This window comes from Aeromonas sp. s1(2024) (assembly GCF_040908005.1).
Taxonomy (GTDB): domain Bacteria; phylum Pseudomonadota; class Gammaproteobacteria; order Enterobacterales; family Aeromonadaceae; genus Aeromonas; species Aeromonas caviae.
The window spans coordinates 57,672-114,608 of record NZ_JBFOCW010000005.1 but is presented as its reverse complement, the minus strand read 5'-3'; the positions used below and the strand labels follow the sequence as shown (position 1 = coordinate 114,608).

Genomic DNA, 56,937 nt, shown 5'->3' with positions numbered 1-56,937 from the left:
CGGAAACATCATGATCCGTTTGCCACGCATGTCCGCAACGGTGAGAATGCCGCTGTCGCGGCGTGCCAGGAAGATGGAGGGAGAGTGCTGGTAGACGCTGGCCAGCGCCAGCAGCGGCTTGCCCTGGGCGTAGTGGGTCAGCACCTCGGTGTTGCCGACGCCAAAGTCGGCGCGTCCGGCCAGCACCTCCTGAACCGGACTTATTCCCTTGCCACCTGGCCTTATCTCGACATCCAGACCAGCGTCGGCGTAATACCCCTTGGCCTTGGCCATGTGATAGCCCACAAACTGGGGCTGATGCAGCCAGCGCAACTGCAATACCACCTTCTCCGGCAGATCACGTGTCCGTTCACTGGCCTGGAGGGGCGAGAAGCAAGTGATGCCAAGCAACAACAGCCAAAACAGGCATTTTTTCATTCGTGCGATTCTTGTGCTGAGGGTCCATGAAGATGGCCTGCAGGCCTGCATTCAAGTTGTTAACAAATAACATTCTAAAGGGTTATACATGTACCGGATACAATTGCAGCACAAAGATTTCATGGTGATCAACAAGCGTCCGGGCATTGGCATGCACGATGATGCCGGCGAGCCGGGTCTCGTCAATCGGGTCAGAATGGATACCGGTCTTGACCTCTATCCGGTCCATCGACTGGACAAGATGACCTCTGGGCTGGTGCTGCTGGCCCGCACCGCCGAAGCGAATCGCGCCCTCAGCATGGCTTTTGCGGCGCGGGAAGTGAGCAAGCAGTATCTGGCACTCTCCGATCGCAAGCCGAAGAAGAAGCAGGGCTGGGTGAAGGGTGACATGGAGAAAGGGCGAGGCGGCAGCTGGATGCTGAGCCGCACCCAGGATAACCCGGCCATTAGCTGGTTCGACTCCGTTTCGGTGCGCGAGGGGCTGCGCCTTTATCGTATCAAGCCCCGGACCGGCAAGACCCACCAGATCCGGGTGGCCTTGAAGAGCGTGGGAGCCCCCATCCTCGGAGATGAGCGTTACGGCGGCACGGCGGCGGATCGCGGTTATCTGCACGCCTGGCGCCTCGCCTTCACCCTGGCAGGTGAGAGCTTCGATCTCGTTTGTCCGCCCGATGAAGGAGCGCTGTTCCTCCTGCCCGAGTTGCATGCCGCCATCGCAGAGATCACCGAATGAGCGCAGCAACCGCGAGAGTCCCAGCCCACGGCTGGATCCTGGCCGACTTCGATGACACCCTAGCGCCGGATGACAGCCATGCGGGGTTGCTGCGTTTCATCTTGCGCCGCCGTATCTGGCCGCTGCTGCTGTGGCCACTGATGGCGTTCGGTGCCGTGATCTATCTGCTGCCAGGTCAGCGCAGTCGCGGCATTGCACTCATCTGGTGGGCCATCACCCTCGGGCTATCCCCCCTGGCCTGGCGCGCCCTGGTACGGCAGTACAGCCTGACCCGGCCCGGTCTGTATCGGGAGGCGCGAGCCCTCCTGACGGGGGAGGGGCACCGCTGCTGGGTCATCTCCGCCAGTCCCCGCGCCCTGGTCCGTGCCCAGCTCCATCGTCAACTGCCAAGGCTCCCTCACCGCATCATCGGCTCGCGGATGGGTTACCGTTTCGGCGGCCTGGTGCCGCGCTTCTATTGCCATGGCAGGCACAAGCTGCTGCCTGAGCTCCTGACCCTGGAGGCCGCACTCACCCTGAGTGACAGCCTGCACGATCTGCCCCTGCTGGCGTTGGGGGAGCAGGCCTGGCTCATCAACCCCACAAGGACTCGATTGTGGAAGATGAGGGCGGTACTGCCCCATATCGAACCCTGTTATTGGTCGTTGTAAGGCAAAGCTGACAGCCTTGCGGGACGCTAACGAGCGCAGTGCAAGGCTGGGGCTGTGATGTCACATTTCATTTACATTCTTTGGCGCGGATTCCCGCCAAACTATCTGAACGCCGCCCCTTCTCATTCCCTGCGCCCGCCACTCTAATGAAACAAGTTGTTAACAATGCCGTGCGGGCTGCCTGTCGAGCCCTTGCGGCGTGACCCGTTTCGTTATCAGTTCATCGCAAGGAGCGCATCATGACCACCCCTTCTTCCCGTACTCACACCATCAACCCCCTTGGCACCGACGGGTTTGAGTTCGTCGAGTACACGGCGCCGGATCTCAAGGGCATTGCGGCCCTCAAGGCGTTGTTCGTCTCACTGGGCTTTGCCGAAGTGGCCAAGCACAGGCACAAGCAGTGCTGGCTCTATCGCCAGGGGGACATCAACTTCGTGGTCAATGCCGAGCCCCACTCCCAGGCGGAGGAGTTTGCCCGGGCCCATGGTCCGAGCGTGTGCGGCATGGCGTTTCGGGTGAGCGATGCCGGCCGTGCCCAGCAGTACGCCATTGGCCAGGGGGCCAAGCCGTTTGTGGGCAAAATCGGCCCCATGGAACTCAACATCCCCGCCATCTACGGCATCGGCGAGAGTACCCTCTCCTTTGTCGATCGCTATGGCGAGCGCGGCTCCATCTATGACGTGGACTTTATCTTCTACCCCGACTGGCAGGCCCGCATGGCCGAGGTGGACGCAGGGCTCTATGAGATCGACCACCTGACCCACAACGTCCATCGCGGCAATATGAACCTCTGGTCGAATTTCTACGAGCGGATCGGCAACTTCCGGGAAATCCGCTACTTCGACATCGAGGGCAAGCTGACAGGACTGCACTCGCGCGCCATGACGGCCCCTTGCGGCAAAATTCGCATCCCCATCAACGAGTCGGCGGACGACAAGTCCCAGATAGAGGAGTACCTGCGCCAGTACAAGGGGGAGGGGATCCAGCACATCGCGCTCGCCTCTGCCGACATCTATCACACCATCCGCACGCTCAGAGGGCGGGGAACCGGCTTCATGCCGACGCCGGACACCTACTACGAGAAGGTGGACAGCCGGGTCGCGGGTCATCAGGAGGATCTGGCCGCGCTGAAGGCGCTGCGCATCCTCATCGACGGCTCGCCGACGAAGGACGGCATCCTGCTGCAGATCTTCACGGACACCGTCATCGGGCCCGTGTTCTTCGAGATCATCCAGCGCAAGGGCAACGAGGGCTTTGGTGAGGGCAACTTCCAGGCATTGTTCGAATCTATCGAGCTGGATCAGATCCGCCGTGGCGTGCTGGACGGATCCACGCAAGGGGAGGTGAACAGTGCCGCGCAGGGCCAGAAAAACGGAGAACCGAGCGATGCGTAACTGGATAAGCTTCCCCCATCGGGAGGGAACCCACTCCCGCCAGGCCCATGCCGATCTGCCGGAGCAGGCCATCTATGAGCGCGAGCTGGGGCGCTCGGGCTTCTTCGGTCCGGCCACCCACATGCACCACAAGCATGCTCCCACCGACTGGGTCAACTGGGAGGGGCCGCTTCGGCCACGGGCGTTTGACTTGAACGATCTGCAGGAGGAGGTGAGCTCCCTCTCCCCCTGGGTGATGCCGGATATTCTCAGCAACCCCCACTGCCGCTACCGCATCTGGCGCCTGCATGAGCCCATGCCGTTTCTGGTGCGCAACGCCGATGGCGACGAGCTCCTGTTCATTCACGAGGGGAGCGGAGAGTTCTACTGCGACTACGGACACCTCATCTTGAGAGATGGCGACTATGTGGTGATCCCCCGTGGCACCATGTGGCGCATCGAGCCCACCGCGCCCCTCTTCATCCTGATGATAGAGGCGACGGAAGACAGTTATCAGCTGCCGGACAAGGGACTGGTGGGCAATCACGCCATCTTCGATCCGGCGGCCCTGGACGTGCCCGCCATCAACGAGCGCTTCCTTGCCCAGCAGGATGAAAACCCCTGGTCGCTGCAGATCAAGCGCCACGATCAGGTCTCGGTCGTCACCTGGCCGTTCAACCCGCTGGATGCACAAGGGTGGCACGGGGACTTGTGCGTGGTGCGCCTCAACTGGCGGGATATCCGCCCGCTGATGAGCCACCGCTACCACCTGCCTCCCTCGGCCCACACCACCTTCGTGGCGAGCCGGTTCGTGGTCTGCACCTTCGTGCCGCGTCCCATCGAGAGTGACCCAGGCGCCCTGCGGGTGCCCTTCTACCACAGCAACGACGACTTCGACGAAGTGCTATTCTACCACGCCGGGGACTTCTTCAGCCGGGACAACATCAAGCGGGGCATGGTCACCTTCCACCCTGCCGGCTTCACCCATGGTCCCCATCCCAAGGCCTTTGCGGCAGGGCAGGCCCATGCCAAGACCTTCACCGACGAGGTGGCGGTGATGCTCGACACCCGGGATGCCCTGGCCGTCGGCCCGATCTGCGAAGGGGTCGAACACCCCGGTTATGTCACCAGCTGGCAGCGTCCAGAGACGCTCGGCAAATAAGGAATTCGATATGAAACTGGCAACCCTGAACAATGGCAAGCGCGACGGCGCCCTGGTGGTGGTGAGCCGCGATCTGGCGCGCGCCGTCCATGTGACGACCATCGCCCCGACCCTGCAGTCGGCCCTCGACCAGTGGGGAGAAGTGGCGCCGCAATTGGCGAAGGTTTATCAGCGACTCAACGAGGGCGCCTGCCCCGACGCCTTCCCCTTCGATGAGGAGGCGTGCCTCTCCCCGCTGCCCCGCGCCTACCAGTGGATTGACGGCAGTGCCTACGTCAATCACGTGGAGCTGGTGCGCAAGGCGCGCGGCGCCGACATGCCAGAAAGCTTCTGGCACGATCCCCTGATGTATCAGGGAGGCTCTGACAGCTTCCTGCCGCCCCGTGGCCCCATCGTGATGGGCTCCGAGGAGTGGGGGATCGACTTCGAGTCGGAAGTCGCCGTCATCACCGACGACGTGCCCATGGGCACCCGTTCGCAGGGGGCGGCGAGCCACATCAAGCTCTTGATGCTGGTCAACGACGTGAGCCTGCGCAACCTCATTCCCGGGGAGCTTGCCAAGGGCTTTGGCTTCTTCCAGTCCAAGCCCTCCAGCAGCTTCTCGCCGGTGGCTATCACCCCGGACGAGCTGGGGGATGACTGGCGCGATGGCAAGGTCCACCTGCCCCTGGTGACCCACCTCAACGGCGCCCTGTTCGGGCAACCCGACGCCGGGGTGGACATGACCTTCAACTTTGATGAGCTGATTGCCCATGCCGCCAAGACAAGGCCGCTTGGGGCGGGTTGCATCATCGGCTCGGGCACCGTCTCCAACTACGACAGAAGCCGGGGATCCTCCTGCCTTGCCGAGCGGCGGATGCTGGAAATTATCGAGTCAGGTCAAGCCACTACACCCTTTCTGCGCTTTGGTGATACAGTGTCCATCGCGATGCAGGATCGCAACGGGATGAGTCTGTTTGGCACCATTTTGCAGCGGGTCACGCAAGCAACGGCCGAGCGGGCGAGCTAGGAGAGCCCGACCCCTGGAGGGGCGGGCGACACGGCAGGTGGCAGACACCTGCCACCACAGGGACACACTATGCTGCAGTTGTTTGGATATTGGCGCTCATCGGCCAGCTTTCGCGTGCGTTTGGTACTGCAACTCAAGGGGCTCGATTATGAGCAGCACCCGGTCAACTTGCGGCAGGGTGAGCAGAAGGAGAAGGCCTACCGCCGGGTCAATCCCCAGGGACTGGTGCCGTTTCTCGTGGACGATGACGTGCATCTGGGTCAGTCGGTGGCCATCATGGAGTACCTCGACGAGACCTATCCCGCCTACCCCCTGATGCCCTCCGCGCCCATCGAACGTGCCCGGGTGCGCCAGATAGTCAACATGATCGCCTGTGACACCCACCCCCTCAACAACCTGCGCGTGCTGCACTACCTGGAGCAGGAGTTGGGGCAGAGCAAGATGGCGCGGGATGCCTGGTATCGCCACTGGATAGACGAGACCTTCACCGCGCTGGAGCAGCTTCTCATGACCACCGCCGGCATCTATTGCGTGGGCAACGAGGTCACCCTGGCGGACTGCATGCTGGTGCCCCAGGTCTACAACGCCCGCCGCTTCGACATGACCCTGGATGACTACCCCACCATTGCGCGCATCGTCGCCAACTGCGAGCAGTTGCAGGCCTTTATCAAGGCGGCCCCCGCCAATCAGCCGGATGCCCAGCCCTGAAGCTGTGCAGACCGGGCCAGCGCGTTGGCCCGGTCTGCCATCTCTTTCCTTGCCCGGGTTATCTTGCTCGCCTCAGGGCGTGCCATTGGCCCCATAGCGTCGAAACCCCGGCCGCTCTTTCAGTCGCTGGTAGTAGTCGTCCACGGCGGGTAGCGACGGGCGATCATAGGGCGTCTCCAGCCAGCGGTTGACTGACAGCCCGATGGGAATGTCTGCCAGCGAGAAGTGCGGACCGGCCACATATCCTCCGGTTGTTTGAAGCTGTCTCTCCAGGATCTCCATGCAGTGAGACCACTGCAGGCAAGCTGCGTGAAGGGCCTGATGGTCTTGATGCTGGGGGGAGCGCCTCACCAGCGACAGGAAGGCGTAGCGCCAGGCGCTGTTCAAGTCCGATGCCTGCCAGTCAATCCATTGATCGACCCGAGCCCTGGCTCTCGCCTCGGCGGGATAGAGTGCATTGGCACCATGGCGCGTCGCCAGGTAGCGGATGATGGTGTTCGACTCCCACAGCGTAAAATCCTCATCCTGAATGACGGGCACCATGGCATTGGGGTTGAGCGCCAGAAACGCCGGGGTGTCCGTGGGTTTGAAGCCGGATCCCCACTCCTCCAGCTCGAACGGGAGGGTCAGCTCAGCACAGGTCCACAGTACCTTGCGCACATTGATTGACGACGCCTTGCCCAGTATTCGCAACATCTTTTTCGTCCTTGTCCGGGGTGATGGATGGCCTGTTTGTCGCAGACATGCCACTTCCCTGTTTGCGCTTCCATCAAGGCCCTGTACTGTCACTGACCGTGCGGGGCCCTGTTTGATTGACTGGCGAGTCAGCCGTGGGTGGTCCTGGGCTGGAAATAGGCGATAAATTTGCCGAGTTTCTCCCCGTCGTAACTCTTCCCCTTCTCCAGCAGCCCGGTGTTGAAGGACTCGAGCAGCCTGCCTTTGGCATCCAGCACGTAGAAGTGGGGGACCCCCAGATACTCGGGATAGTCTTTCAGGAAGGATTCATTCTTGTTCTGCTCGCTGACGTTCACCTTGACCACCACGAAGGTGCGGTTGAGCTGGCCGGCGAGATCGGGTTCCCGGTCCAGAAAGCGGTTCATCTCCTGGCACCAACTGCACCATTCGCCCCCCACCAGCAACAGGACTTTCTTGCCCTCGGCACTGGCCTTGGCGGTAGCGGCGGCGAGATCGCGGGCCGGATCCCGCGTCTCGTCATAACCCTGGCTGTAATCGGGCAGGCTCTGACTCCAGAGGTGGTCGCCCGCGCAGGCGGCGCCATTGAAAAGGAGGGTGCCCAGTATCAGGGGCAGTAACAGTCGTTTCATGGTCTCTTCCTTGTGTCGTTATCTTTGCTTCCAGGCGCAGACAATGTGACACGAGGCGTTTCCTGCGCCAAGCCGCAAACAGGGAAGGGGAAGGCAAAAAGCGGCAATGGAATGGCAGAAAACAACAAAGCCCCTCGAGAGGGGCTTTGTATTCAGGTCAGGGGCGATCAGTAACCCTGCTGGTGGACGTCCATCACGGCGCGACCGGAGGGATCGGCCATCTCCTTGAACTTGGCATCCCATTCGAGCGCGGTCGGGGTGGAGCAGGCGACCGACTTGCCGTAGGGCACGGTGCGGGCGGCGGACTCCAGCGGGAAGTGCTCGTCGAAGATGGCGCGGTAGTAGTACGCCTCCTTGGTGAGCGGGGTGTTGACGGGGAAGCGGAAGGCGGCCGCCTCGAACATCTGATCCGTCACCTCTTCCTCGACCATGGCTTTCAGGCTGTCAATCCAGGAGTAGCCTACGCCGTCGGAGAACTGCTCCTTCTGGCGCCACGCCACTTCGTGGGGGAGCAGATCCTCGAAGGCTTCCCGCAGGATGTGCTTCTCGATCTTGCCCTTGCCGCACATCTTGTCGGCGGGATTGAGGCGCATCGCCACGTCCATGAACTCCTTGTCGAGGAAGGGCACGCGGCCTTCCACGCCCCAGGCGGCCATGGACTTGTTGGCCCGCAGGCAGTCATAGAGGTGCAGGGAGGCGAGCTTGCGCACGTTCTCTTCGTGGAACTCGCGGGCGTTGGGGGCCTTGTGGAAGTAGAGGTAGCCGCCGAACAGCTCGTCGGAGCCTTCGCCGGAGAGCACCATCTTGATCCCCATCGCCTTGATGTAGCGGGCCATCAGATACATGGGCGTGGAGGCGCGGATGGTGGTGACGTCATAGGTCTCGAGGTGATAGATGACGTCCCGCAGGGCATCCAGCCCTTCCTGCACGGTGAAGTGGATCTGGTGGTGGATGGTGCCGAGGTGATCGGCCACCTTGCGGGCGGCAGCGAGATCCGGCGACCCTTCCAGGCCGACGGCGAAGGAGTGCAGCTGGGGCCACCAGGCTTCGCTCTTGCCATCGTCTTCCACCCGGCGGGCGGCATAGAGCTTGGTGATGGCGGAGATGACGGACGAATCCAGACCACCGGAGAGCAGCACGCCGTAGGGCACGTCGCACATCAGCTGGCGCTTGACCGCCGCTTCCAGGGCCGCTTTGAGCTCGGCCTTGTCGCTGACGTTGTGCTCGACCGGCGCGTACTCCATCCAGTCCCGTTTATACCACTGTTTAAGCTCGCCATCCTTGCTCCACAGGTAGTGTCCCGGCGGGAAGGTCTCGACGCTCTTGCAGACCGGCACCAGGGCCTTCATCTCGGAGGCGACATAGAAGTTGCCGTGTTCGTCGCGGCCGGTATAGAGGGGGATGATCCCCATGTGGTCGCGACCAATCAGGTAGGCATCCTGCTCGGCGTCATAGAGGATGAAGGCGAAGATGCCGTTCAGATCGTCCAGGAACGCCGGGCCCTTCTCCTTGTAGAGGGCCAGCAGCACTTCACAGTCGGAGTGGGTCTGGAACTGGAAGTCGACCTTGAGGTTCTTCTCCAGCTCCTTGTGGTTGTAGATCTCGCCGTTGACGGCCAATACGTGCGTGCGCTCGGGATTGTAGAGAGGCTGTGCGCCGTTGCCCGGATCGACGATGGCCAGGCGCTCGTGCACCAGGATGGCCTTGTCGGAGCTGTAGACGCCGGACCAGTCAGGCCCGCGGTGACGCAGTCGCTTGGACATCTCCAGGGCCGATTTGCGCAGGGCAGTGGCGTCGGTCTTGATGTCCAGAATGCCGAAAATAGAACACATTGGCGGTAATCCTCTTGATTTTTATATGAGCCCCCCACGTTTGGGCTCGAAATTCCATTTACATTCCTCGCCAATCACAATGCCTAGCGGAAAACCCTTTTGCAAGCGGGAAAACCGCAGAAAATCATGCCGTAAGCGTCAAGTTGCGCAGGGGATGGCGGCCGTCCGGCCGCCTGAAGAGAGAGGGTCAGGGTTGACGTGCGCGTCAACTCGCGTCGGGTTCGAAGATCACATAGAGCTTGCGACAAGGGGTGAGGGTCTCCCACTGCCCGACAAAACCGGCGGGAATGACGAACTGAACCCCCGGTTTGAGGTGCAGCCGGCCGCCCTGCTCGTCGTGGATCACCGCCTCCCCTTCCAGCATCTGGCAGTATTCGTGTTCGGTATAGTGAACGGCCCAGCAGCCCGGCTCGCAAGCCCAGAAGCCCACGTGAAACTGCTGGCTCGGGTCGGAGTAGTGGTTCCATGCCGTCTGGCTCGGCGTCCCGGCCCTGATGCGCTCGGGGGCCGGCATCAGCGGGGTGGGGGAGACAGTGTGTTTGTCCAGCAGGATCCAGTCGTTCAGGCTCTTCATGGTGCGTCCTTGAGTGGCGAAGGAGCATCCTGCTCCCGTTTAGTTTGTTTAACGATTTTGCGCTTACGTTAAACGAAACGGGCCCCCTTTGCCAAGGGGGCCCGTGCAGGCTGAAGGCTACCGGAAGGGCGGCACCCGGGATCAGACGATGTCGATGTCCACCACGGAGTCAAAGATGTGGTTCGGTCGAAACGGCATGCGGTCGATGTCCGCCACCTTGCTCACCCCGGAGAGCACCAGCACCGTCTCGAGACCGGCCTGGAAGCCTGCCAGGATGTCGGTGCGCAGGTTGTCGCCGATGATGATGGTGTCGTCGGAGTGGGCCTCCATCCGGTTGAGGGCCGCGCGAATGATCCAGGCGCTCGGCTTGCCGACATAGAAGGGCTTCTTGCCGGTCATCCGCTCGATGGGGGCGCACAGGGCGCCGCAGGCCGGGTACATCAGGGGGCCGTGGGTGTCGGGGTTGGTGGCGATGAAGCGGGCCCCCTGATCCACGAACTTGGCGCCCTGCTGCATCATGGTCCAGTTGTAGTTGCGGGTCTCCCCCACCACCACGAAGTCCGGGTCGATATCGGTGATGGTGAAGCCGGCCTTGTAGAGCTCGTGGGTCAGGGCCCCTTCGCCAATCACATAGGCCTTCTTACCATCCTGGCGCTTGAGAAAGTCGGCGGTGCCCATGGCGGAGGTGTAGAAGCACTCCTCGGGCACCTCTATTCCGGCGGAGCGGAAGCGGTTTTGCAGATCTTTCTGGGTCTGGGCCGGGTAGTTGGTGAGGAACAGGAGCTTGCTGCCCTGCTCCAGCAGGCGGTGGACGAAGCGGTCGGCGCCGGGAATGAGATCGTTGTTGTGCAGGATGACGCCGTCAATGTCACAGATGACGTTTTTCTTCATGAAATCTCCTTGTAGGGCGCAAGAGCGGGGACAGGGCATCCCTCTGTTTGTCTCTTCAATCGGTTATGGTTTTTGTGCCGCCATTATAAGGCCCTTTGATGACAAGTCTCCCTCGGTGGGCCAGATGGGTGCACAATGAAGGCGAAGGGAGGGCGCCGCCCCGGTGGTGCCCGCACGGAGTCTGACGATGGAGCCGTCATCATGGAGCACTTTATTGCCGACTTGCCCAAGCTGGAACTGCACCTGCATATCGAGGGGACCCTCGAACCCGAGCTGATGTTCGCCCTCGGTCAGCGCAACGGGGTGGCGCTGCCCTGGCCCGATGTCGACAGCCTGCGCGCCGCCTATGAGTTCGACGGCCTGCAATCCTTCCTCGATCTCTACTACCTCGGCGCCAGCGTGCTCATCCACGAACAGGATTTCTTCGACCTCACCTGGGCCTATCTCGAGCGCTGCGTTGCCGATCACGTGGTGCACGTGGAGATCTTCTTCGACCCCCAGACCCACACCGCCCGCGGCGTGCCCTTTGCCACCGTGTTGGGGGGCATCGAGCGGGCGTTGCAGGCTGGGGAAGCAGCCTTTGGCATCAGCTGGCGGCTCATCATGAGCTTCCTGCGCCACCTGAGTGAAGAGGCGGCATTCGCCACCCTGGCAGAGGCCACGCCGCACCTGGCGCGCCTGCACGGGGTCGGCCTCGATTCGGGGGAGCAGGGCAACCCGCCCAGCAAGTTCGCCCGGGTCTTCGCTCGCTGCCGCGAGCTGGGGCTGCCGGTGGTGGCCCACGCGGGGGAGGAGGGGCCGGCTGACTACATCTGGCAGGCGATCCGGGAGCTCGGAGTGCAACGCATCGATCACGGGGTGCGCTGCGTCGAGGATCCCGCGCTGCTGAGCTATCTTGCCGACACCCGGCTGCCCCTCACCGTCTGCCCCCTCTCCAACGTGCGGCTCAGGGTGTTTGACCAGATGGCCCAGCACAATGTGCTGAGGCTGCTGGAGCAGGGGCTCTGCGTCACCGTGAACTCCGACGATCCCGCCTATTTCGGGGGATACCTGGGGGCCAACTTCCAGGCCCTGGCCGACGGGCTTGGCGCCAGCCAGGAGCAGCTGTGCCGCCTCAGTCTCAATGCCGTGGAGGCGAGCTGGCTGAGCCTCGCGGACAAGGTGCGTCTGACCCGGGACATTCGCCTCCATGCCGCCCTGCACGGGGTGAGCCTGCACTGAGCAGGCCGCCTTGCACACCTTGAATGGAGGAGGCCCGCCATGGCGGGCCTCTTTGTGCCATCGTTGGGCGGGTATCAATCCACTCTCACCAGATACTTTTCCCCTTGTCCCTCCTGCTTGACGCGAGTGAGAAGGGAGGGCAGGGCGTCGAAGTCGCCCACCACCAGCGGCGGCAGGGTCAGCTCGCCGCTCGCCATCTGCGCCATCATGGCGACACCGGCCGCCACCAGACGGCTCCACTGTTTGTCCGAGCCAAAGGCGTGCTGGGCGCCGAGGGCAATCTCGTGCAATGAGTGGCAATGGCTAAAGGCGGGCAGCGGGTTGCGCGCGATGCGCCCGAGCACAGTCACCATGTGGCCGTAATAGCCAAGGGCAGGCAGCAAGGCTTCTGCCTGCTGGCTGGAGACCAGATCGATGATCCCCTCGAAGGGTTCACCGCCGTTGGCGGCCTGCAACTGGGCCAGCCAGTCGGGATCCCGATAGTCCGCCACCCCCTGCACGCCTAGCTGTTTGAGCCACTGGTGATGGCGCGGGCTGGCGCTGGCAAAGACGCGGGCCCCCTTCTGGAGGGCAAGTTGCACCGCGAAGCGGCCGACACTGCTGCCAGCCCCAGTGATGAGCAGGGCCTCCCCGTGCAGGTGAGGCAGCTTGGCCAGTGCCTGCCAGGCGGTGAGGCCGGGGCAGGGGAGCGCGGCGGCCGCCTCGTCGCTCAGGGCATCGGGCACCGGCATCAGGGCGCGAGCCGGCACCAGGGTGTGGCGGGCAAAGCTGCCGCCGTGGCGCAGGTCGGTGTGATAGGCGACCCGGGTGCCGGGGCGCAGGTGGGTGACATTGGCCCCCAGTGCCACCAGGGTGCCCATGCCATCGACGCCAGGCACATGGCCTGGCTGCCAGTGGGGATGACCCTGTTCGATGAGTTTCCAGTCCACCGGATTGAAGGCGATGATCCGGTTGGCTATGAGGACCTCGTCGGGCCCGGGGGTGGGGAGCGCTTGCCGGGTGAGGGTGAGCTGGTCCGGTTCGCCGGGGGCGTGCCAGCACCAGGCCTGGGTATGGGTCATGGTGACTCCTTGGATGAGAGGGGTGGGTGCCTTGATTGACTCACATGGCGTAACAATGCCTTGAACTGCTGTTGCACTGGCAAGACAACAAGGCGAGCCCCCTGTTGGAGGGCCCGCCCGGGAAGAGGTTCGGCGCCAGCCGCCTTATGCCCGCTCTGCCCCATAGACGGGGTAGTCCGTCAGCCCTTTCTCGCCGCCGCCAAACAGGGTGGCGGGATCATGGGGGGCGAACGGATGGCCGTGGCGCAGGCGGTTCGGCAAGTCGGGGTTGGCCACGAAGGGGCGACCGAAGCCAATCATGTCGGCCCAGCCCGCCTCGATGGCGGCGCGGGCGCGCTCCCCATCGTATTTGCCGGCGTAGATGAGGGTGTTGGGGAAGGCGTCGCGCAGCCCCTGCTTGAAGCTCTCCGCCATCAGGGGGGCGTCGTCCCAGTCCGCTTCGGCGACGTGCAGATAGACCACGCCGAGCTGGCCCAGCAAGCGCGCGGCGGCCAGATAGGTCTCCTGGGGGTTGGCATCCACGGTGCCGTTGAGGGTGGTGAGTGGCGCAAGGCGTACCCCGACCCGGTCGGGACCGATCTCGTCACAGACCGCCTCGGTCACCTCTTTCAGGAAGCGCAGCCGGTTTTCGAGCGAACCGCCATAGCCGTCGGTGCGGGTATTGGACTCGGAGTCGAGGAACTGGTTGATGAGGTAGCCGTTGGCGGCGTGCAACTCGATGCCGTCAAAGCCCGCCTCCATGGCGTTGCGGGCAGCCTGGCGAAACTGCCCCACCACGGCGTCGATGTCGGCCTGGGTCATGGCGCGCGGGGTGACGGTCTCCACAAACCCCGGGGCATCGCTGCCGTTGTCGACGAATACCTTCACTCCCTTGGCCTGGATGGCGGAGGAGGAGAGGGGCTGGGCGCCGCCGATGTTGTCAGGATGGGTGACCCGGCCCACGTGCCAGAGCTGGGCGAACATGATGCCCCCCTCGGCGTGGACGGCATTGGTTACCTGCTTCCAGCCTGCCACCTGCTCGGCGCTGTGGATGCCCGGCGTCCAGGCGTAGCCCTTGCCCAGGGGATCTATCTGGGTGCCTTCGCTGATGATGAGGCCGGCCCCGGCACGCTGGGCGTAGTAGGTCGCCATCATGGCGTTGGCCACGTCCCCGGGCTGGCTGGCGCGGGAGCGGGTCATGGGGGGCATGACGATGCGGTTGGCAAGGTGCAGCTGGCCGAGGCGAAGGGGGCAGAACAGGGGATCGTGGTGCATGATGGATTCCTCAATCTTTGGGAGTGAGGTGACTCTAGAGGGGATTGTTATTGTGAAAAAGAGGGGGTATTGCAGAAGAGAATTGCCGTTATCGCAGCAATGGCCCGGGAGGGGCCTGGTTCGCGCCAGAAAAAAGAGGGCCAAGGGCCCTCTCTTGCTGTGATTGCCGCCGATGATCAAGGGGAGAGTGGGGTAACCCGTACTCGCTCGATGCGCCGCTCGCTCACGGCCATGACCTCGAAGCGGAACTGGCCGAGGTGCAACTGCTGACCGACGTCTGGCAGGCTGCCGAAGTGGGAGAGCAACATGCCCGCCAGGGTCACGTACTCGTCGCTCTCGCTCACCAGACCGTCGCAGTTCAGGGCCTGCTCCACCTGATGGATGTTGGTGGTGCCGTGGATGAGCCAGTGCTCGCCCTCGCGCACCACATCGGGGGTCTCGTCCTCGTCCGGCAGTTCGCCGACGATGGCCTCCAGCAGATCGTGGTTGGTGACCAGTCCCTGGATGACGCCAAACTCGTCCGCCACTAGGATGAGGCTGCCCCTGGCCTGGCGCAGCTCCGCCAGCAGCCGGATCACGTTGATGGTCTGGGGCACGATGACGGGCTCGTTCTGTCTGGCAAGTGCTGCCAGGGACTGCCCCTCGTTGAGGGCAAACAGCAGATCCCGTGCCTTGACCACCCCGATGATCTCGTCCAGCTTCCCGTCACAGACCGGGAACAGGCTGTGGGGGGCCCGTTGCAGCAGGGCGCGGATCTCGTCCTCGCTGTCGCTCACGTCGATCCACTCCATCTCGGAGCGCGGGGTCATGATGGTGCGAATGGAACGCTCGGCCAGCGACAGCACGCCGCTCACCATGTAACGCTCCTCTTCACCGAAACCGGGGGGCAGGGGCTGAGCCTGCACCTCTTCTTCGTCCTCCTGCGGGTGGGCTGAGCGCTTGTTCCCCCCCATCAGCTTGAAGATGGCGGCGGTGGTGCGCTCGCGCAGGGGCTGGCGAGCCTCATGGAGCAGGGCACTGCGCTGGGCGAGCTGGTTGAAGAACTCGATGAGCACCGAGAAGCCGATGGCCGCGTAGAGGTAGCCCTTCGGAATGTGGAAGCCGAAGCCCTCCGCCACCAGGCTGAAGCCGATCATCAAGAGGAAGCTCAGGCAGAGCACCACCACAGTGGGGTGGGCGTTGACGAAGCGGGTCAGGGGCTTGGAGGCGAGCACCATCACTACCATGGCGATGGTCACGGCCGCCATCATGACGCCGAGGTGATCCACCATGCCGACGGCGGTGATGATGGAGTCCAGGGAGAAGACCGCATCCAGCACCAGGATCTGGGCGATCACCACCCCGAACCCGGCATAGACGCCGGTGCAGCCTTGCTCCTCGGGCTTGGCCTCGAGTCGCTCATGCAGCTCGGAGGTGGCCTTGAACAGCAGGAAGAGGCCGCCTCCCATCAGGATGAGATCCCGACCGGAGAAGGGGTGATCCCAGATGTGCAGCAGAGGAGCCGTGAGGGTGACCAGCCATGACATGATGGTGAGCAGTCCCAGGCGCATCAGCAGGGCCAGGGAGAGACCGATGATGCGCGCCTTGTCCCGCTGGGCGGGGGGCAGTTTTTTCACCAGGATGGCGATGAAGACCAGGTTGTCTATCCCGAGAACGATTTCCAGGATGATCAGGGTAAGCAGACCGACCCAGATTGACGGGTCCAGCAAGAATTCCATGTGATTGACCTCAATGAAGACAGATGCAGTGAATCGTGGTCACGGCGTGGCCGTGGTGACGGAGACGATCGCTTCAGAGGCGTTGGTTGAGCAGGTACAGATAGGCTTTGATGGGAAAAGACGAAGGGCTACTTCGGGGATTGTCCATGATGGGCAATAAAACCTCGGGTCAAAAGTGAGCCCTGATGATAACGACTCGCCGCCATTTGGCAAGGGGGCTGTCAGGGGGGACGCGACGAAGGGATTGCCGACGGGGGAGGCAAGGGAAAGGGGCATTGATGCGCAGCCAAGTTTGACTGGAGATAAAAGAGCGACACATTGACACGATCACAAATATAGGTGCTGAACAAGGAAAATAAACGATCTGATACCAACAACCGGATTCATCAGGCTCATATATATCCATTATTTTTGTAATAATTTGTTTCAGGGGGAAATATTGCGGCTGTGTCATGGGAGAAAGAAGGAATAGAGGGGGTTATGGTGTTTGATATGGAGTTATTATTCTAAATTTAACTTGTTCGCCACCAACTAATTCACATTAATCATATATTCAGCGTATAAAAAGCAAGGAGGCCCAGGCCTCCTCGTTTGCGCTCACACGGGTTGTTTCAGGGGACGTTAACCCTGGTCGTCAGGTCAATTGCCGGTATAGGCCGCGCCCTGAACATGCCCCTTCTTGTCGCTTAGACAGGACCAGGGGGCATCGGCACCCGGCACCTTGATGGTCACGCCCACCCCTGCCTCGGAGTCCATCACATCGGTCACCTGCAACTTGCTCTGGGCCACCTTGGTCTTGGCGGAGACCGCTTGCAGGCAGGCTTTCTCGGCGAGGCTGCCCTTGTGGGCAGGGGCTGAGGCAGTGGCTGCAGCAGGGGCCGCAGAGGAGCCTGGCTGGCAGGTACCCGAGCCTTTCTTGCTGGTGTAGGAGACATCGTACTGGCCCCCGGTGTTGCTGATGGAGAGGGTGACGCCGGCGCCCTTGGCCTCGTAGAACTCCTCGCTGTACTTCTTGAGTTTGGCCTCCTTGCCATTGATATAGACGGGGCCACCTTCATCGCTGTGCATCTGGATTTGACCCGGGCACTCATAATTCAACTGGGGAATGGCGGCGCTCGCCGCACCCGCCATGGCCAGGGTTATGGCAGCGATCAGTACTTTCTTCATGGACATTACCTCAACTGTTTAATGATACGAGATTTATTATTTTATTTTTCCGGTTAACAACAATTCCATTGCCAGGCAGGAAATAGCCTTCATCCCTGATCGGAATAAATAGCGGCGGTACTTTATTTTAGCAACGAATTTTTATTATTTTTCCCTGGGATGAAAGTGAATATTGATCCGGAAGGGGTGGTAAACGTTTTCTCCTGACGGGTTGAACGGGACAGGGGGAAGGCGCGAGGAGTGAGGGGGTAAGCAGGATGGGGCCTCGACAGAGGAGGGAACTTGGCGGCGGTTGCGCCGGGAGTCATGACGCGGGGCGACTGGGCCCCGCGTTGCAGCGCAATGACGAGCGCCGGATCAGAGCCAGCGTTTCTCGCGGGTGAAGCAGACCGACAGCCAGGCGTCTCCCAGGGTGTCGCCGAGGCGGGACCAGAGCTCCTGGCGCAGGGCATCCTGGCGCTCGACGGGCCACTCCTGGCCGGGGGCCACCAGGATGTTGAGCTCGAGATCGAAGCGGCGGCCGCTTTTCGCCAGGTGGCTGTAGCATTCGATGCCATGGCGCTGGCGCAGGGCCTCGATCTCGTGTTCGACTCGCTGCTTGACCTCTCCCTTGGGGGCGATCTTCAGCACCTCCCGCAGGTTGCGACCGAGCACCTTGATGGGAATGAGGGTGGCGCACAGGGCCAGCAGGGAGACCAGCATGGGGTCTATGTAGCGGTTGTAGTGGCCGTAACCCAGGGTATCGAGCCCGATGGCGACCAGAAAGCCGATGAGCAGGGTGGCGCTGAGCAGGGTATCCACCAGCCACTCCTTGGAGTCCACCCGCACCAGCTCGGAGTTGACCCGCTCGGCCACGTCGGCCTCGATGAGATAGAGGATGCTGCAGAAGAAGGTGGAGACGACGGCATAGATGAGGGCGTGGCCGAGATCGATCTCCCGTCCGCCCGCCAGCAGGGAGGTGATGCCGCCATAGAGGGCACCGAGGCAGAGCAGCAGAATGATGGCGCCGTTGATGACGTTGGCGATGGGTTCGAAATGGGCGTAGCCGTATTGGAAACGGGCGTCGGAGGGGCGGGTAACCAGGTAGGCGGTGATGAGCCCAAGGCCCGTCATGCCCATGCTGAACAGGGTGAAGATGCCGTCCAGCATGATGGCGTTGGAACCGACGAACAGACCATAGCCGATCCCGAAAATGGCAAAGGTGATGCAACCAAACAGCGACAGGGTCAGCGCCTGTTTTTCGGTGCGAATAAGCGTACTGATAACATGGCTGTAGTGAGCCATAAAAGTCCTCCTTTCAAATGGTGAAGATTGCGCGCGCAAGCGGTTTTCTAGCTGATATACTGCCCGCTCACATGTGAGCGGACTGGTTCGGACACCCGCAAAGAGGCAGGCCCGAACGGTCGTTGTCGCCGGAATGCCGGCATCAAGCAAAGGATGGGAACAAGGATTCATGATCCCGAGACTCGATTACCAGGACAGTTTGTCACCTACAACCCTGCAGTTTCTTGAGTTGCTGGCGCGATCAGCATTTCGTGGTGATATCGAAAAGTCTTATGCAAGCCGGTTGGCGATGGCGACGGATAACAGCGTCTATCAGGTCGTACCTCAGGCGGTTCTCTATCCGCGCAGCGCGGATGACATAGCGGTGATGCTCAAGCTGGCCCAGGGGCCCGAGTACGCAACCTTGAGTTTCTTCCCTCGCGGCGGCGGTACCGGCACCAATGGCCAATCCTTGGGCGGCGGCATTATCGTCGATCTCTCGCGCCATATGAACCAGATCATGGAAATTAATCTGGAAGAGGGCTGGGTGCGGGCCCAGGCCGGGGTGGTCAAAGACCAGCTCAACGCCTATTTGAAGCCCCACGGCTACTTCTTCTCGCCGGATCTCTCCACCTCCAACCGGGCCACCCTGGGAGGCATGGTCAACACCGATGCCTCGGGGCAGGGGTCGCTGGTGTACGGCAAGACCTCGGATCATGTGCTCGGCCTCAAGGCCGTGCTGGAAAACGGCGATCTCATGGCGACCGAGCCGGTGACCGGTCAGCGTCTGGCGGACAAGCTGGCCCTCGAGAACCGGGAGGGGGAGATCTATCGCACCCTCTATCGCATCGGCCGCGAGCGGCGCGCCGACATCGAGGCCACCTTCCCCAAGCTCAACCGCTTTCTGACCGGTTACGATCTCAAGCACCTCTATCAGCCCGATACCGACACTCTGGATGTGAGCCGGGTGCTGTGCGGCTCGGAAGGCTCCTTGGGTTTTATCACCGAAGCCAGGCTCAACATCACCCCCATCCCGCGCTACCGCACGCTCGTCAACGTCAAGTACGACAGCTTCCCCTCCGCGCTCAGAAACGCCCCCTTTATGGTACAGGCCCACGCCCTGTCGGTGGAGACGGTGGACTCCCGGGTGCTGGGACTGGCTCGCGCCGACATCATCTGGCACTCGGTGAAGGATCTCATCCAGGATGTGCCCGGCAAGGATCTGCAGGGGCTCAACATCGTCGAGTTTGCCGACACCGACGAGGATGCGCACAAGGCCAAGGTGGCGGAGCTGTGCCGGCGCATCGACGGCCTGCTGGCGCGTGGTGAAGCCGGGGTCATTGGCTATCAGGTGTGCGACCACCTGCCGAGCATCGAGACCATCTATGGCATGCGCAAGAAGTCGGTGGGGCTGCTCGGCAACGCCGAGGGGCGCAAGAAGCCGGTGGCCTTCACCGAAGACACCGCCGTGCCGCCGGAATCCCTGGCGGACTTCATCATGGAGTTTCGCGCCCTGCTGGACGCTCACGGCCTTGACTACGGCATGTTCGGCCACGTCGATGCCGGGGTGCTGCACGTGCGCCCGGCGCTGGACTTGTGCGATCCCGAGCAGGAGGTGCTGCTGCGGCGCATCTCCGATCAGGTGGTGGCGCTCACCGCCAAATACGGCGGCCTGATGTGGGGGGAGCACGGCAAGGGCTTTCGCTCCGAATACAGCCCCGCCTTCTTCGGCGAGCTGTGGGAAGAGCTGCAACGGGTCAAGGGGGCGTTCGACCCGGCCAACCGCATCAACCCGGGCAAGATCTGCATGCCTTATGGCAGCGGCGCTTCGCTTGTCTCGGTGGACGGGCCCAAGCGCGGCAAGTTCGACCGCCAGATCCCGATTGCCGTGCGCGAGAGCTATACACGGGCGCTGGATTGCAACGGCAACGGTCTGTGTTTCACCTTCGAGACCGACTCCCCCATGTGCCCCTCGGTCAAGATCAGCCGCGACCGCCGTCACTCCCCCAAGGGGCGGGCTGGCCTGATGCGTGAATGGCTGCGCCAGTTGTCGGAGCAGGGCTTCGATCCCCTTGCCGAAGAGGTGGCGCTGCAAAGCGGGGGTCTACGCTTCAAGCAGATCGTCGACAAGTTCCGCAATACGGTGGCCCGCGCCCGGGGCGAGTATGACTTCTCCCATGAGGTGATGGAGGCGATGGAGGGGTGCCTTGCGTGCAAGGCATGCACCAGCCAGTGCCCCATCAAGGTGGATGTGCCCACCTTCCGCGCCCGCTTCATGCAGCTCTATCACAGCCGATATCTGCGCGGCCCCAAGGATTATTTCGTGGGCACGGTAGAAAGCTATGCGCCCCTGCTGGCCAAGGCCCCCAAGCTGGTCAACTTCTTCCTCGAAAAAGAGTGGGCCCAGAAGGCGACCGAGAAGAGCATCGGCATGGTGGATGTGCCGCTGCTCTCCGTGCCGACCCTGGCCGAGGAGCTGCGGGATCACCGCGCCCGCTATTTCGATCTGCCGGGCCTCGAGGCCATGAGCCCCGAGCAGCGCCAAAAAGTGGTGCTCATCGTGCAGGATCCCTTCACCAGCTACTACGACGCCCCCGTGGTGCGTGACCTAGTGAAGCTGGCCAGCAAGCTGGGCTATCAGCCCTACCTGCTGCCGTTCAAACCCAACGGCAAGCCTCAGCACGTGAAGGGATTCCTGCGCGCCTTCGCCCGCACTGCTGCCAGCAGCGCCCAGTTCCTCAACAAGGTGGCGGCCCTCGGCATCCCCATGGTGGGGGTCGACCCCTCTCTGGTGCTCTGCTACCGGGACGAGTACGTGAAGGCGCTCGGCCCCGCCCGCGGCGATTTCCAGGTGCTGCTGCCCCAGGAGTGGCTGCTCTCCCTGCCTGCCGAGGCGCTGCCGCTGCGGGAAGAGGCTGGCACCGACCCCTGGTATCTGTTTGCCCACTGCACCGAGAAGACCGCCAAGCCCACCACCCACGGTGACTGGAGCACCCTGTTCGGCCGCTTCGGTGCGCGTTTGCAGCCGGTGTCGGTGGGTTGCTGCGGCATGGCGGGCACCTATGGTCACGACGCCAAACAGGTGGAGAACTCCAAGGGGATCTACGGTCTGAGCTGGGCCGAGCCTCTTGAACGCCTGCCCAAGGCTCGCTGCCTGGCCACCGGATATTCGTGCCGCAGCCAGGTCAAGCGGATGGAGGGGGAGAAGCTCAAGCACCCGCTGCAGGCCTTGCTGGAACTGCTCTGATGCTCCACTTTCCCAAGGGATTCCGGGTGCCAAAGGCCTTTCGGCACCCGCATTTTCTGTTGCTCCCCACCACGCCGTCCCAGGCCGTGGTGGAGTTTGTCGCCATCCTGCGCGAGCGGGATCAGCTCCATCAGCTGTTTCGCCCGAACGATGTGTGGCCCTCCGCCAATTTCAGCCTGAGTCAGCACGAGGCCGACTTGGAGTGGCAGCACGCCGAGTTTCTGGCCAAGCGCTCCTTTGCCTATGGCCTCTGGAGCCCGGACAGGGAGCCCCGCTTCTGGGGCGGGGTTTACCTCTATCCGTCTGTGCTGCCGGAGGTGCAGGTGGAGCTCTTCTTCTGGAAGGTGGCCGAGGCGCCGCTCACTGACAGCGAACTCGAAGCCGAACTGCGCACCTGGCTCGGCAAGGTATGGCGCTGGTCCGAGCCGCGCCTGCCGGGGCGGGACGGCCCCTGGGCCGAGTGGCCAGGGGTGACCTATCCCTGGTGAGGGTCAATCTCGATGCAAGATGCCCCGGCGTGGGCATCTTTTTTTTTGCGCCTTTTTCGCCGACACTGCTGGTTTGCCGCTACAGCGCAGCGATAACCCGTTGATCACGCAAGGAGTCCGCTCACCATGAGTCAAGAAAGCAGCCCCATCTGGCGCAAACCCATGAGCCTGGAGGGGCTCAACGCCAGCTCCCGCAACACCCTGATGGCCCACCTCGACATCGTCTACAGCGCCTTTGGCCCCGACTGGCTGGAGGCCACCATGCCGGTGGATCACCGTACCCATCAACCGCTCGGGATGCTGCACGGCGGCGCCTCCGTGGTGCTGGCGGAAACGCTGGGATCGCTTGCGGCCAACATGGCGGTGGGAGCGGAGAGCTACTGCGTGGGGCTGGAGGTCAATGCCAACCACCTACGGGCCAAGCGGGAAGGGGTGGTGACGGGGCGCTGCGCGCCGCTGCATCTGGGGGCGACGACTCAGGTGTGGCAGATCGAGATTCGCGATGAACGTGGTCGTTTATTGTGCACCAGCCGATTGACCATGGCGGTGCTCAAGCACAAGCGGGACAAGGACTCTGGCGAAGCGTGATCCGCAATAACGCATCATGAGTGAAAAATAAGCAAGCCATAGTCACGAGATCCCTCTATAATTGCCAACGTCTTGAGACACCTATCACATTTTTCAAGACAGCAGAACAAAGTGGCGCTATAATCGCCGCCTTTTTGCTATTCCGCGGTGTTAGCCGCCTGCCTTAATCTGGAAGAATCTATGTCTGATACCGAACAACTGCCCCTTTTTAGTGAGCTTGGACTGGCCGCGCCCGTATTGAAAGCGCTGCAGGACGTGGGCTATGAGCGCCCGTCTCCCATCCAGGCCGCAGCAATTCCCCACCTGATGGCGGGACACGATCTGCTGGGGCAGGCACAAACCGGTACAGGGAAGACCGCTGCTTTTGCCTTGCCTCTGTTGTCTCGTCTGGAAGCTGGTAACCGCAACACTCAGATCCTGGTGCTGGCCCCGACCCGCGAGCTGGCCCTGCAGGTGGCAGAGGCGTGCCAACGCTATGCCCACCACATGCCCGATTTCCACGTGCTGCCCATCTACGGCGGCGCTTCCTACGAAACCCAGACCCGCGCTCTGCGCCGTGGTGCTCAGGTTGTCGTGGGTACCCCGGGCCGCGTGATGGACCTGATCCGTCGCAAGAACCTGGACCTCTCCGGTCTGAAAGCCCTGGTGCTGGACGAAGCGGATGAAATGCTGCGCATGGGCTTCATCGACGACGTGGACTGGATCATGGATCAGTGCCCGGCCGGTCGTCAGGTTGCCCTGTTCTCTGCCACCATGCCGGAGCAGATCCGTCGTGTTGCCCAGAAGCACCTGAAGCAGCCCAAAGAGATCAAGATCGCCTCCAAGACCGCGACCGCCACCACCATTCGTCAGCGTTACTGGCAGGTGACCGGTCTGCACAAGCTGGACGCCATGACCCGTCTGCTGGAAGTGGAATCCTACGAAGCCCTGCTGGTGTTCGTGCGTACCAAGAACGCCGCCGAAGAGCTGGCAGGCAAGCTGGCTGCCCGTGGTCACGCCTGTGAAGCGCTGCACGGTGACATCCCGCAGAAGCTGCGTGAGCGTACCGTTGACAAGCTGCGTCAAGGCCAGCTGGACATTCTGATCGCCACCGACGTGGTCGCCCGCGGTCTGGACGTTGAGCGCATCACCCACGTAGTGAACTACGACATTCCCTACGACACCGAATCCTATGTTCACCGTATCGGCCGTACCGGCCGTGCCGGTCGCAAGGGTGAAGCCATCCTGTTCGTGGCGCCGCGCGAGCGTCGCATGCTGCGTGCCATCGAGCACGCTACCCGTCAGGCCATCGAACCGATGAAGATGCCGAGCACCGAGGACATCAACCAGCACCGTCTGGCCAAGTTCAAGGAGCGCATCCGCGAAACCATGATGGGTGAAGAGCTCGAGATCTACCACAACCTGGTGAACGAGCTGATCGAAGAAGATTCTGCCGATCCGCTGGAGCTGGCTGCTGCACTGGCCAAGCTGGTACAGGGCGACCAACCGCTGCTGCTGGATGACTCCATTCCGGATCCGGTGTTCAACGCTGGCAACGATCGCGGTGGCTTCGAGCGTCGTGAGTTCAACGATCGTGGCGGTCGTGACTTCGGTGACCGTGGCGATCGTCCGGCCCGTCGCATGCCGTCCCTCGAACCGCGTCCGCTGAAAGACAACCCGGACGTGGAGATGGAGCGTTACCGTGTCGACGTGGGCGCCCATCACGGCGTCAAGCCGGGCCAGATCGTGGGTGCCATCGCCAACGAAGCGAACATCGAGAGCCGCTTCATCGGCAACATCGACATCGCCGATGACTTCTCCACCGTCGATCTGCCCAAGGGCATGAGCGCCGAGGTGCTGGAAGTGATCAAGAAGGCCCGTGTCTGTCAGCGTCCGCTGCAGATCACCCGTTACACCGAAGTGCCGGCCGGCGGCAACACTGCTCCCCGTCCGCCCCGTGGTGATCGTCCGTTCCGTGGCGACCGTCCTTTCAACAAGGATCGCCGTCCCCAGGGTGACCGTCCCTTCAACAAGGATCGCCGTGAAGGCGGTTTCGACAAGGGTCGCAAATTCGGTGGCAACAAGCGCCGCGACAGCTAAACCCTGACTGCACTGATGAGAAGGCCGCTCCATGGAGCGGCCTTTTTTGTGTCTGTTTTTCAGATGCGTAGCGAAGACTGTCACCTTTCTCCGGCCGTGGCGGGCACCCGGTTTGATGAGGAGCCAGTGAAAGAAAAATGGTGCAATCCATTTGCCTGGGGGTGGCGCCTGGTGTCATTCTTTGGGAAGCGATTGGGTACTTTTGGAAGGCGCAGAGATAGTTGCTGGTTGCAAACGACTGCGACTTTGGTCTGAAGGTGCATTCTGTTGTTTGCATATGAGTCAGCAGAGTGAGATGAATAAATAAACCGTATGACAGGGAGGTGCGTGATGGGCAAGTGGCTTGGCAAGGTGTTGCTGATATCTGGATGGCTCGTGTCGGGTATGGTGTTGGCGGAGGAGCCCTTCTTCAGAATTGCGGGGGCGGGGTGCTGCAATGGCAAGGGGGAGGTGGTGCTGACCCGTACCGAGTTTGAGGCCTTGCCGCAGACGGAAGTTAAGACGGGGACGCCCTGGACCGAGGGGGAGCACCTCTATCGCGGGGTGTTGCTGCGGGACCTGGTCAGGATCTACGGTCTCAAGAGCCAGGAGGTCAAGGCCCTCGCGGTCAATGAATACTGGGCCGCACTGCCGCTGGAAGACGGGGAGAAGTACCCGGTGCTGGTGGCCGAGAAGCAGGATGGCAAGGCTCTGACCCTGCGCAACAAGGGGCCGCTCTGGGTCATTTATCCCCTCACCGACCATCCCGAACTCAACAAGGAGCTCTATCACAGCCGGATGGTGTGGCAGCTGACGGCGCTGGAGAGCAAATAAGATGCTGCGCGGCAAGTTCTTGAGCCTGATCCTGATGGTGACCACCTTTTTGGGGGTGACCCTCTGGTCGGTCTGGAACTATGACCGCGCGTTCAATGCGGTGACGCGCTACACCCAGCTCTCCGCCTGGGCACTGGCCCAGCTCGAGCTGGAGATCCACGCCTTCGAGGAGGGCTTGCAGCTCTATCGTGCCGGTGCCGCCAGCCGGGAGGAGATGAACAAGCGCTTTGACATTGCCTGGAACCGGCTCGATGTCTTCCTGCACGGGGAGGAGGCAAAGTCGGTCAGGGCCCGATTCGGTGCGGACAAGGCGGTCGGCAAGATCCTCGCTCTCTTCGAACGCTATGAGCAGGATGTGGTGCAAGGGGAGCCGAATTCCCCTGCACTCAAGATGTTCACGGCCGCGCTCGATGACGAGATGCGCGGGGTGCGGGACGTGATGGTGAAAAACTTCACCGGGCCTTCTGCCATCGCCCAGCGCGAGCTGCTCAACGAGTCGAAAACCCAGAACTTCTTCATCCTGGGATTTCTGATGTTGGCGACCATGGTGATGTTGATGGTGCTGTTTCGCGAAGTGCGTCGCCAGCATTTTCTGGCGTGGAACGACCCTCTCACCCGTCTCCCTAACCGGGCGGCGCTCATCAAGCACCTCCAGCAGTGGACCAGCCATCCCGGTCGGCGCAGCAGCATCACCGTCTGCCTCATGGATCTGGGGCATTTCAGGGAGGTCAATGACAGTCTGGGTTACGAAGTGGGGGACGCCTTGCTCAAACGGCTTGCGGCGCGGATCAAGGCCGCCTCTGGCCAGGGGATCTTCGTTGCCCGTACCGGCAGTGACGAGTTCACCCTCATCATCACCGGCACCATGCCCACCTATCTGCGCTTCCCGTTTCTGGAGCAACTGCGCAGCGAGCTGGCGGATCTGGTGTTTGCTGCCGATCCGGCGCACCGGGTGCGGGTCTTCATGGGCACCAGCCAGTACGTGAAACCGGATCATTCACCGGAAGAGATGCTGTTGTTTGCCGATATCGCCCTCGACAGCGCCAAGCGCAAACGGCTGAATCGCAATGTGCTCTTCTCCAGCAGCATGTATCAGCACTATCAGCGCAAACGCCGGCTGTCGACCGAGCTGCGGGAGCTTATCCACTGCCCGCAATGCCCGCAACTGGCCCTTTACTATCAGCCCATCGTGCGCGGCCAGAGTGTAGTGAGGCTGGGGGCGGAGGCGCTGATCCGCTGGCATCATCCGGAATATGGCTTTATTGCCCCCCTCGACATCATCTCGCTGGCAGAAGAGAACGGGTTGGGTGAGGCGCTGGGGGGCTGGATCATCCGGCGCATGCAGATCGACCTGTCCGGCTTCCCGAAGGAGGTACTAGAACCGCTCGAGATCTCCATCAACCTCTCCAACTCCATGTTCAACATGGGGTTGGCCAGGGAGATTGAAGAGAAGATGGAAGATGGACCGTTGGGGCTGCACCAGTTGATAGTGGAGCTGACCGAAACCATCGCCCTTGATGACATCGCCCTGAGCAAGCAGATCATTCACTCCCTGCGCCAGATTGGGGTGCGGGTGGCCCTCGATGACTTCGGGACCGGCTGGTCCTCGTTCTCTTACCTGCGTGAACTCTATTTCGACAAGCTCAAGATAGACAGATCCTTTATCACCGCGATCGACAGTGACACCCGGCAGGCGCTCTTCGTCGAGACCATCACCACCCTCTCTCATCAGTTGGGGGTGCGTGTCGTGGCAGAAGGGGTGGAAAACAGCGATGAGCTCAAGGCGGTGCTCACCATAGGGGTGGATGAGATCCAGGGTTATTTCTACTCGCGTCCCTTGCCGCTGCCGGAGTTCATGCAGTTCTGTCACCGCTATTTCGCCCACAGCGCCGCCATTCAGGAAGTGGCACTGGGCTAGCCTTGGGGCAATCGAGCTCCTGTAGCCTTGTCTTCGAGTCCCTCTGTTCGATTGTTCCTGGTTGATATTTCATCCCGACACCTTTCTCCCATGGCAGGACCGCCCATGACGTGGCTTTATTGTGCCTCCTGCCAGAACGAGGGTGCGAGAGGGCATGCCCGGTGCTACCTTGTGCCACGAACAGTGCCACAGGGCAGAGGAGCCATAAATGGATCGCTTGGGGGTGATGGAGGTGTTCGTGCTGGCGGTGGAGACCGGCTCGTTTTCGGCGGTGTCCCGCCGACTGGGGATGGGGCAACCCACGGTTTCCAGATTGATTGCCCAGCTTGAGGCGCACCTTGGCAGCCGCCTGTTGCTGCGTTCGACCCGGGGGCTGGCGCCCACCGAGGCCGGAGAGGCCTACTATCTGCGGGCGAGAGAGATCCTGGCCCAGGTCCACGAGGCCGATGCCATGGTGCAGCAATGCCGGGCGGGCCTGAGCGGGCGTCTGCGGGTGAGCGCTCCCGTCACCTTCGCCCGCCTGCATATCATTCCCCATCTTGCCGGTTTTCTGGCGGCTCACCCGGGACTGGATCTGGAGATCCTGCTGGATGACGGCAATGTGGATCTCATTTCGGCGGGCATCGAGGTGGCTCTGCGGATCGGCAAACAGGCCGACTCGTCGCTGGTCGCTCGCTGTCTCGCCCGAAGCGACATGCGGGTGTTGGCGACGCCGGCCTATCTGGCCGCCAAAGGAGAGCCTGAGACCCCTCAGGCCCTGCAACAGCATGATCTGGTGCTTTACAGTCCACGGCCCGGAGTAGGGCAACAGTGGCGATTTCGCCGCGGCGTCGAAGAGAAGGTGGTTTCCGGAGAAGGCAGGCTGACGGTCTCGGCGGCCGAAGGCATGCGCGCAGCCGTGCTGGCAGGACTGGGGCTCGGTATCGCCTCGGAGTGGATGTTTGCTCCCGAGCTTGCCCGCGGCGAGGTGGTGGCGGTGCTGCCCGAGTGGCAACTGCCCATGCAGGAGCTCTGGACCCTGCTCCCGGCAGGTCGCCAGCCTGGTGCCAAGGCGAGCGCCTTTCTGGCATTCGTGACCGGCCTGCCCGGCGTGGGGCATACGCCAGCGGAATAACTGTTATGGTCCCCACCGCTCTACTGGTGGCGACGCTCCCCGGGTAGGCTGTGCGCATGGGGCCCGTATCCTGGCGGGAGCCCTTCTAACACGAGGAGAAGATCATGAGTACATCGCCTTCTGCCGGAGGGGCCGCAACCCCCGGCCCCTCCCTGCTCTTCGCCATGGCCCTGTCATGCGGCCTGGCAGTTGCCAACATCTACTACAACCAGCCCATGCTGGCGGTGATGGCACAGGACTTTCCCGGGCACTCGGGCATGCCATTGATCGCCATGCTGACCCAGCTCGGCTATGCCATGGGTCTGCTTTTGCTGGTGCCGCTTGGCGATGTGGTCGAGCGCCGCTGGCTCATTCCGGGGCAGTTTGCACTGATCGCGCTGGCTTCCCTGCTGGCGGCCACGGCCACGAGTGCCACCACCTTGATGCTGGCATCCGTTCTGCTCGGCATCGGGGCCACGGCGGCCCAGCAGATAGTTCCGGTGGCGGCGACCCTGGCAGATCCCGCCCGCCGTGGTGCCGTGGTCGGCAGCGTGATGAGCGGCCTGCTGGCCGGGATACTGCTCAGCCGCACCGTCGCCGGCCTGGTCACCGCCTATGGCAGTTGGCGCGCCATGTTCTGGCTGGCCATTCCCCTGGCCCTGTCGGGGGCCCTGCTGATGGCCAGGATGATACCGTCCGGATTGCCGCGCTCTCCCCTCGGTTATGGCCGTCTGCTTCACTCCCTGGTCGGTCTGTGGCGCGAGGAGCCCGCCTTGCGCCGCGCGACCCTGACCCAGGCCTTGCTGTTTGCCTCCTTCAGCGCCTTCTGGACCGTGCTGGCGTTCTACCTGGCCGAACCTGCCTATGGGTTGGGGGCCGACATGGCGGGTCTGTTCGGCGTCATCGGGGTGGCTGGGGTGGTGGCGGCCCCTCTGGCAGGCCGGATGGCGGATCGGTTGGGGGCCAGACCAGTGGTATTGGCCGGTGCCGTGCTGGTGGTGCTTGCCTGGATCTGCTTCGAGCTGTGGCTCTCTCTGGCCGGGCTGGCGTGCGGGGTCATCTTGCTGGATCTCGGAGTGCAGAGCGCACTCATCGCCCATCAGCAGCGCATCTATGGTCTGAGACCTGAGGCCAGGGGGCGCATCAATACCCTCTTCATGACCGGCATGTTCCTGGGGGGAACCCTCGGCTCCAGCCTGGGGATGCTGGTCTGGCAACAGGGTCACTGGCTCGGGGTGGGAGCAGCCGGCATGGGGTTGGCCCTGGTGGCCTGTCTCTGTGCCCTGGCCGGCAGGCGGGGACTGCAACCGGCCATCTGAGGCATGTGCAAGACAAGAAAGGCGACCCCGGGGTCGCCTTTTGTCTGTCTGCTCGGGATGGTCTCAGAGCACCATGGCGGCAATCCAGCCGAAGATCACCAGGGGGATGTTGTAGTGGATGAAGGTTGGCACCACGCTGTCCCAGATGTGGTCGTGCTGACCGTCGGCATTGAGGCCCGATGTGGGGCCGAGCGTCGAGTCGGAGGCGGGGGAACCCGCGTCCCCCAGCGCGCCCGCGGTGCCCACCAGGGCGATGGTCGCCATGGGCGAGAAGCCGAGGTGGATGCACAGGGGCACATAGATGGTGGCGATGATGGGCACGGTGGAGAAGGAGGAGCCGATCCCCATGGTGATGAGCAGGCCCACCAGCAGCATCAGCAAGGCCGCCAGTCCCTTGTGACCGGCCATCATGGTGGAGACGGACTGCACCAGACTCTCCACCCCGTGGGTCTCCTTCATGACGGCGGCGAAGCCTGCGGCCGAGATCATGATAAAGCCGATGAGGGACATCATGCGCACACCCTGGGTGAAGGCATCCTGGCTCTCGCGGAATTTGATGACGCCGCCGCAGGTGAAGATGATGAAGCCTGCGAGCGCCCCCAGCACGATGCTGTTGGTCATCAGTTGCAGACCGAGTGCCACGGCGATGGCCAGCAGGGCGACCCAGATGTGGTTGAGATTGAGCTCGACCGTCTCGGGTTCGGCGGCCAGGATCTTCTCCAGATCATACTGACGCGGCTTGCGGTAGCTGAAGAAGACGGCGATGAGCAGGCCGAGGAACATGCCAAATACCGGGATGGCCATCGCCAGGGGCAACTGGCTGAATTCCACCGGTACGCCGTTGTCGACGAGATTCTTGGCCAGGATGTTGTTCAGGAAGATGCCGCCAAAGCCCACCGGCAGCAGCATGTAGGTAGCGGTCAGGCCGAAGGTGATGACGCAGGCCACCTGACGGCGGTCGATCTGCATCTGGGCCATGACATGCAGCAGCGGCGGGATCAGGATGGGAATGAAGGCGATGTGCACCGGGATCAGGTTCTGGGAGGAGATGGAGACCGCGAGCACCGAGGTGAGCAGCAGGCTCTTGACCCAGAGAATGCGGGCGCTGCTGGCATCCTTGCCGAGCTGGTTGATGACCTTGCGGGCCAGCAGATCGGTGATGCCGGAGCGGGAGATGGCTACCGCGAAAGCCCCCAGCATAGCGTAGGAGAGGGCGATTTCTGCACCGCCGCCCAGGCCGCCGGTGAAGGTGCTGAGGGTCTGCTCGAGGGAGAGTCCGCCGAGCAGGCCACCCACGATGGCACCGATGGCGAGGGAGACCACCACATTGATCCGCAGCAGGCTGAGCACCAGCATCAGCGCCACCGCGATAACAACAGGATTCATTTGATTTCCTTATGGATTGTGTTGCTGTCAGTCGTGTGAAAGCCAGCTAGTTTGCGAAAAACAGGCTAAATGTCGAGAAAAAAATCGGCAGATCCCGGCCAAGGGACGCATCTTCTGCTGGCGGTGAACGGGAACCGGGAAAATGGCCCTTCTTCCTTGCCCAGACAGGTCCCCTCATGCAGACAGGCTGCCATGGGCAGCCTGTCTGGGCAGGGGCTGGGAGTGTTCAGCCCTCGTCTTCGGTGTCCGTCGTTTCATCCGGGTTGGCCAGAGGCCAGCCTCCCAGGCTCTTCCAGCGATTGACGATGTGGCAGAAGAGCTCTGTGGTGCGCTCGGTGTCGTAGAGGGCCGAGTGGGCCTCTTTGTTGTCAAAGGGGATATTGGCGCTCTGACAGGCCTTGGCCAGCACCGTCTGCCCCAGGGCAAGGCCCGAGAGGGCGGCGGTGTCGAAGGTGGCGAAGGGGTGGAACGGATTGCGCTTGAGGCCGGCCCGCTCGGCGGCGGCCATCACGAAGCCGTGGTCGAAGGTGGCGTTGTGGGCCACTATGATGGCGCGACCACAATCCTGCTCCTTCATGCCCTTGCGCACCCCCTTGAAGATCTCGGTGAGTGCTTCCTTCTCGTCCACCGCGCCCCGCAGCGGGTTGAAGGGGTCGATGCCGGTGAACTCCAGCGCCGCTTTCTCCAGATTGGCGCCCTCAAAGGGCTGGACATGAAAATGGAAGATCTGGTCAGGGACGAGCCAGCCCTGCTCATCCATCTTGAGGGTGTGGGCGGCTATTTCCAGCAGGGCATCGGTCTTGGCATTGAATCCGGCGGTTTCAACATCGATGACGACGGGGTAAAAGCCGCGAAAACGGCCCTTGAGGGTGTGAACGGCGTCGGTCATGGTATCTCGGTCGGCGTGAAAGGAGGCGGCATTATGGCAAAAAAGCGTGCCCTTGTCCCTTATCTGCCGCCATGGGACGGCAAGAGGGCCATTTTGAAACACCTGTGCTTATAATGGGCGACGTCAACCATGGAGGGAGAGGACGATGAAGAAGCTGGGATTGGCACACAAGATGATGTTGGTGGTCTGTCTGCCGCTGTTGGCCCTGCTGTTTTTCTCCGGCCGGTACGTCTATGAACGTTATCGGGTCGAACAGGAGATGAGCGGCGCCCTGGTCGCGCTGGCGGTGGTGAAGGAGGCGGCGCAGCTGGCCCATGAGCTGCAACGGGAGCGCGGCATGTCGGCCGGCTTCCTCGGCTCTGGCGGCAACAAGTTTCGCGATGCGCTGCCTGCCCAGCGCAAGGTGGTGGACAGCCTGTTGCAGCGTTTTCATCAGGATCCTGCCTTGCTGGCGCTGACCGAGGTGCAGCAGGGAGTGGCGGGACTCACCGCCATGCGTGAGCGGGTCAGCGCCCTGGGGGTCGAGGTGGCGGAACAGGTCGGCTTCTATACCCGCCTCGTGACCGCCTTGCTGGCGGTAGTGGACAAGATAAGCGTCGACAGCATGGATGCCACCATCGCCCTGCAGACCAATGCCTACGCCGCCTTCCTGCAGAGCAAGGAGCGTGCGGGGCTGGAGCGGGCGACGCTCAGCAACGTCTTTGGCCGTGACAGCTTCACGCCTGCGCTGTTGCAGCAGTTCATCTCCCTGCTGGCGGCCCAGAACACCTATCTCGAACGTTTCCAGGCGGTGGCGAGTCCAGCACAGCGTCAGTTGCTGAACGACAGCTTCGCCTCACCCGTGGTGGCCAAGGTGGCCGCCATGGAGAAACTGGCCCTGGACAAGGCGGCCAGCGGCGGTTTTGGTGTCGATGCGGAGGCCTGGTTTGCTTTGAGTACCGACAAGATAGGCCTGCTCAAGGAGATAGAAGACAGCCTCTATCAGCAGCTCTTCGAGCGGGTGGAACAGATGCGGGGCGGGAGTGCCAGTGACTTCTGGTGGGGGGCGGCTGGCGTGTTGCTGTGCATCGTCCTGACCACCTTCGTCTGCTGGCGGGTGGTGCGGGATCTGCATCTGGGCTTCATGGCCCTGCACCAGACCTTCAAGCGCCTAGTGCAGGAGAATGACCTGACCGTGCGGGTCGACTGGCGATCCGGGGATGAGCTGGGGGCTCTGGCGCGGGATCTGAACCATTTCCTCGGGCACCTGGAGAGTTTGCTGCTGGCTGTGCGCCACTCCTGTGACGTGCTGATACGCAGCGCCGCCAGCTCGGCCGAGGTCATTGCCGAGGTGAATGCCGGCGTAGTCAGGGGATGCGGGCAGGTGGATCTGGTGGCGACTGCCGCCACCGAGATGGCATCGACTGTCGCGGAGATTGCCCGCAACGCAACCCAGACCTCCCAGGCGACTCAGCAGGCCATCGGCCGGGCGAAGCAGGGTGACAAGGAGGTGGATCAGACCATCCACACCATCCAGCAGGTGGCGGGCACTCTGGTGGATACCCGGCACCTGGTGGACAGCCTGCATCGGGATACCGAGTCGGTGGGGGAGGCCTTGAGCCTCATCAAGCAGATCTCGGACAGAACCAACCTGCTGGCCCTCAATGCCGCCATCGAGGCGGCCCGTGCTGGTGAATCCGGGCGCGGCTTTGCGGTGGTGGCCGACGAGGTGAGAGCGCTTGCCTCCCGTACCCAGCAGGCGGCGGATGACATAGAGCGGATGCTGGGCCGCTTGCGCCAGGGGGCCAACGAGGCGGTGGCTGCCATGCACACGGGCACCGAACAGGCCGGCCTTAGCGTGACGGAGGCCAAACGGGCGGGGAGCGAGCTGACCGACATCGTCAACGAGGTGCGCAAGGTGAGCGACATGACGGCCCAGGTGGCCACCGCCACCGAGGAGCAGCGTTACGTGACCGACGACATCCAGCAAAACGTGATGACCATCCGTGACGTGTATGAGGCCCATCGCCAGCACTCCCATACCCTGCAACAACACAGTGCCGAACTGGATGCCCTAGCCCGGGATCTGGCGGGACGCATCGCCAGCTTCAAGCTGATGGCCCCTTCTTCCCCCCACTGAGCGTTTTGACCTAAAGCTTGTCCTGCCGCTGCCGATAGATAATTCGAGATAGTGTGGAGGACAAGCCGTTGAATGCTTGGGTGTTGGGGTTGATCAGCATATCAGTGAGTATGCAGTTGCAGGCGGGCGTGACCGAATTTGGCGCCGGTCTGGATCAATCCGTCTGGCGCCTGACCTCTGATACCCAGGTGGAGTGCAGGTTGGAGCATCCTATTCCCCGCTGGGGAACCGGGGCTTTTGTCAGCCGGGCCGGGCGCAAGATCAATCTGGATTTCGAGCTCAAGGGGCAGCGACCCCAGGCGCGTACCCAGACAGTGAGCCTCGGGATCATGCCCCCCAGCTGGCGTCCCGGGGTGGCCGGGCGTCAGATCAGCCAGTTGCAGTTCTATCAGCAGTTTGACGGCCTGGTGGCGGGGCAGACCGCCTGGACCATGCTGGACGAGCTGGAAGGAGGGCGTATGCCGACTTTCCAGTATCGCGACTGGTATCGTCAGGACAGGCCGGTGCGGGTATCGCTCTCGTCGGTCAATTTCAGGGTCAAGTACCAGGCGTTCATGGACTGCCTGAGTGGCTTGCTGCCCTACAGCTTCAACGACATCGCCTTCAGCGTGCTCTCCTATGACAAGAACAGCGATCAGTTGTCACCGGCCTCCAAGCGGCGGCTGGCGATGATCGGTGACTATGTGAAGGCAGACAAGAGCATCGATGTGGTGGTGATCGACGCCTACAGCGACAGCTATGGCGGCCGCTGGCCAAACCAGAAGCTCTCCGAGAAGCGGGCGGATGCCATCAAGCAGGTGTTTGTGGATCTCGGCATCGAGGAGGGCAAGATCTCGGTGGAAGGGCACGGTGAGAAACAGCACGTGGCCTCCAACGAAACGGACGCTGGCCGAGCTAAGAACCGCCGGGTGGTGATCAACATGGGACGCAACGGCACTATCTGATCCCGCTGAGTCATCGAGAGGGGCGGGATTTTCGCTGTAGTCAGGAATAAAAAATGCCAGTCGGCGAACCGACTGGCATTTTTTTCGCGGGTATCCGGGATTACTTGGCCAGGGATTCCGGCAGGTTTTCGCGGATCTTGCCGAGCATCTCTTTCAGCACGCGGGGGTTGGCCACCACGATGTTGCCGGAGTTTTCGTAGTTGTGACCACCGACGAAGTCGGTGACGATGGCGCCGGCTTCTTTGGCCAGCAGCTCACCGGCGGCGGTGTCCCAGGGCTTGAGGCCGATTTCCCAGAAACCGTCGACGCGGCCAGCGGCCACATAGGCGAGATCCAGCGAGGCGGAGCCAGCACGACGGATGTCTGCACACTCGATGAACATGCTCTGGAACATCTTCAGGTAGGGTTCGATGTGGTGCTTCTGCTTGAACGGGAACCCGGTGGCCAGGATGGTGCCGGAGAGCTCTTTGGCCTTGCCGACACGGATGCGGTAGCCGTTCAGCTGGGCGCCGCTGCCGCGGGTGGCAGTGAACAGCTCGTCACGGATGGGATCGTAGACAACGGCTTGTTCGGTCTTGCCCTTGACGCGCAGAGCGATGGAAACGGCAAAGTGCGGAATGCCTTTGACCAGGTTGGTCGTGCCATCCAGTGGGTCGATGATCCATTGGTAGTCCGGATTGGTACCGGCAATCTCGCCAGACTCTTCAGCAACGATGCTGTGTTCCGGGTAAGATTTTTTGATGGTGTGAATGATGGCCGCTTCGGCGTCACGGTCAACGTTGGTCACGAAGTCATTGCTGCCTTTCTGGATAACCTCGATGTTCTCGGGTTGAGAAAAGGCTTTTACTACTACTTGACCGGCGTTGCGCGCAGCGCGCACGGCGATATTCAGCATCGGATGCATAGGTTCACCACTGGATGTTAAAGAACGGGGGATAAAAGGACGCGACATCTTACCAAGATATTCGGGAATAGCAACTGCTATGCCCTCATTCGGTCAGGGTGGTGACTGACAGATCTGACGGCTCCAATAAAGACCTGTAATCAACTAGTCTTATCGCGACAGCCGGATAACAGGCTGTGGTGAGCATAGGGATATGAGCCATGAATCTGTCATTAGTCAGTCAGAAACCGTCGTCGCCGACGACTCTGGGTGTGTTGGCCGCACTGCGTGCCGCCAGCGAAGAGAGCGATTATGTCACCGAGGTCCGGGTGGCGCAGCCCCAGCAGTGGCAACCGTCGAAGGACGAAGCGGCGATCCTGCTGCTGGAAGAAGAGGGGGCTGCCTGGCCTGTTCCGCTCTGGCCAGCAGGAGGCAGTGCACTGGGATTGCCGGTGCTTCCCCTGTTGGTGCATCGACAGTATGAACATGCTCCACAGGGGCCGGATGTCCGGGATCCGCATTTTTATTTTGTCTCCAACGGCATTCTGCTGGATGAGGCCGAACTGGCGGATCCTGCCTGCAGCCTGGCGCTGCAAAGCAAGTTTGAATCCTATTTCCCGCTGCTTTCCCGTCTTATCTTGCTGCGCCAGCGCCAACCAGGGGTACTGAGCAGCTAATCATCTCCCCCTCGATGCGGGCTGTTCAAGCGGCACAATATTTGTCATAACTGACCGACATTGTGCCGCTTTGCTATGGCCTGCGCAGCGGCTCACTGTGTGTTCGTCGACGGAGGTGACATGAAGGTTTATGAGCTGAGGCGAGCCCCCAATGCCCGTCGGGTCAGAATGTTTCTGGCGGAGAAGGGGATCGAGATGGAATATCAACAGGTCGATCTGGGGGCGGGGGAAAACCTGGCGCCCGCCTTTTTGACCAAGAACCCGGCCGGGCGCATTCCTGTGCTGGAACTCGATGACGGAACCTGTCTGAGTGAAACCCTGGCCATCTGCCGCTATTTTGAAGAGCTTCACCCCGAACCGAACCTGTTTGGCTGCACCGCGCTGGAGCGCGCCACCATAGAGATGTGGAGTCGCTTCATCGAGTTCAACCTCTGGTTGCCGATCGGTATGGCGTTTCGTCATATCACCGGTTTTTACAAAGACCGGGAGCGGGTCTTCCCCGAATGGGGGGAGGAGTGCAAGCAACAGGCTCAGATCTGGTTTGACAAGCTCGATGCCCGTCTTGCCGAAGTGCCCTATATTGCGGGGGAACGCTTCACCATCGCCGACATTCTTGCCCTCTGTACCATTGATTTTGGCAAGGTGGTCGGCCTGCGCATCACCCCCGAACAGCCCCATTTGCAGGACTGGCATGACCGGGTGAGTGCCCGGTCCAGCGCCCAGGCCTGATCCTTTCCCCTGAACGTTCAAGGAGTCCAAGATGATAGAGTTGTACACTGCCGCCACGCCCAACGGGTTCAAGGTGTCGATCGCCCTCGAAGAGCTGGGGCTGCCCTACAAGGTCATTCCCCTTGATTTCTCGACCATGGAGCAGAAGAAGCCCGAGTTCCTGGCCATCAACCCCAATGGCCGCATCCCGGCCATCGTCGATCGGGACAATGGTGACTTCGCGGTGTTCGAGTCCGGCGCCATCCTTATCTATCTGGCGGAAAAAACCGGCAAGTTGCTGCCGCAGGATCCCAAGCGTCGCTCCCAGGCCATCCAGTGGCTGATGTTCCAGATGGGGGGCGTCGGTCCCATGATGGGGCAGGCCAACGTCTTCTATCGCTATTTCCCCGAGAAGATCCCGGCCGCCATCGAGCGTTACCAGAAGGAGGGGCGACGCCTGTTCGAGGTGCTCGACGGTCATCTGGCACACCATGAGTATCTGGCGGACGAGTACAGCATCGCCGACATCGCTACCTGGCCCTGGGTGCGCATCCACGACTGGAGTGGTATCTCCATCGAGGGGTTGGTGCATTTGCAGGCCTGGATGGCACGCATGGAAGCCAGGCCCGCCTGCCAGAAGGGCATCACCATTCCACCGCGTAATGAGAGCCCCGAGGATCAGGTCAAGCGGGCGCAGCAGATGGTGACTCGCTGACGCCATCATGATGGCCCTGACGGGCCATCTTTTTTATTCCCCTTTGACTCCCCGTTGTTTGACGATCTGCATCGCAGTCGCTTTTTGTCTTTCAAATAAGCCATTTATCAAAAATCAAAAGTCATTCTTCCTGATTAATTGTTATGTTATAACGCCATCTCTTTGGTTGATGAACATGAAGCTTGGATGGAAAGGATGACAAAAAAATGCACCGCAGCCGGGTGGTTCGCCCTGGCTCTGATGGCAGGAACGACTGCAGCCGACGGCAAACCGCTTGCCATGGTGGGGCCTTGGGAGATCCACAGTGTCGACCCCGCCAGCAACGGGGTCTTCTTTACTCGCATGCAGGTGGTGGAGACCCTGGTAGATGTCGATAGGAAAGGCAATCTGCAACCCGGGCTTGCCAGTGAGTGGTCGCGTAGCGATGACGGTCTGCAGTGGCGATTCACATTGCGCCCCGGGGCCCGTTTTCACGATGGCAGCGAGGTGAGCGCCGAGCATGCCGCTTTTGCCCTGCAACAGGCCTGGCGCAAGCCCGGCGTGATGACCAGCGCTCCCATTGCGTCCATCGGATCTGGAGATGGCGTCTTGAAGGTCACCCTGAGCGAACCCTTCGCCTCCCTGCCGGCCGTGCTGGCCCACCCCAGCACCCAGATCCTGGCGAAGGCCGCCTACGATGCCAAGGGGGAGGTAACTCAGGTGATAGGCTCTGGCCCCTACCGCATCACCCGCCTGCAACAACCCCAGCGGATAGAGACTGTGCGTTTCGACGGCTGGCAGGGGGCCAGGCCCGCAATCGAGGAGGTCAGCTACCTGACGGTGGGGCGTGCAGAGAGCCGCACCCTGATGGCCGAGAGCGGTCAGGCCGACATCGCCTGGGGGCTGGATCCGGTCAGCATCCGCCGCTTGCAGCAGGCGTCACGGGTCTCCATCGCCTCGGTCACCCTGCCACGGACCATCCAGCTCAAGCTCAATGGCGCCGATCCCCGTCTGAGCGATCCGGTGGTGCGCCGTGCCCTGAGTCTCGCCATCGATCGTCGTGGTATGGCAGCCGCCCTGCTGCGGGATCCCGAGATGGCGGCAACCCAGCTCTTTCCTCCCACTCTGGGGGAGTGGCACCAGCTCGGGTTGACGCCGCTTGCCTATGACGTCAAGGCGGCCCGGGCGGCCTTCGCGGCGGCAGGCTGGCAGCCGGGGGAGGACGGTGTGCTGCGCAAGGGGGAAGAGCGCTTCGCCCTGACCCTGCGTACCTTCCCTGACCGTCCGGAGCTGCCGCTTCTCGCCACGGCACTGCAGGCGCAGTGGAAGGCGGTGGGGGTGGATCTCAAGGTGGCGGTGGGCAACTCGAGCGAGATCCCGGCGGGCCATCAGGACGGCTCGCTCCAGCTTGGTCTCTACGCCCGCAATTATGCCCTGGTACCGGATCCCCTGGTCACGTTGCTGGGGGACTTGGCCCCTGCCGGTGCGGACTGGGGGGTGATGAACTGGCACTCCCCGGCCATGACGCAAACACTGACCCGCCTTGCCACGCAAGCCTTGTCGCCCACAAACGCCGCTGCGGCTCGCCGGGAGATAGCCACGACACTGCAACAGGAGTTGCCGCTCCTGCCCATCGCCTGGTACCGCCAGAGCGCGGCGGTCAGTCGGGGGCTGGAGGGGTTTGAACTCGATCCCCAGGAGCGCAGCTATGGCCTGGACAAGTTGACATGGAGCGCACGATGACAGCGACACCCTTGTCTCGCGTCATGGGGATACTGGGTCAGCGTCTGGTGCAGGCGCTGGTGGTTGCCCTGCTGGTGGCCGGACTCTGTTTTCTGATGGTGCAGTCCCTGCCCGGAGACATCGCCTTTCGCATCGCGGCGGGTCGTTATGGCTATGACTATGTCACCGCCGAGGCGGCCAACGCGGTGCGCAGCGAGCTGGGGCTGGCCGGCTCGGCCCTTGCCCGTTTTGGCGACTGGCTGTGGGCCTTGCTGCAAGGGGATCTCGGCAGCTCCCTGGTGACGGGCGCACCGGTCGCCGCCGACGTGGGTCATCACCTGGGCGCCACCCTGACGCTCGCGAGCGCCTCCGTGGTGCTGGCGCTGGTGGTGGCGCTGCCGCTTGGCAGCCTGAGTGCGCTGCGCCCGGGGGGATGGTGTGATCGCCTGACCCTGGGCTGGAGCGTGCTGATGCGTGCGTTGCCCCCCTTCTTGCTCGGCCTGGTGCTCATGGTGATGCTCTCGGTGGAGCTGGGCTGGGTCAGTGCGGCAGGGCACGGGGAGGGGAGCAACCTGCTGCTGCCCGCCCTGACCCTGGGATTGGGGCTCTCCGGCGTGCTCTCCCGGGTGGTGCGTGAAAGCGTGCTCACCGTGGTGCAGTCCGGTTATTACCGATTTGCCCTCACCAAGGGGCTTTCGCCGGCCCGGGTTTTCTGGCGCCACGGTCTGCGCAACACCGGGGTCAGCATCATCGCCTACACCAGCGTGCAACTGGTGCTGCTCATCGAGGGGGTCGTGGTGGTCGAGAGCCTGTTTGCCTGGCCCGGGATCGGCCATGCGCTGGTGCACGCCATCTTCTGGCGCGACATCCCCATGGTTCAGGGGACCGTGCTGGTGCTGGCGGTGCTCTTCGTGCTGCTCAATACCCTCACCGATCTGCTTTGTCTTGCCATTGACCCCCGTGGTCCCAAGGAGTCCTGATCATGTCGTTGTCTGTCAAAACGGGGCTGGGCCTGCTCCTGCTGGTGGTGTTGTTTGCCCTGCTGGGCCCCGTGCTCTGGCCCGATCCGGCGGCTCAGGATCTGGCACAGTTTCTGGCTGATCCCTCCTGGCAGGAGCCCCTCGGGCGGGATCAGATGGGGCGCAGCCTGATGGCGCGCCTCGCGGCGGCGACCCGGCTCTCCCTGCTGCTGGGACTGCTGTGCGTCATCACGGCGGCGCTGTTGGGGTCATTGCTGGGCTGGCTCTCGGCCTGGCGCGGCGGCTGGGTCGACGGTCTGCTGCGCAGCCTGGCCGACGGCGTGCTGGCCCTGCCAGGCCTGTTGCTGGTGCTGCTCTTCTCCGCCATGGCCCAGGGTGGCTTTGCCATCCTCTATCTCGGCTTGGCCATGGCCCAGTGGGTGGAGTATTACCGGGTGGTGCGTGCCCGCAGCCGGGGGCTGCTCGCCTCGCCCCAGGTGGAGGCGTCCCGTCTGCTGGGATTCGGCCATGCCCATGTGGTGCGGCGCCATCTCTGGCCCGAGCTCGCCCCCCAGTTGCTCACCATGATGGCCTTCGGCCTAGCGGGTGCCATTCTAACCCTCTCTACCCTGGGCTTTGTCGGAGTGGGCATTCAGCCGCCAACGCCGGAGCTGGGGCTGATGATGACGGAGGCGCTGCCCCACTATCAGGAGGCTCCCCGTCTGCTACTGGCCCCCATTCTTGTCATGGGGCTGATGTTGCTGGCCCTGGTGCTGCTTCATCAGACGCGCGGCCTTGACATGCCATCTTCACAAGGAGCCACCTCATGACGGCCATTCATATCAAGGGGTTGCAGGTCGATGATGGCCAGAAAACCCTGTTGCAGGCGCTGGATTTCACCATTCATCCCGGCACCGCCCTGACCCTGATCGGGGAGAGCGGTTCGGGCAAATCCCTGTTGGCTCATGCCCTGATGGGCACGTTGCCAGCCCCCCTGACAGGCCGGGGCGAGATGGTGTCGGGTGGCCGCCATCACAACCTGGCCGACACGCCTCGCCTGCGCACTCTCTGGGGGCGGGAGCTGGCGATGCTGCCCCAGGAGCCGGTGCTGGCGCTGGATCCCACCATGGGGTTGCTTGCCCAGGTGGAGGAAGGGTGGCTGCCAGGCGGCAAGGAGGCCCGATCGCGGGCCCGTGCCGCCCTCGAGCGGCTTGGACTGGCCGGGCGGGAGGGCGCCTTTGTACACCAGCTCTCGGGAGGCATGGCTCAGCGCGCGGCCTTTGCCGCCGCCACCCTGGGGGAGGCCCGTCTGCTGGTGGCTGACGAGCCCACCAAGGGGCTCGACAGCCGGGCCGCAGCCAGGCTGGGTGCCTTGTTGCTGGGCTACCTGGCCCGTGGACGCCATCTGCTGACCATCACTCATGATCTCTCCCTGGCTCGCGCATTGGGGGGCTGGGTGCTGGTGGTCAAGGGAGGAGAGATCGTGGAGCAGGGGCCCGCCGAGCGTGTGCTGCACACGCCATCCCATGCCTATACCCGGGCCCTGCTGGCGGCGGAGCCCTCCGCCTGGCCCGAGGCGGCCGTCCCTCCTACCGGTGACTGGCTCATCCGCGGAAAGGGGCTTGCCATGGGATATGGGGCTCAACCCCTGTTCACGGGGCTGGACCTTGCCCTGGCGCAAGGGGAGCGAATGGCCATCATGGCGCCGAGCGGCGCGGGCAAGAGCACCCTCGGCAACGTGCTGCTGGGTCTGCAACGCCCCCTGCAAGGGGAGGTGCTGCGACGGGAAGGGGTAGCTCCCTGCCGCTGGCAGAAGCTCTATCAGGATCCGGTGCAGGCCTTTGCCAGCCGGGTACGCCTCGCCACCCAGTTCGATGATGTGCTGCGTCTGCACAGGCTGCCTCGCCATCGGCTTGTCGACTATCTGGCCCGGTTGGGGCTGGATGAACGGCTGTTGACGCGCCTGCCAAACCAGGTCTCGGGAGGGGAGCTGCAGCGGCTGTCGCTTATCCGGGCCCTGTTGCTGCGCCCCGTGCTGCTGTTCGCCGATGAGCCCACGTCCCGGCTCGATCCCCTGAGCCAGCAACAGACCATCGCCTGTCTGCTGGAGGAACTGGGAGAGATAGGCTGCGCCCTGCTGCTGGTGACCCATGACGAAGGGCTGGTCGGCAAGGTTGCTCCTCGTTGTCTGAGACTGGGGGAGGCGGGTACCCCCATGTTCGAAGGCGCGTCGGCCGAGGTGAGAAGAGTGGGGTAAAGAGGGGACAGGATGAATCCTTCCCCCATGATGAGATGACAGTGACGGGGCCTTGGGCCCCGTCGCATTAGAAAAACTTGGGTAAGCAGATTATAAAGTTTCGTTCGTTTTTTGTGATATGAATCACTAAGATTGTCGTAAGCCAGAGAGCGTCCTGCTGCTGGCGGGTGCGGGTCCTCCGCCTTGTTCCTCTTCAACGACCTTTGTCAGACACCTCCTGCAGATCCCTGCCCGGAGGGTGGCGGCTTTTTGATTTTTTTCGGACGACAGTATGTATCGGCACAGCTTCTATCCCCTGTTTTTCCTGACCATTCTGATGGTCGCCGTGGGTCAGATGACCCAGACCCTTTATGTGCCCTCCATTCCCATGATGGCGGGGGACTTCCATGTGGCCTCCGGCCAACTGCAGGCGGTGATGGCCTGCTACCTCATTCCCTACGGCCTCTCCCAGTTCGTTTATGGCCCCTTGTCGGATCGCATCGGTCGTCGCCCTGTGCTCATCATCGGCATGATGATCTTCCTGGTCGGCACCCTCACCATCCAGCTGATCCCGAGCTTCACCGCCTTGCTGGCGGGCAGCCTTATCCAGGGGCTGGGCACCGGGGCAGGGGGCGCCATGAGCCGGACCGTGATGCGCGACCGTTACAGTGGCGCCGAGCTCAACCGTGCCAACAGCCTGGTGAGCATGGGGGTCATCTTCTCCCCTCTGCTGGCACCTGTGCTGGGCGGCTGGCTCACCGAGCTGTTCAACTGGCGTGCCGGCTACTGGTTCCTGTTCGGTTTTGGTGCCCTGACCACCCTGGCGTTGCTGGCCTGGTTTGGCGAGACGCTGCCAGCATCCGCCCGCCAGCATTCGCTGCGGGTGGGCGCCGCCTATCGTCATGTGCTCGGCAACCCGCGCTTTCAGGGCAACCTGCTCTGTCTGATGGCCACCTTTGCCGGCCTCGCGGTGTTCGAGGCGGCGGCCGGGGTGTTGCTGGGGGACGTGCTCAAGCTGAGTGCCCGCACCGTCAGCGTGCTGTTCGTGCTGCCGCTGCCCGGTTATCTGTTCGGCGCCTGGCTTTCCGCCAGACTGAGTTTTCGCCTGAGCCAGGGCAAGCTGATGCGCCTTGGCATCGCCTTCCTGGCCCTGGGGTCGCTCATCATCCTGGTACCCGGGCTGCTCGGCATGGTGAGCGCTGCCTCCCTCGTGGGCGGGGCTGCGGTCTACTTCATTGGCAGCGGCATTCTCTATCCGACCGCCACCTCCTGTGCCATCGAGCCCTTCCCGGGCCAGGCGGGTACCGCGGGAGCCGTGCTCGGGGGCATGCAGAATCTGGGGGCTGGCGTGGTAACCCTGCTGGCCGCCAGCTTCCCGATGACGGGGCAGGTGACCCTGGGGGCCATCATGACGGTGATGGTGCTGATCGTGGCCTTGAGCTTTGTGTGGCTGCGCCACAACGGCGCGCCCCACGAGCAGATGGCCGTCTGACACGGCCAAGAGCCCGCTCCGTTGGCGGGCTTTTTACTGCCTCCTGCCGGGTGGCGAGACGCCGCAGGCGAGTGGAAGGGGGTTGCCGCGCAGGCAAAGAAAAAGCCCGTCGTGATGACGGGCTTTTTTGGGTAGGTACCCCGGAGATGCCGTTGCCGGTTTGGGCCCTTGAACCGTCGGTTCAAGGCGGAGATCTAATCTGGCCGCAGGCTTCTCGGTCGGGCCGAGCATGCTCAATAGCCAGAAGGCAGACCCCCTGTTTGGTATGAATATCGGCTCGGGGACTTGAACCGGCTGACAAACACTCCAGGGAATTTCAAAACTCGGTGCGATTAGGGCTGTTGCGCCTCTTCGCTGGATTCACCGTATTGTCCGTGCTCGATCAAGGCGGCTTCGATGGTGCGTTGCAGCATCTTGATCCGCTTGTCCATGGTCTCAGAGTATTGGTGGTTTTTCTCTTTTTCAAGGCAGAGCTCATGACAGAAATTGAGCGCTGCCATGACGGCCAGCTGTTCGTTGCTGGAGACCTTGGAACGTTGACGAAGCTCGATGAGCTTGTCGGTCAGCTGGTCGGCGGCCTGGCGCAGGGCATCTTGTTGTCCCAAGGGACAGGACACCTTGTAGGGACGTCCCAGAATGACGATTTCTACGGCCTCTATGCTCATGCCTTCCTCAATACGGCGGGGCTGATTTCCGCCTTTATCCACGTGGACAACTGGGCGGGACTATATAGCGCAGATGCAGAAGTTTCAAGGCCTTGCTGGCTCTGGCTGGGGGAGAATGCTAGGATCTCGGCCATAAATTCTGCATATTTGCCTGAACTTTGAGCGGATCCTAGATGAGCAAAACAACCCCCCTGAAATACGCCGCCGTGGCGGACCTGATGGCACAGCACGACCTCATGGCGACGGCCGTCGAGGCCCATGGCGTGATCTGCGGCCTGGTGTGCGGTGGCGTGGCCCTGGACGACAAAAGCTGGCAGCCCCATTTCAATGATCTGATCAACGACGGTTTCGGTCTGCCGGCACCGGTGCGCCAGGTGATGACCGACCTCTATCACGAGGTGATCGAGAGCCTGATGGCACAAAAGGGCGTCGAGCTGCTGCTGCCAAGCGACGAGGCGCCGCTCGATGAGCGCATCGACTCGCTGGTGGACTGGTCCCAGGCCTTCCTGGCCGGCTTTGGCGTGGTCCAACAGGAGCTCTCCAAGGCATCCGAAGAGCTGCAGGAGATGATTCAGGACATCGCCAGCATCACCCAGGTCTCTGCCGAGTTCGATCAGGAAGATGAAGAGAACGAAGCCTCCTTCCTGGTGCTTTACGAACACGTGCGCCTCGGGGTCATGATGGCGTTCGAGGAGTTTGGCAAGCGCCCGGCTGCACCGAGCATGCCGCCGACCCTGCACTGATCTGCCCGCCCACCGGGTCAATGAAAGAGCGCATCACGGCGCTCTTTCTGTTTTACAAGGGGCGAGAGCAGGGGAGGCACTCTGCTAACCCATGGTGCCAAAGCGGTTTTTTGCCCGTGGCTTCGCATCCCGTCCGCCACCTTTGTGGTAGGATTGGCCCACGTTTTTTCGCCTATGCCCTCTTCTCATGTCTCAATCTGATCTGGTTCACGTCGACGTGGCTATCGTCGGCGGTGGTATGAGCGGTGCCGTGCTGGCCTTCTCCCTTGCCGCCCTGAAAGGACAGGATGGCGCCCCCCTGCAGATCCTGCTGCTGGAGGCCAGTGCGCCCGAGCTCAATGCTCATCCCGGTTTCGATGCCCGTGCCATCGCGCTTTCCGCCGGTACCTGCGAGGCGCTGGCCCGTCACGGCCTCTGGCCGCACCTGGTACCCCACTGCTCCCCCATCACCCATATCCATGTGTCGGATCGGGGCCACTGTGGCCAGACCCGGCTGTCGGCGGCGGAGTATGGTCTACCCGCCCTCGGTCAGGTGATCGAGCTGTCGGCGGCGGGCATCGTGCTGCAAGAGGCGATCGCCGCCTGCCCGCAGATCCGTATGTTGTGCCCGGCCAGGCTTGAGGCCATCGACCCCGACGAGGCGGGAGTGACGCTCGCCCTGGAGGGCGGCGCGCGCTACCGCACCCGGCTGCTGGTGGCGGCCGACGGGGGCCACTCCTTCGTGCGCCAGCATTTCAAGATGCCGGTCAGTCGCCACGATTATGGCCAGAGCGCCATCATCGCCACCGTCAAGACCGCCGAGGATCCCGCCGGACGGGCCTTCGAGCGCTTCACCGATGGAGGGCCGCTGGCCCTGCTGCCCATGCAGGACGGCCTCTCTTCTCTGGTGTGGAGCGTGCCGCGGGACGAGGCACAGGGGCTGCTTGCACTGGATGACGCCGCCTTTCTCGCCCGTCTGCAGCAGGCTTTTGGCTGGCGCCTCGGGCGCATCGAGCGTACCGGCGTGCGCCACCTCTATCCGCTGGTGCTGACGGTGGCCGACTACCCGCTGGCCCAGCGCACCGTGCTGGTGGGTAACGCCGCCCACCTGCTGCACCCCATCGCCGGTCAGGGGTTCAACCTCGGCATGCGGGATCTGGACGTGCTGACCCGGACCCTGGCCCGTGCGCTCGCGGCGGGGGAAGACATCGGCGGCTTTGAGGTGCTAAGCGGCTACTGGCAGCAGCGGCGGGACGATCAGGCCCAGACCGTCTGGCTCACGTCCTCCCTGGCCCAGCTCTTCTCAAACCATCACGCTCCCCTGGTGGTGGGCCGCAATCTGGCGCTCTCCCTGATGGGCAGAGTGCCCTGGCTCAAGGCACCGCTCGCCTCCCGCACCCTGGGATTCGTGGGCGAGGTGTGCGGCCAATAAGCGCTGTCGCCCCGGCGGCAAAGACGATTTCGAGCAAGAGGCACGCCTGTGGGCGTCGCCTCGCAGATCCTGGCGACCCGCCCGGAAAGGACACAAGAGAATGCAGATGCAAGATGTGGATGTGGTGATCGTGGGGGGGGGCATGGTGGGCCTGGGGCTCGCTGCCGCCCTCAAGAACCGGGCGATCAAGGTGGCCATCGTGGAAGGCCGGCTGCCCGATGCAACGCTCGGTGAGACGCCGGACAACAGGGTCAGTGCCCTGAGCCTCGCGAGTCAGCACATCCTGCAAGGGGTCGGCGCCTGGGACGGCATAGTGGCGCGCCGCCTGCAGCCCTACGAGAAGATGCAGGTGTGGGAGCAGGACAGTTTCGGCCACATCGATTTCGATGCTGCCAGCCTGCGTCAGGGGGCCCTTGGCCACATCGTCGAGAACCGGGTGATCCAGCTTGCGCTGCTGGACGCCATCGCGGGGGCCAGCAATATCCAGATGCTGACCCCGGCCCGGGCCACCAGCCTGCAGTGCGGGCCAGCGGGCGCCCTGCTGCTGCTGGAAGATGGCCAGGCCCTCTCGGCCAAGCTGGTGGTGGCCGCCGACGGCGCCCACTCCTGGGTGCGCCGTCAGGCCGATATCCCGCTCACCAGCTGGGATTACGGTCATCACGCCCTGGTGGCGACGGTGCGTTGTGCCGAGCCCCATGAGGCGGTGGCGCGCCAGATCTTCACCCCCCAGGGGCCGCTCGCCTTCCTGCCCCTGTGGCAGCCCGACCTCTGCTCTATCGTGTGGTCTGTGCCCGCGGCCCGCGCCGAGGCGCTCTGCGCCCTGGATGACGACGGCTTCAACCGCCAGCTCACCGCCGCCTTTGATGGGCGCCTCGGGCTGTGCAAGGTGGAGGGGGCTCGCAGCGCCATTCCGCTCACCGCCCGCTACGCCCGCGACTTTGCCCGCGAGCGCCTGGTGCTGGTGGGGGATGCGGCCCACACCATCCACCCGCTGGCGGGGCAGGGGGTGAATCTGGGCTTGCTGGATGCCGCCGCCCTGGCGGAGCAGATCCTCATTCATCACGGCAAGGGCGCGGACATCGGCCTGCTCGCCAACCTGCGGGGCTACGAGCGCTGGCGCAAGAGCGAGGCGGCGCGCATGCTGGCGGCCATGGAGGGGCTCAAGCGACTGTTTGCGGGCAGCAACCCCCTCAAGAAGCTGGTGCGCGGGGTGGGGCTTCGCGCCGTCGACGGTCTTGGCCCCCTCAAGCAGGGCATGATCCGGGCCGCCATGGGGCTGGATGGGGAGCTGCCCACCCTGGCCAAGGGTGAAAAAATCTAATCTTACCCCGGGGTTTTAACAAAAAAACTAATCTGACAGGGCGAGATGACCCTTTGGGGGGTCAGCCTTTAATGTTGGCGAGAAGCGAAACGTTTTTCTGTAAATTGTGACGGGACGGTAAAAATCAACATTAAATCCCGCAATGGCGCGGTTTTGGCTGTTTTTATCACTGTTTTTGCCTTAGTGTCTGGTGTCAGTGAGTCGGGTGAGGATTAGTTTTTTTTGAGCGGTGCCCCGGCACGCTTGTCATATAATCCGCTCCGTTCAAGGAATCACTCCTGCCCGCCCGGGCGGGAACGAGCACAGAGCTTGTGGTCCGTAGTTCCCGACGAGCCGGGGCGGATTGCGAGTGTTGTCGCGAACGCTTAAGGAAACACAGCGATGATCCAGACTACTGTATTGCATCCGAAACACCTGGAAGCGGGTGCCAAGATGGTGGACTTCCACGGTTGGGAGATGCCCATCAACTACGGTTCCCAGTTGGAAGAGCACCATGTGGTGCGCACCGATGCAGGCATGTTCGATGTCTCCCACATGACCATCGTCGATTTGACCGGCGAGCGGGTCAAAGCCTTCCTGCAACACCTGCTGGCCAACGACGTGGCCAAACTCACCGTCCCCGGCAAGGCCCTCTACAGCGGCATGCTCAATCCGGAAGGCGGCGTCATCGATGACCTCATCACCTACTTCCTGACCGATACCTTCTACCGCCTGGTGGTGAACTCCGCTACCCGCGAGAAGGATCTGGCCTGGATCCGCCATCACGCCATCGACTTTGCCGTGAGCGTGACCGAGCGCCCCGAGCTTGCCATGATCGCGGTGCAGGGCCCCCACGCCAAGGCCAAGGCGGCCAAGGTGTTCACCCCCGAGCAGAATGCGGCGGTCGAAGGGATGAAGCCCTTCTTCGGTGTGCAGGCCGGGGATCTCTTCATCGCCACCACCGGCTACACCGGCGAAGATGGCTACGAGATTGTGGTTCCCCAAGAGAAGGCGTGCGATCTGTGGCAGGCCCTGCTGGACAACGGCGTGGCCCCTTGCGGCCTGGGTGCCCGTGATACCCTGCGCCTGGAAGCGGGCATGAACCTCTACGGTCAGGACATGGACGAGTCAATCTCTCCGCTTGCCGCCAACATGGCCTGGACCCTGGCCTGGGAGCCTGCCTCCCGCCAATTCATCGGCCGCGCCGCCCTGGAAGCCCAGAAGGCCGCCGGCAACCAGCCCAAGCTGGTGGGTCTGGTGATGGAAGAAAAGGGCGTGCTGCGTGCCGGCATGCCGGTCACTTTCACCAGCGAGAGCGGCGAAACACGGGAAGGGGTGATCACCTCCGGCTCCTTCTCGCCCACCCTGGGTTACAGCATTGCCCTGGCGCGGGTGCCCCGCGATATCGGCGAACAGGCCCAGGTGGAGATCCGCAAGAAGCAGGTCACCGTGAAAGTCACCAAGCCGGCCTTCGTGCGCAACGGCCAGCCGCTGGTGTAATCATTGATTGCGGCGAGGGTTGACCTTCGCCGCCCCATTTTTGTTGAAGCGATCCAAGAGCATAAAGGAAGCACAAATGAGCCATATCCCGAGCGAACTGAAATATGCCACCTCCCACGAGTGGGTCCGTGTTGAAGCCAACGGCGAAGCCGTGGTCGGCATCACCGAGCACGCCCAGGATCTGCTGGGGGACATGGTGTTCGTCGATCTGCCGGAAGTGGGCAAGCAGGTGAGCGCCGGTGAAGATTGCGCCGTGGCGGAGTCCGTCAAGGCCGCCTCCGACATCTACAGCCCGGTGAGCGGCGAGATCCTGGCCGTCAACGAAGAGCTGGAAGGCAGCCCCGAGCTGGTCAACTCCGACCCCTACGGCGCCGGCTGGCTGTTCCGCATCAAGCTGGACGACGCGGGCGAGCTCGCCAACCTGCTGGATGCCGAAGGCTACCAGAACGTGGTGGACGAAGAGTAATGCCCCCGGGCCCTGCCAACACAGCAGGGCCCACTTGTATGACTGCCATCCTGCGGCCATGGCGGTTGCAGGAAAGGCGCAGCCTTTGCGCCTTCGGGATGCCCTTGCCGCATTCCCCGTCTGCCCGCGGCGGACACAGAACATGAGTGGAGCCGGTATCGACCGGCTACAGGAACATCAGGTCTTGGTTATCAGGATGTCATGCCAGGACCTATTACCAGGAAATAGGGAAATGACCCAGTCACTGTTTGAACTCGAGCAAAAAACCGATTTCATCCGCCGTCACATCGGCCCGGGTGAGGAAGAACTGCGGGCCCTGCTCGCCACCGTGGGTGCCGAGAGCCTGGACGATCTGATTGAGCAGACGGTCCCCGCCGCCATCCGTCGTCCGGGGCCGCTTGGTATCGGCGCCCCCATGACCGAAGTGGAGGCCCTGGCCAAGCTCAAGGGCTATGCGGCCAAGAACCAGATCGCCAAGAGCTACATCGGCATGGGCTACCACGACACCCACGTGCCCCACGTCATCCTGCGCAACGTGCTGGAAAACCCGGGCTGGTACACCGCCTACACCCCCTATCAGCCCGAGCTGGCCCAGGGCCGTCTCGAAGCCCTGCTCAACTTCCAGCAGCTCACCCTGGATCTCACCGGCATGGATCTGGCGAGCGCCTCCCTGCTCGATGAAGCCACCGCCGCCGCCGAAGCCATGGCGCTGGCCAAGCGCATGGCCAAATCCAAATCCAACCTCTTCTTCGTGGCCGACGACGTTCACCCCCAGGTGATCGACGTGGTCAAGGAGCGCGCGGTCCACTTCGGTTTCGATGTGGTGGTCGGCCCTGCGGGCGAGGCCGTGAGCGAAGAGGTGTTCGGTGCCATGTTCCAGTACCCGGGGACCACCGGCAATGTGGCCGATCTGCGTTCCCTCATTGCCGCCGTCCAGGCCCAGAAGGGGCTGGCCTGCGTCGGGACCGACATGCTCTCCCTGCTGCTGCTCAAATCCCCGGGTGAACTGGGTGCCGACGTGGTGTTCGGCAGTGCCCAGCGCTTCGGTGTGCCCATGGGTTACGGTGGCCCCCACGCCGCCTTCTTCGCCACCCGCGACGCCTACAAGCGCTCCATGCCGGGTCGCATCATCGGCGTCTCCAAGGATGCCCGTGGCAAGAGCGCCCTGCGCATGGCCATGCAGACCCGCGAGCAGCACATCCGCCGCGAGAAGGCCAACTCCAACATCTGTACCGCCCAGGTGCTGCTGGCCAACATGGCGAGCTTCTACGCCGTCTACCACGGCCCGGTGGGGCTGAAAACCATCGCCTCCCGCGTGCACCGTCTGACCACCATCCTGGCGCTCGGCCTCACTGCCAAGGGCGTGACTCTCAAGCACGGAAGCTGGTTCGATACCCTCACAGTACTGACGTCGGACAAAGCTGCACTCATTGCCAAGGCCGAAGGGCTCGGCATCAACCTGCGCGCGGATCTGGACGGTGCGGTCGGTGTGTCCCTCTCTGAAACCACCACCCGAGGCGATGTGGCCGAGCTGTTCGACCTGTTCCTTGGGGGGGGTCACGGCCTCGATGTGGAGGCCCTCGACCAGGCCGCCCAGACGCATCAGGCGATCCCGCAGGATCTGCTGCGCACCGACGCCGTGCTGACCCACGAGGTATTCAACAAGTACCACTCCGAGACCGAGATGCTGCGCTACATCCACCGTCTCGAAGCGAAAGATCTGGCCCTGAACTACGCCATGATCTCCCTGGGCTCCTGCACCATGAAGCTCAACGCCACCGCCGAGATGATCCCGGTGACCTGGCCTGAATTTGGCAAGCTGCACCCCTTCGCGCCGCTCAAGCAGACTCAAGGCTACCAGCTGCTGCTGGCAGATCTGGAAGACTGGCTGGTGAAGGTGACCGGCTACGATGCGGTCTGCATGCAGCCCAACTCCGGCGCTCAGGGCGAATACGCGGGCCTCTTGGCCATCAAGAAGTACCACGAGTCTCGCGGCGAGGGGCATCGCGATGTCTGCCTCATCCCGGCCTCTGCCCACGGTACCAACCCGGCTTCCGCCCAGATGGCGGGCCTCAAGGTCATCGTCACCGCCTGTGACAAGGCTGGCAACGTGGATCTGGACGACCTGCGCGCCAAGGCCGCCGAGGTCGGAGACCAGCTCTCCTGCCTGATGGTGACCTACCCCTCCACCCACGGGGTGTACGAGGAGACCATCAAGGAGGTGTGCGACATCGTTCACCAGTATGGTGGTCAGGTGTACCTCGACGGCGCCAACATGAACGCGCAGGTCGGGCTGACGGCGCCAGGCTTTATCGGCGCGGACGTCTCTCACCTCAACCTGCACAAGACCTTCGCCATTCCTCATGGCGGTGGCGGTCCGGGCATGGGCCCCATCGGCGTGAAGAAACACTTGGCACCGTTTGTGGCCGGTCACGCCGTGGTCAAGACCGACAAGGAGAGCCGTGACAACGGCGCCGTGTCTGCCGCTCCGTTCGGTTCGGCCAGCATTTTGCCCATCAGCTGGATGTACATCGCCATGCTGGGGGACGAGGGGCTCAAGAAATCCACCCAGGTCGCCATCCTCAACGCCAACTACCTGGCCAAGAAGCTCGGCGAGTCCTTCCCCGTGCTCTATACAGGTCGCAACGGCCGGGTGGCCCACGAGTGCATTCTGGACATCCGCCCGCTCAAAGAAGCCAGTGGCATCAGCGAGATGGACGTGGCCAAGCGGTTGATGGACTACGGCTTCCACGCGCCGACCATGAGCTTCCCGGTGGCGGGCACCCTGATGGTCGAGCCGACCGAATCCGAATCCAAGCGCGAGCTGGATCGCTTCGTGGAAGCCATGACCGCCATCCGCGCCGAGATTGCCCGGGTGCAGGACGGTCACTGGAGCCTTGCCGACAACCCCCTGGTCCATGCGCCGCACACCCAGGACGACGTGATGGATGCAGAGTGGAACCGTGGCTACAGCCGCGCCGAGGCGGTCTTCCCATCCGACGCGGTGCGCGCCAGCAAGCTTTGGCCGTCGGTCAACCGTATCGACGACGTCTATGGCGATCGCAATCTGTTCTGCTCCTGCGTACCCACCGAGGATTACGCCAAGTAATCGCGGCGCCGTGAAGAGCTGACAGCCAATATGCACAAGGCCACCCCCAGGGGTGGCCTTGTTGTGTGCGGCGCCCGTGCGAACGGGCTACTCGCCCTGGCGCGCCGCCTCGATGGTGGCAATGTCAATCTTGTCCATCTGCATCATGGCCTCGAAGGCGCGTCTCGCTGCCTCGGGGTCGGGATCGCTTATCGCCTCGATGAGGACCTGAGGGGTGATCTGCCAGGAGATGCCCCACTTGTCCTGACACCAGCCGCACTCGCTCGCCTGACCGCCATGGTCGATGATGGCGTGCCAGTAGCGATCCGTCTCGGCCTGGTCCTGGGTGGCCACCTGAAACGAGAACGCCCAGTTGTGGCGGACCCCGGGCCCGCCGTTGAGGCCGAGGCAGGGGATCCCCATCACCCTGAACTCGACCGTCAGCACGTCCCCTTTCTTGCCGGCGGGATAGTCGGCCGGGGCCCGGTGTACGGCACCGACGGCGGAGTCGGGGAAGAGGCTGGCGTAAAACCGTGCCGCCTCCTCGGCATCCCCGTCATACCAGAGGCAAATCCTGTTCTTGACTGGTCTCATTGTGTCGCAGCTCCATCCTGGTGTTTGTCCTTCGACGCCCGTGAGCGGGCGCCCCGATGGGTATCCTGCCGCCCGCAGCGCCTGCTGCTTCGCTGGGTGGCAAGCCAGCCTGTACGCCGTTTGCCACCCGCTTGGGGCTTGCATGATGGGGTCAAGTGTAGTGGCATGGGGATCCTGGTCACCAGGCCGGGAGCCGGCATGAAGGCCGCATCAAGAGAGGAGTCTGCCATGGACAGTACCCAGCGATTCTCGACCCGGGTCGAGGCCTATGTGAAATATCGACCCGGTTATCCCGCCGCCATGCTGGATTTTCTGGCAAGGGAGCTGGCCATGGGGCCAGAGGCCCAGGTGGCGGACATCGGCGCGGGCACCGGCATCCTGACCGCCCTGCTGGCCCCCCGGGTCGCGCGGGTCTGGGCGGTGGAGCCCAATGACGATATGCGGGCTGCCGCCAAACGGCTGCTTGCCCAGGTGGGGAACATCGGCTGGCTGCACGGCAGTGCGGAAGCCACGGGCCTGCCCACGGGGGCGATGGATCTGGTGACGGTCGCCCAGGCGTTTCACTGGTTCGATCGCGCGGCTTTTCGGCAGGAGTGCCAGCGGCTGCTCAAGCCCGGTGGCCAGGTCGCCCTCATCTGGAATGACAGGCTGACGAACACCCCGTTTCTCAAGGCCTATGAAGAGGGGCTGCACGCCTACTCGGGGGATTACGAGGAGGTCAATCATCGCAACCTCGGTGAGGCGGATTTTCGCGCCTTCTTCACCGGGGAGTACCGGCTCGATCGCTTCGAGAACAGCCAGCTGTTCGATCTTGACGGGGTGCTTGGACGGCTCAACTCCTCCTCCTATGCGCCTGTGGCGGGCACGCCGGCCCACGATCAGATGACAGCGCTCGTTCGCCGCGAGTTTGCTCGCCACGCCGTTGACGGCAAGATAGCCTTCAACTATTGCACTCTGGTCTACAGTGGCCGGGTGTAGCCCCGTTCAGCGCTGACATCCGCAGTGAAAAGGCCCCCGCCAGTGATGGCGAGGGCCTTGTTTCATTTTGGCGGTCTGTATCCGGGCGATGCGAAAGAGACCGTCGCGCGGCGAAGGGGCGGTATCAGCCCTGATCGATGCTGAGAATGGCCATGGCCTTGGCCAGGGTATCGACCGATTCCTGATGCTTGCCCGCGTTGTGCAGGGTCTCTCCGTCCGCCCTCAACTGCTTCACCTCGGCCAGTTGCTCGGCACTGAGGGCGGGGCCTGCGGCCAGGGCGTCGTCTATCTTCTTCATGTCCATGGGGCAGTGGAAGGCGAGGGCGCTGCCGCAAAAGAGCAGGGCGGCCAACAACAGCATGAGTCTCATCTTTCGGATCTCCATGTGGGGTTCCCGTCAAGCATAGCCCCGCAGGGGGAGGGCATTCGGGTTGAAGGGGGCGGGAGGCAGGGGCTACCATGACCCTTTTATTGCGAGGAGGCTCCATGGCACTGACAAGGTTGCTGTCCCCCCTGACCAGTCTGGTGATCTTCATTCTGGGTCACGGTCTGTTCAATACCCTGCTGACGGTGCGTCTCTCCGCCGAGCAGGTGTCCGCCCAGGCCATCGGTCTGGTGTCGGCTGCCTATTTCGGCGGCCTGGTGCTGGGGACCTTCATCAATGCCCGCCTCATCATCCGGGTGGGACATATCCGGGCCTATGCGGCTTATGCCTCCCTGCTCTGTTTTCTGTTTCTGCTGCACGGCATGGTGGTGGAGCCTGTCACCTGGGCGGCGCTGCGGCTGATCGGGGGGTTTGCCACCGGCGGCCTGTTCGTGGTGCTGGAGTCCTGGATGCTGGTCTCAAGCACCCCGGCGAACCGGGGGCGGTTGATGTCCCTCTACATGATCCTGCTGTACGGTTCACTTGCCCTGGGCCAGCAGCTGCTCAAGCAGGTGGACCCCATGGTGCTGACGCCGTTCGCCCTGTGCGCCATGGCGGCGACTCTCTCCGTGGTGCCTCTGGCTCTCTCCCGAGTGGCGACGCCGGCCATGGTGGCACCCCAGCCGGTGGGAGTGCTGGAGCTGGTGCGCCTCACTCCGGCGGGGATGGGCAGCAGCTTTACCTCGGGCCTCATCCTCGGGTCCATCTATGGGCTGTTGCCGCTCTATTTCACCGACAGCGGCGCCTCCCTCTCCCAGGTGGCGGACATGATGGCGCTGGTGATCCTGGGGGGGATGTGTCTGCAATATCCTATCGGACGTGCATCTGATCGTTACGACAGACGGTTGGTGATCCTGCTGCTCTGCGCCCTGCTGACCCTGATCGCGTTGTTGATGGTGCTGCTGCCGGAGCCCTGGCGTGAGCCAGTCGAGGGGACTCTTGTCTTCCTGCTGGGGGGCATGGCGTTCTCCATCTATCCCTTGAGCCTCAGCCATGCCTGCGATGAACTGCGCCCGGATCAGGTGCTGGGGGCAAACCAGGGGTTGCTGCTTGCCTACAGCCTGGGGGCCATGACGGGTCCGCTGCTGGCCCCCTTTACCATGGCAACGTTCGGACCACAGGGGCTGTTCGTCTACTTTGCCCTGTGCGGTCTGCT

Annotated in this window: 50 protein-coding genes and 1 other RNA gene (2 of these 51 running past the window's edge); 33 read left to right on the top strand and 18 right to left on the bottom strand. The window is 62.8% G+C overall.

Annotated elements, in window-relative coordinates:
- On the bottom strand, positions 1-417 hold the 5' end (the start) of the coding sequence (locus tag AB5Y70_RS01720; protein ID WP_010675126.1) for a GGDEF domain-containing protein. Its footprint begins 1,176 nt before the window's first position; 417 of the gene's 1,593 nt are visible here — the first part of the coding sequence; the start codon lies at positions 415-417; the stop codon falls past the left edge of the window.
- 88 nt (positions 418-505) lie between these two features.
- Between AB5Y70_RS01720 and AB5Y70_RS01715 the strand changes: the two genes are divergently transcribed.
- The 6 genes from AB5Y70_RS01715 (at position 506) to maiA (ending at position 6,052) form a co-directional block, all read left to right on the top strand.
- Positions 506-1,150, top strand: a complete 645-nt coding sequence (locus tag AB5Y70_RS01715; RefSeq protein ID WP_029314720.1) for a TIGR01621 family pseudouridine synthase — start codon at positions 506-508, stop codon at positions 1,148-1,150.
- On the top strand, positions 1,147-1,800 hold the full coding sequence (locus tag AB5Y70_RS01710; protein ID WP_010675124.1) for an HAD family hydrolase: 654 nt from the start codon (positions 1,147-1,149) through the stop codon (positions 1,798-1,800). Before AB5Y70_RS01715 ends, AB5Y70_RS01710 begins: the two co-directional genes overlap by 4 nt.
- 239 nt (positions 1,801-2,039) lie before the next feature.
- Entirely contained in the window at positions 2,040-3,194 is a 1,155-nt protein-coding gene (gene hppD / locus AB5Y70_RS01705; protein WP_010675123.1) for a 4-hydroxyphenylpyruvate dioxygenase, read from the top strand.
- Positions 3,187-4,335 carry a homogentisate 1,2-dioxygenase gene (locus tag AB5Y70_RS01700; RefSeq protein ID WP_010675122.1) on the top strand — a complete coding sequence of 383 codons (1,149 nt, stop codon included), beginning with the start codon at positions 3,187-3,189 and terminating at the stop codon, positions 4,333-4,335. The genes hppD and AB5Y70_RS01700 overlap by 8 nt, the downstream gene beginning before the upstream one ends.
- Positions 4,336-4,345: 10 nt before the next feature.
- On the top strand, positions 4,346-5,344 hold the full coding sequence (locus AB5Y70_RS01695) for a fumarylacetoacetate hydrolase family protein (RefSeq protein WP_010675121.1): 999 nt from the start codon (positions 4,346-4,348) through the stop codon (positions 5,342-5,344).
- Positions 5,345-5,413: 69 nt separating this feature from the next.
- Entirely contained in the window at positions 5,414-6,052 is a 639-nt protein-coding gene (gene maiA / locus AB5Y70_RS01690; RefSeq protein ID WP_010675120.1) for a maleylacetoacetate isomerase, read from the top strand.
- Between the two features lie 72 nt (positions 6,053-6,124).
- Here maiA and AB5Y70_RS01685 read toward each other — a convergent pair whose 3' ends face one another.
- From AB5Y70_RS01685 to AB5Y70_RS01665, 5 genes are all read right to left on the bottom strand, one after another.
- Entirely contained in the window at positions 6,125-6,748 is a 624-nt protein-coding gene (locus AB5Y70_RS01685; protein ID WP_010675119.1) for a glutathione S-transferase family protein, read from the bottom strand.
- Between the two features lie 128 nt (positions 6,749-6,876).
- The gene (locus AB5Y70_RS01680) at positions 6,877-7,377 is read right to left on the bottom strand and encodes a thioredoxin family protein (protein WP_010675118.1); all 501 of its coding nucleotides are present in this window, start codon (positions 7,375-7,377) and stop codon (positions 6,877-6,879) included.
- Between the two features lie 167 nt (positions 7,378-7,544).
- Positions 7,545-9,209 carry an asparagine synthase B gene (gene asnB, locus AB5Y70_RS01675; protein ID WP_010675117.1) on the bottom strand — a complete coding sequence of 555 codons (1,665 nt, stop codon included), beginning with the start codon at positions 9,207-9,209 and terminating at the stop codon, positions 7,545-7,547.
- A gap of 205 nt (positions 9,210-9,414) precedes the next feature.
- Positions 9,415-9,783 (bottom strand): cupin domain-containing protein, encoded by a 369-nt coding sequence (locus AB5Y70_RS01670; protein WP_010675116.1) that lies wholly within the window; start codon positions 9,781-9,783, stop codon positions 9,415-9,417.
- Between the two features lie 141 nt (positions 9,784-9,924).
- Positions 9,925-10,674, bottom strand: coding sequence for an HAD-IIA family hydrolase (locus AB5Y70_RS01665; protein WP_010675115.1), 750 nt, complete (start codon positions 10,672-10,674; stop codon positions 9,925-9,927).
- A 201-nt stretch (positions 10,675-10,875) separates the two neighbouring features.
- Between AB5Y70_RS01665 and AB5Y70_RS01660 the strand changes: the two genes are divergently transcribed.
- Complete coding sequence (locus tag AB5Y70_RS01660; RefSeq protein ID WP_010675114.1) at positions 10,876-11,895, top strand: adenosine deaminase; 1,020 nt, start codon at positions 10,876-10,878, stop codon at positions 11,893-11,895.
- Between the two features lie 74 nt (positions 11,896-11,969).
- Here the strand turns inward: AB5Y70_RS01660 and AB5Y70_RS01655 are convergent, their stop codons facing one another.
- The 5 genes from AB5Y70_RS01655 to AB5Y70_RS01635 all read right to left on the bottom strand — a co-directional run bounded on the left by AB5Y70_RS01655 (position 11,970) and on the right by AB5Y70_RS01635 (position 18,379).
- The gene (locus AB5Y70_RS01655) at positions 11,970-12,956 is read right to left on the bottom strand and encodes a zinc-binding dehydrogenase (RefSeq protein ID WP_010675113.1); all 987 of its coding nucleotides are present in this window, start codon (positions 12,954-12,956) and stop codon (positions 11,970-11,972) included.
- A 144-nt stretch (positions 12,957-13,100) separates the two neighbouring features.
- Positions 13,101-14,210: an alkene reductase gene (locus tag AB5Y70_RS01650; RefSeq protein ID WP_010675112.1), complete on the bottom strand. Its 1,110-nt coding sequence runs from the start codon at positions 14,208-14,210 to the stop codon at positions 13,101-13,103.
- A gap of 176 nt (positions 14,211-14,386) precedes the next feature.
- On the bottom strand, positions 14,387-15,928 hold the full coding sequence (locus AB5Y70_RS01645) for a TerC family protein (RefSeq protein ID WP_368175909.1): 1,542 nt from the start codon (positions 15,926-15,928) through the stop codon (positions 14,387-14,389).
- 639 nt (positions 15,929-16,567) lie between these two features.
- Positions 16,568-17,095, bottom strand: coding sequence for a hypothetical protein (locus tag AB5Y70_RS01640; RefSeq protein ID WP_041201638.1), 528 nt, complete (start codon positions 17,093-17,095; stop codon positions 16,568-16,570).
- Positions 17,096-17,452: 357 nt separating this feature from the next.
- Complete coding sequence (locus AB5Y70_RS01635) at positions 17,453-18,379, bottom strand: cation diffusion facilitator family transporter (RefSeq protein ID WP_010675108.1); 927 nt, start codon at positions 18,377-18,379, stop codon at positions 17,453-17,455.
- Positions 18,380-18,548: 169 nt separating this feature from the next.
- On the opposite strand from AB5Y70_RS01635, the gene AB5Y70_RS01630 reads away from it, so the two are divergent.
- The 8 genes from AB5Y70_RS01630 to AB5Y70_RS01595 all read left to right on the top strand — a co-directional run bounded on the left by AB5Y70_RS01630 (position 18,549) and on the right by AB5Y70_RS01595 (position 29,903).
- Complete coding sequence (locus tag AB5Y70_RS01630; RefSeq protein WP_010675107.1) at positions 18,549-21,605, top strand: FAD-binding and (Fe-S)-binding domain-containing protein; 3,057 nt, start codon at positions 18,549-18,551, stop codon at positions 21,603-21,605.
- Entirely contained in the window at positions 21,605-22,093 is a 489-nt protein-coding gene (locus AB5Y70_RS01625) for a hypothetical protein (protein ID WP_010675106.1), read from the top strand. The genes AB5Y70_RS01630 and AB5Y70_RS01625 overlap by 1 nt, the downstream gene beginning before the upstream one ends.
- A gap of 126 nt (positions 22,094-22,219) precedes the next feature.
- Positions 22,220-22,681: a hotdog fold thioesterase gene (locus AB5Y70_RS01620; protein ID WP_010675105.1), complete on the top strand. Its 462-nt coding sequence runs from the start codon at positions 22,220-22,222 to the stop codon at positions 22,679-22,681.
- Between the two features lie 180 nt (positions 22,682-22,861).
- Positions 22,862-24,760, top strand: coding sequence for a DEAD/DEAH box helicase (locus AB5Y70_RS01615; protein WP_029314717.1), 1,899 nt, complete (start codon positions 22,862-22,864; stop codon positions 24,758-24,760).
- A 330-nt stretch (positions 24,761-25,090) separates the two neighbouring features.
- Complete coding sequence (locus AB5Y70_RS01610; protein WP_010675103.1) at positions 25,091-25,573, top strand: molybdopterin-binding oxidoreductase; 483 nt, start codon at positions 25,091-25,093, stop codon at positions 25,571-25,573.
- 1 nt (position 25,574) lies between these two features.
- Complete coding sequence (locus AB5Y70_RS01605; RefSeq protein WP_010675102.1) at positions 25,575-27,491, top strand: bifunctional diguanylate cyclase/phosphodiesterase; 1,917 nt, start codon at positions 25,575-25,577, stop codon at positions 27,489-27,491.
- Positions 27,492-27,699: 208 nt separating this feature from the next.
- Positions 27,700-28,605 (top strand): LysR family transcriptional regulator, encoded by a 906-nt coding sequence (locus AB5Y70_RS01600; protein ID WP_010675101.1) that lies wholly within the window; start codon positions 27,700-27,702, stop codon positions 28,603-28,605.
- Positions 28,606-28,709: 104 nt separating this feature from the next.
- Positions 28,710-29,903: an MFS transporter gene (locus AB5Y70_RS01595; RefSeq protein WP_010675100.1), complete on the top strand. Its 1,194-nt coding sequence runs from the start codon at positions 28,710-28,712 to the stop codon at positions 29,901-29,903.
- 63 nt (positions 29,904-29,966) lie between these two features.
- Here the strand turns inward: AB5Y70_RS01595 and AB5Y70_RS01590 are convergent, their stop codons facing one another.
- Together AB5Y70_RS01590 and rnt are read right to left on the bottom strand one after the other, a co-directional pair.
- Positions 29,967-31,289, bottom strand: coding sequence for a Na+/H+ antiporter family protein (locus AB5Y70_RS01590; protein WP_010675099.1), 1,323 nt, complete (start codon positions 31,287-31,289; stop codon positions 29,967-29,969).
- Between the two features lie 226 nt (positions 31,290-31,515).
- Positions 31,516-32,178, bottom strand: coding sequence for a ribonuclease T (rnt, locus tag AB5Y70_RS01585; protein WP_010675098.1), 663 nt, complete (start codon positions 32,176-32,178; stop codon positions 31,516-31,518).
- Positions 32,179-32,323: 145 nt separating this feature from the next.
- On the opposite strand from rnt, the gene AB5Y70_RS01580 reads away from it, so the two are divergent.
- Together AB5Y70_RS01580 and AB5Y70_RS01575 are read left to right on the top strand one after the other, a co-directional pair.
- Positions 32,324-34,297 (top strand): methyl-accepting chemotaxis protein, encoded by a 1,974-nt coding sequence (locus AB5Y70_RS01580; protein ID WP_010675097.1) that lies wholly within the window; start codon positions 32,324-32,326, stop codon positions 34,295-34,297.
- A gap of 68 nt (positions 34,298-34,365) precedes the next feature.
- On the top strand, positions 34,366-35,241 hold the full coding sequence (locus AB5Y70_RS01575) for an OmpA family protein (protein WP_174217494.1): 876 nt from the start codon (positions 34,366-34,368) through the stop codon (positions 35,239-35,241).
- Between the two features lie 100 nt (positions 35,242-35,341).
- Here AB5Y70_RS01575 and suhB read toward each other — a convergent pair whose 3' ends face one another.
- On the bottom strand, positions 35,342-36,145 hold the full coding sequence (gene suhB / locus AB5Y70_RS01570; protein WP_010675095.1) for an inositol-1-monophosphatase: 804 nt from the start codon (positions 36,143-36,145) through the stop codon (positions 35,342-35,344).
- A gap of 200 nt (positions 36,146-36,345) precedes the next feature.
- On the opposite strand from suhB, the gene AB5Y70_RS01565 reads away from it, so the two are divergent.
- The 8 genes from AB5Y70_RS01565 to emrD all read left to right on the top strand — a co-directional run bounded on the left by AB5Y70_RS01565 (position 36,346) and on the right by emrD (position 44,612).
- Complete coding sequence (locus AB5Y70_RS01565) at positions 36,346-36,801, top strand: hypothetical protein (RefSeq protein WP_029314712.1); 456 nt, start codon at positions 36,346-36,348, stop codon at positions 36,799-36,801.
- A 120-nt stretch (positions 36,802-36,921) separates the two neighbouring features.
- Entirely contained in the window at positions 36,922-37,530 is a 609-nt protein-coding gene (locus AB5Y70_RS01560) for a glutathione S-transferase family protein (RefSeq protein WP_010675093.1), read from the top strand.
- Between the two features lie 31 nt (positions 37,531-37,561).
- On the top strand, positions 37,562-38,224 hold the full coding sequence (locus tag AB5Y70_RS01555; RefSeq protein ID WP_010675092.1) for a glutathione S-transferase family protein: 663 nt from the start codon (positions 37,562-37,564) through the stop codon (positions 38,222-38,224).
- A 195-nt stretch (positions 38,225-38,419) separates the two neighbouring features.
- On the top strand, positions 38,420-39,946 hold the full coding sequence (locus tag AB5Y70_RS01550) for an ABC transporter substrate-binding protein (RefSeq protein ID WP_010675091.1): 1,527 nt from the start codon (positions 38,420-38,422) through the stop codon (positions 39,944-39,946).
- Entirely contained in the window at positions 39,943-40,905 is a 963-nt protein-coding gene (locus AB5Y70_RS01545) for an ABC transporter permease (protein WP_029314710.1), read from the top strand. The genes AB5Y70_RS01550 and AB5Y70_RS01545 overlap by 4 nt, the downstream gene beginning before the upstream one ends.
- Positions 40,906-40,907: 2 nt before the next feature.
- Positions 40,908-41,714, top strand: coding sequence for an ABC transporter permease (locus tag AB5Y70_RS01540; protein WP_010675089.1), 807 nt, complete (start codon positions 40,908-40,910; stop codon positions 41,712-41,714).
- Positions 41,711-43,141 carry an ABC transporter ATP-binding protein gene (locus AB5Y70_RS01535; protein ID WP_043154919.1) on the top strand — a complete coding sequence of 477 codons (1,431 nt, stop codon included), beginning with the start codon at positions 41,711-41,713 and terminating at the stop codon, positions 43,139-43,141. The genes AB5Y70_RS01540 and AB5Y70_RS01535 overlap by 4 nt, the downstream gene beginning before the upstream one ends.
- Before the next feature lie 271 nt (positions 43,142-43,412).
- Positions 43,413-44,612 carry a multidrug efflux MFS transporter EmrD gene (emrD, locus tag AB5Y70_RS01530; protein WP_010675087.1) on the top strand — a complete coding sequence of 400 codons (1,200 nt, stop codon included), beginning with the start codon at positions 43,413-43,415 and terminating at the stop codon, positions 44,610-44,612.
- 133 nt (positions 44,613-44,745) lie between these two features.
- On the opposite strand, the gene ssrS is transcribed toward emrD, so the two are convergent.
- A non-coding RNA gene (gene ssrS / locus AB5Y70_RS01525) (6S RNA) lies at positions 44,746-44,928 on the bottom strand.
- A 16-nt stretch (positions 44,929-44,944) separates the two neighbouring features.
- A complete protein-coding gene (zapA, locus tag AB5Y70_RS01520) occupies positions 44,945-45,277 on the bottom strand; it encodes a cell division protein ZapA (protein ID WP_010675086.1) in 333 nt (110 codons plus the stop codon).
- Between the two features lie 173 nt (positions 45,278-45,450).
- Between zapA and AB5Y70_RS01515 the strand changes: the two genes are divergently transcribed.
- From AB5Y70_RS01515 to gcvP, 6 genes are all read left to right on the top strand, one after another.
- Positions 45,451-46,020, top strand: coding sequence for a UPF0149 family protein (locus AB5Y70_RS01515; RefSeq protein WP_010675085.1), 570 nt, complete (start codon positions 45,451-45,453; stop codon positions 46,018-46,020).
- Positions 46,021-46,207: 187 nt separating this feature from the next.
- Entirely contained in the window at positions 46,208-47,431 is a 1,224-nt protein-coding gene (gene ubiH / locus AB5Y70_RS01510; RefSeq protein ID WP_029314704.1) for a 2-octaprenyl-6-methoxyphenyl hydroxylase, read from the top strand.
- A 100-nt stretch (positions 47,432-47,531) separates the two neighbouring features.
- On the top strand, positions 47,532-48,752 hold the full coding sequence (locus AB5Y70_RS01505) for an FAD-dependent 2-octaprenylphenol hydroxylase (RefSeq protein ID WP_010675083.1): 1,221 nt from the start codon (positions 47,532-47,534) through the stop codon (positions 48,750-48,752).
- 381 nt (positions 48,753-49,133) lie between these two features.
- Positions 49,134-50,231, top strand: a complete 1,098-nt coding sequence (gcvT, locus tag AB5Y70_RS01500) for a glycine cleavage system aminomethyltransferase GcvT (protein WP_010675082.1) — start codon at positions 49,134-49,136, stop codon at positions 50,229-50,231.
- 76 nt (positions 50,232-50,307) lie between these two features.
- The gene (gene gcvH, locus AB5Y70_RS01495) at positions 50,308-50,697 is read left to right on the top strand and encodes a glycine cleavage system protein GcvH (protein WP_010675081.1); all 390 of its coding nucleotides are present in this window, start codon (positions 50,308-50,310) and stop codon (positions 50,695-50,697) included.
- A gap of 232 nt (positions 50,698-50,929) precedes the next feature.
- A complete protein-coding gene (gcvP, locus tag AB5Y70_RS01490) occupies positions 50,930-53,806 on the top strand; it encodes an aminomethyl-transferring glycine dehydrogenase (protein ID WP_010675080.1) in 2,877 nt (958 codons plus the stop codon).
- Positions 53,807-53,893: 87 nt separating this feature from the next.
- On the opposite strand, the gene AB5Y70_RS01485 is transcribed toward gcvP, so the two are convergent.
- Positions 53,894-54,379 (bottom strand): VOC family protein, encoded by a 486-nt coding sequence (locus AB5Y70_RS01485; RefSeq protein WP_010675079.1) that lies wholly within the window; start codon positions 54,377-54,379, stop codon positions 53,894-53,896.
- Positions 54,380-54,607: 228 nt separating this feature from the next.
- Here AB5Y70_RS01485 and AB5Y70_RS01480 point away from each other — a divergent pair, with 228 nt between their 5' ends.
- Positions 54,608-55,357, top strand: a complete 750-nt coding sequence (locus AB5Y70_RS01480; RefSeq protein WP_010675078.1) for a class I SAM-dependent methyltransferase — start codon at positions 54,608-54,610, stop codon at positions 55,355-55,357.
- A gap of 124 nt (positions 55,358-55,481) precedes the next feature.
- On the opposite strand, the gene AB5Y70_RS01475 is transcribed toward AB5Y70_RS01480, so the two are convergent.
- Complete coding sequence (locus AB5Y70_RS01475) at positions 55,482-55,727, bottom strand: hypothetical protein (RefSeq protein WP_041201636.1); 246 nt, start codon at positions 55,725-55,727, stop codon at positions 55,482-55,484.
- Between the two features lie 116 nt (positions 55,728-55,843).
- Here AB5Y70_RS01475 and AB5Y70_RS01470 point away from each other — a divergent pair, with 116 nt between their 5' ends.
- A protein-coding gene (locus AB5Y70_RS01470; protein WP_029314700.1) for an MFS transporter crosses the window boundary here: on the top strand, positions 55,844-56,937 show its 5' portion. 226 nt of this gene lie beyond the right edge of the window; only the first 1,094 of its 1,320 coding nucleotides appear in the window; the start codon lies at positions 55,844-55,846; the stop codon falls past the right edge of the window.

Bases quoted from the DNA above. Each gene is read 5' to 3' on its own strand.
- AB5Y70_RS01715 (WP_029314720.1), top strand. From the start codon at position 506: ATGTACCGGATACAATTGCAGCACAAAGATTTCATGGTGATCAACAAG.
- AB5Y70_RS01710 (WP_010675124.1), top strand. From the start codon at position 1,147: ATGAGCGCAGCAACCGCGAGAGTCCCAGCCCACGGCTGGATCCTGGCC.
- hppD (WP_010675123.1), top strand. From the start codon at position 2,040: ATGACCACCCCTTCTTCCCGTACTCACACCATCAACCCCCTTGGCACC.
- AB5Y70_RS01700 (WP_010675122.1), top strand. From the start codon at position 3,187: ATGCGTAACTGGATAAGCTTCCCCCATCGGGAGGGAACCCACTCCCGC.
- AB5Y70_RS01695 (WP_010675121.1), top strand. From the start codon at position 4,346: ATGAAACTGGCAACCCTGAACAATGGCAAGCGCGACGGCGCCCTGGTG.
- maiA (WP_010675120.1), top strand. From the start codon at position 5,414: ATGCTGCAGTTGTTTGGATATTGGCGCTCATCGGCCAGCTTTCGCGTG.
- AB5Y70_RS01685 (WP_010675119.1), bottom strand. From the start codon at position 6,748: ATGTTGCGAATACTGGGCAAGGCGTCGTCAATCAATGTGCGCAAGGTA.
- AB5Y70_RS01680 (WP_010675118.1), bottom strand. From the start codon at position 7,377: ATGAAACGACTGTTACTGCCCCTGATACTGGGCACCCTCCTTTTCAAT.
- asnB (WP_010675117.1), bottom strand. From the start codon at position 9,209: ATGTGTTCTATTTTCGGCATTCTGGACATCAAGACCGACGCCACTGCC.
- AB5Y70_RS01670 (WP_010675116.1), bottom strand. From the start codon at position 9,783: ATGAAGAGCCTGAACGACTGGATCCTGCTGGACAAACACACTGTCTCC.
- AB5Y70_RS01665 (WP_010675115.1), bottom strand. From the start codon at position 10,674: ATGAAGAAAAACGTCATCTGTGACATTGACGGCGTCATCCTGCACAAC.
- AB5Y70_RS01660 (WP_010675114.1), top strand. From the start codon at position 10,876: ATGGAGCACTTTATTGCCGACTTGCCCAAGCTGGAACTGCACCTGCAT.
- AB5Y70_RS01655 (WP_010675113.1), bottom strand. From the start codon at position 12,956: ATGACCCATACCCAGGCCTGGTGCTGGCACGCCCCCGGCGAACCGGAC.
- AB5Y70_RS01650 (WP_010675112.1), bottom strand. From the start codon at position 14,210: ATGCACCACGATCCCCTGTTCTGCCCCCTTCGCCTCGGCCAGCTGCAC.
- AB5Y70_RS01645 (WP_368175909.1), bottom strand. From the start codon at position 15,928: ATGGAATTCTTGCTGGACCCGTCAATCTGGGTCGGTCTGCTTACCCTG.
- AB5Y70_RS01640 (WP_041201638.1), bottom strand. From the start codon at position 17,095: ATGAAGAAAGTACTGATCGCTGCCATAACCCTGGCCATGGCGGGTGCG.
- AB5Y70_RS01635 (WP_010675108.1), bottom strand. From the start codon at position 18,379: ATGGCTCACTACAGCCATGTTATCAGTACGCTTATTCGCACCGAAAAA.
- AB5Y70_RS01630 (WP_010675107.1), top strand. From the start codon at position 18,549: ATGATCCCGAGACTCGATTACCAGGACAGTTTGTCACCTACAACCCTG.
- AB5Y70_RS01625 (WP_010675106.1), top strand. From the start codon at position 21,605: ATGCTCCACTTTCCCAAGGGATTCCGGGTGCCAAAGGCCTTTCGGCAC.
- AB5Y70_RS01620 (WP_010675105.1), top strand. From the start codon at position 22,220: ATGAGTCAAGAAAGCAGCCCCATCTGGCGCAAACCCATGAGCCTGGAG.
- AB5Y70_RS01615 (WP_029314717.1), top strand. From the start codon at position 22,862: ATGTCTGATACCGAACAACTGCCCCTTTTTAGTGAGCTTGGACTGGCC.
- AB5Y70_RS01610 (WP_010675103.1), top strand. From the start codon at position 25,091: ATGGGCAAGTGGCTTGGCAAGGTGTTGCTGATATCTGGATGGCTCGTG.
- AB5Y70_RS01605 (WP_010675102.1), top strand. From the start codon at position 25,575: ATGCTGCGCGGCAAGTTCTTGAGCCTGATCCTGATGGTGACCACCTTT.
- AB5Y70_RS01600 (WP_010675101.1), top strand. From the start codon at position 27,700: ATGGATCGCTTGGGGGTGATGGAGGTGTTCGTGCTGGCGGTGGAGACC.
- AB5Y70_RS01595 (WP_010675100.1), top strand. From the start codon at position 28,710: ATGAGTACATCGCCTTCTGCCGGAGGGGCCGCAACCCCCGGCCCCTCC.
- AB5Y70_RS01590 (WP_010675099.1), bottom strand. From the start codon at position 31,289: ATGAATCCTGTTGTTATCGCGGTGGCGCTGATGCTGGTGCTCAGCCTG.
- rnt (WP_010675098.1), bottom strand. From the start codon at position 32,178: ATGACCGACGCCGTTCACACCCTCAAGGGCCGTTTTCGCGGCTTTTAC.
- AB5Y70_RS01580 (WP_010675097.1), top strand. From the start codon at position 32,324: ATGAAGAAGCTGGGATTGGCACACAAGATGATGTTGGTGGTCTGTCTG.
- suhB (WP_010675095.1), bottom strand. From the start codon at position 36,145: ATGCATCCGATGCTGAATATCGCCGTGCGCGCTGCGCGCAACGCCGGT.
- AB5Y70_RS01565 (WP_029314712.1), top strand. From the start codon at position 36,346: ATGAATCTGTCATTAGTCAGTCAGAAACCGTCGTCGCCGACGACTCTG.
- AB5Y70_RS01560 (WP_010675093.1), top strand. From the start codon at position 36,922: ATGAAGGTTTATGAGCTGAGGCGAGCCCCCAATGCCCGTCGGGTCAGA.
- AB5Y70_RS01555 (WP_010675092.1), top strand. From the start codon at position 37,562: ATGATAGAGTTGTACACTGCCGCCACGCCCAACGGGTTCAAGGTGTCG.
- AB5Y70_RS01550 (WP_010675091.1), top strand. From the start codon at position 38,420: ATGACAAAAAAATGCACCGCAGCCGGGTGGTTCGCCCTGGCTCTGATG.
- AB5Y70_RS01545 (WP_029314710.1), top strand. From the start codon at position 39,943: ATGACAGCGACACCCTTGTCTCGCGTCATGGGGATACTGGGTCAGCGT.
- AB5Y70_RS01540 (WP_010675089.1), top strand. From the start codon at position 40,908: ATGTCGTTGTCTGTCAAAACGGGGCTGGGCCTGCTCCTGCTGGTGGTG.
- AB5Y70_RS01535 (WP_043154919.1), top strand. From the start codon at position 41,711: ATGACGGCCATTCATATCAAGGGGTTGCAGGTCGATGATGGCCAGAAA.
- emrD (WP_010675087.1), top strand. From the start codon at position 43,413: ATGTATCGGCACAGCTTCTATCCCCTGTTTTTCCTGACCATTCTGATG.
- zapA (WP_010675086.1), bottom strand. From the start codon at position 45,277: ATGAGCATAGAGGCCGTAGAAATCGTCATTCTGGGACGTCCCTACAAG.
- AB5Y70_RS01515 (WP_010675085.1), top strand. From the start codon at position 45,451: ATGAGCAAAACAACCCCCCTGAAATACGCCGCCGTGGCGGACCTGATG.
- ubiH (WP_029314704.1), top strand. From the start codon at position 46,208: ATGTCTCAATCTGATCTGGTTCACGTCGACGTGGCTATCGTCGGCGGT.
- AB5Y70_RS01505 (WP_010675083.1), top strand. From the start codon at position 47,532: ATGCAGATGCAAGATGTGGATGTGGTGATCGTGGGGGGGGGCATGGTG.
- gcvT (WP_010675082.1), top strand. From the start codon at position 49,134: ATGATCCAGACTACTGTATTGCATCCGAAACACCTGGAAGCGGGTGCC.
- gcvH (WP_010675081.1), top strand. From the start codon at position 50,308: ATGAGCCATATCCCGAGCGAACTGAAATATGCCACCTCCCACGAGTGG.
- gcvP (WP_010675080.1), top strand. From the start codon at position 50,930: ATGACCCAGTCACTGTTTGAACTCGAGCAAAAAACCGATTTCATCCGC.
- AB5Y70_RS01485 (WP_010675079.1), bottom strand. From the start codon at position 54,379: ATGAGACCAGTCAAGAACAGGATTTGCCTCTGGTATGACGGGGATGCC.
- AB5Y70_RS01480 (WP_010675078.1), top strand. From the start codon at position 54,608: ATGGACAGTACCCAGCGATTCTCGACCCGGGTCGAGGCCTATGTGAAA.
- AB5Y70_RS01475 (WP_041201636.1), bottom strand. From the start codon at position 55,727: ATGAGACTCATGCTGTTGTTGGCCGCCCTGCTCTTTTGCGGCAGCGCC.